The organism is Streptomyces sp. CNZ287, assembly GCF_007827615.1.
The window spans coordinates 57,672-115,342 of record NZ_VISV01000019.1 but is presented as its reverse complement, the minus strand read 5'-3'; the positions used below and the strand labels follow the sequence as shown (position 1 = coordinate 115,342).

42 protein-coding genes and 3 pseudogenes (2 of these 45 cut by a window edge) are annotated in these 57,671 nt (G+C 70.6%); 31 read left to right on the top strand and 14 right to left on the bottom strand.

The features are described 5' to 3' along the window. The 9 genes from FB457_RS28240 to FB457_RS28205 all read left to right on the top strand — a co-directional run. Positions 1–115, top strand: partial view of a MauE/DoxX family redox-associated membrane protein gene (locus tag FB457_RS28240; protein WP_145783683.1) — the 3' end only. It extends 470 nt beyond the left edge of the window; the window shows 115 of its 585 coding nt (coding positions 471–585); its start codon lies beyond the left edge, outside the window; the stop codon is at positions 113–115. 2 nt (positions 116–117) lie between these two features. Next, positions 118–624, top strand: a complete 507-nt coding sequence (locus FB457_RS28235; RefSeq protein WP_047018980.1) for a hypothetical protein — start codon at positions 118–120, stop codon at positions 622–624. Beyond that, on the top strand, positions 624–1,544 hold the full coding sequence (locus FB457_RS28230; protein ID WP_047018979.1) for a peptidoglycan-binding domain-containing protein: 921 nt from the start codon (positions 624–626) through the stop codon (positions 1,542–1,544). Before FB457_RS28235 ends, FB457_RS28230 begins: the two co-directional genes overlap by 1 nt. A 1-nt stretch (position 1,545) precedes the next feature. After that, positions 1,546–1,722, top strand: a complete 177-nt coding sequence (locus FB457_RS35440) for a hypothetical protein (protein WP_164492605.1) — start codon at positions 1,546–1,548, stop codon at positions 1,720–1,722. Positions 1,723–1,785: 63 nt separating this feature from the next. Next, on the top strand, positions 1,786–2,301 hold the full coding sequence (locus FB457_RS28225; RefSeq protein WP_145783681.1) for a hypothetical protein: 516 nt from the start codon (positions 1,786–1,788) through the stop codon (positions 2,299–2,301). A gap of 503 nt (positions 2,302–2,804) precedes the next feature. After that, the gene (locus FB457_RS28220) at positions 2,805–3,974 is read left to right on the top strand and encodes a PhzF family phenazine biosynthesis protein (protein ID WP_078898528.1); all 1,170 of its coding nucleotides are present in this window, start codon (positions 2,805–2,807) and stop codon (positions 3,972–3,974) included. A gap of 40 nt (positions 3,975–4,014) precedes the next feature. Next, positions 4,015–5,637, top strand: coding sequence for an FAD-dependent oxidoreductase (locus FB457_RS28215; protein ID WP_145783680.1), 1,623 nt, complete (start codon positions 4,015–4,017; stop codon positions 5,635–5,637). Between the two features lie 126 nt (positions 5,638–5,763). Then, the gene (locus FB457_RS28210; protein WP_078898527.1) at positions 5,764–6,768 is read left to right on the top strand and encodes a UbiA family prenyltransferase; all 1,005 of its coding nucleotides are present in this window, start codon (positions 5,764–5,766) and stop codon (positions 6,766–6,768) included. Between the two features lie 151 nt (positions 6,769–6,919). Next, positions 6,920–8,134, top strand: coding sequence for an FAD-dependent monooxygenase (locus tag FB457_RS28205; protein ID WP_047018975.1), 1,215 nt, complete (start codon positions 6,920–6,922; stop codon positions 8,132–8,134). Positions 8,135–8,228: 94 nt separating this feature from the next. Here FB457_RS28205 and FB457_RS28200 read toward each other — a convergent pair whose 3' ends face one another. Beyond that, positions 8,229–9,497, bottom strand: a complete 1,269-nt coding sequence (locus FB457_RS28200) for a hypothetical protein (RefSeq protein ID WP_145783679.1) — start codon at positions 9,495–9,497, stop codon at positions 8,229–8,231. 527 nt (positions 9,498–10,024) lie between these two features. On the opposite strand from FB457_RS28200, the gene FB457_RS28195 reads away from it, so the two are divergent. Then, complete coding sequence (locus FB457_RS28195) at positions 10,025–11,869, top strand: glycoside hydrolase family 15 protein (protein ID WP_145783678.1); 1,845 nt, start codon at positions 10,025–10,027, stop codon at positions 11,867–11,869. A gap of 51 nt (positions 11,870–11,920) precedes the next feature. Here the strand turns inward: FB457_RS28195 and FB457_RS28190 are convergent. Then, a pseudogene (locus FB457_RS28190) lies at positions 11,921–12,340 on the bottom strand (glycoside hydrolase family 95-like protein); the annotation flags it as partial. Positions 12,341–12,979: 639 nt separating this feature from the next. Here FB457_RS28190 and FB457_RS36485 point away from each other — a divergent pair. After that, positions 12,980–13,108: a hypothetical protein gene (locus tag FB457_RS36485; RefSeq protein ID WP_301540187.1), complete on the top strand. Its 129-nt coding sequence runs from the start codon at positions 12,980–12,982 to the stop codon at positions 13,106–13,108. 197 nt (positions 13,109–13,305) lie between these two features. Here FB457_RS36485 and FB457_RS28180 read toward each other — a convergent pair whose 3' ends face one another. From FB457_RS28180 to FB457_RS28170, 3 genes are all read right to left on the bottom strand, one after another. After that, the gene (locus FB457_RS28180; protein ID WP_078898526.1) at positions 13,306–14,610 is read right to left on the bottom strand and encodes an RICIN domain-containing protein; all 1,305 of its coding nucleotides are present in this window, start codon (positions 14,608–14,610) and stop codon (positions 13,306–13,308) included. A 98-nt stretch (positions 14,611–14,708) separates the two neighbouring features. Continuing rightward, on the bottom strand, positions 14,709–16,139 hold the full coding sequence (locus FB457_RS28175) for an endo-1,4-beta-xylanase (RefSeq protein WP_047018970.1): 1,431 nt from the start codon (positions 16,137–16,139) through the stop codon (positions 14,709–14,711). A 299-nt stretch (positions 16,140–16,438) separates the two neighbouring features. Then, positions 16,439–17,449, bottom strand: coding sequence for a LacI family DNA-binding transcriptional regulator (locus FB457_RS28170; protein ID WP_047020543.1), 1,011 nt, complete (start codon positions 17,447–17,449; stop codon positions 16,439–16,441). Positions 17,450–17,769: 320 nt separating this feature from the next. Between FB457_RS28170 and FB457_RS28165 the strand changes: the two genes are divergently transcribed. The 4 genes from FB457_RS28165 to FB457_RS28150 all read left to right on the top strand — a co-directional run bounded on the left by FB457_RS28165 (position 17,770) and on the right by FB457_RS28150 (position 24,630). Beyond that, on the top strand, positions 17,770–18,738 hold the full coding sequence (locus FB457_RS28165) for a glycoside hydrolase family 6 protein (protein ID WP_047018969.1): 969 nt from the start codon (positions 17,770–17,772) through the stop codon (positions 18,736–18,738). A 148-nt stretch (positions 18,739–18,886) separates the two neighbouring features. Then, positions 18,887–20,533, top strand: a complete 1,647-nt coding sequence (locus FB457_RS28160; protein ID WP_145783677.1) for a ricin-type beta-trefoil lectin domain protein — start codon at positions 18,887–18,889, stop codon at positions 20,531–20,533. 30 nt (positions 20,534–20,563) lie between these two features. Next, positions 20,564–22,183, top strand: coding sequence for a glycoside hydrolase family 43 protein (locus FB457_RS28155; RefSeq protein WP_047018967.1), 1,620 nt, complete (start codon positions 20,564–20,566; stop codon positions 22,181–22,183). Positions 22,184–22,302: 119 nt separating this feature from the next. Continuing rightward, the gene (locus tag FB457_RS28150; protein ID WP_145783676.1) at positions 22,303–24,630 is read left to right on the top strand and encodes an alpha-glucuronidase family glycosyl hydrolase; all 2,328 of its coding nucleotides are present in this window, start codon (positions 22,303–22,305) and stop codon (positions 24,628–24,630) included. 79 nt (positions 24,631–24,709) lie between these two features. Here FB457_RS28150 and FB457_RS28145 read toward each other — a convergent pair whose 3' ends face one another. The 5 genes from FB457_RS28145 to FB457_RS28125 form a co-directional block, all read right to left on the bottom strand. Then, complete coding sequence (locus FB457_RS28145) at positions 24,710–26,722, bottom strand: right-handed parallel beta-helix repeat-containing protein (RefSeq protein WP_145783674.1); 2,013 nt, start codon at positions 26,720–26,722, stop codon at positions 24,710–24,712. A gap of 27 nt (positions 26,723–26,749) precedes the next feature. Continuing rightward, on the bottom strand, positions 26,750–27,985 hold the full coding sequence (locus FB457_RS28140) for an enolase C-terminal domain-like protein (protein WP_145783673.1): 1,236 nt from the start codon (positions 27,983–27,985) through the stop codon (positions 26,750–26,752). A 1-nt stretch (position 27,986) separates the two neighbouring features. Continuing rightward, entirely contained in the window at positions 27,987–28,814 is an 828-nt protein-coding gene (locus FB457_RS28135) for a carbohydrate ABC transporter permease (protein ID WP_047018963.1), read from the bottom strand. Then, positions 28,814–29,644: a carbohydrate ABC transporter permease gene (locus tag FB457_RS28130; RefSeq protein ID WP_047020542.1), complete on the bottom strand. Its 831-nt coding sequence runs from the start codon at positions 29,642–29,644 to the stop codon at positions 28,814–28,816. The genes FB457_RS28135 and FB457_RS28130 overlap by 1 nt, the downstream gene beginning before the upstream one ends. 160 nt (positions 29,645–29,804) lie before the next feature. After that, the gene (locus FB457_RS28125) at positions 29,805–31,067 is read right to left on the bottom strand and encodes an ABC transporter substrate-binding protein (RefSeq protein ID WP_047018962.1); all 1,263 of its coding nucleotides are present in this window, start codon (positions 31,065–31,067) and stop codon (positions 29,805–29,807) included. 149 nt (positions 31,068–31,216) lie between these two features. Here FB457_RS28125 and FB457_RS28120 point away from each other — a divergent pair, with 149 nt between their 5' ends. Next, positions 31,217–31,987 (top strand): FadR/GntR family transcriptional regulator, encoded by a 771-nt coding sequence (locus FB457_RS28120; protein WP_078898524.1) that lies wholly within the window; start codon positions 31,217–31,219, stop codon positions 31,985–31,987. 48 nt (positions 31,988–32,035) lie between these two features. On the opposite strand, the gene FB457_RS28115 is transcribed toward FB457_RS28120, so the two are convergent. Beyond that, positions 32,036–34,486 carry a glycoside hydrolase family 95 protein gene (locus FB457_RS28115; RefSeq protein WP_047018961.1) on the bottom strand — a complete coding sequence of 817 codons (2,451 nt, stop codon included), beginning with the start codon at positions 34,484–34,486 and terminating at the stop codon, positions 32,036–32,038. Between the two features lie 358 nt (positions 34,487–34,844). Here FB457_RS28115 and FB457_RS28110 point away from each other — a divergent pair, with 358 nt between their 5' ends. The 6 genes and pseudogenes from FB457_RS28110 to FB457_RS36480 all read left to right on the top strand — a co-directional run bounded on the left by FB457_RS28110 (position 34,845) and on the right by FB457_RS36480 (position 41,293). After that, positions 34,845–35,558 (top strand): FadR/GntR family transcriptional regulator, encoded by a 714-nt coding sequence (locus FB457_RS28110; RefSeq protein ID WP_047018960.1) that lies wholly within the window; start codon positions 34,845–34,847, stop codon positions 35,556–35,558. Beyond that, positions 35,555–36,835: a nickel-dependent lactate racemase gene (gene larA / locus FB457_RS28105; protein ID WP_047018959.1), complete on the top strand. Its 1,281-nt coding sequence runs from the start codon at positions 35,555–35,557 to the stop codon at positions 36,833–36,835. Before FB457_RS28110 ends, larA begins: the two co-directional genes overlap by 4 nt. Positions 36,836–37,279: 444 nt before the next feature. Then, positions 37,280–38,209 carry a poly(ethylene terephthalate) hydrolase family protein gene (locus FB457_RS28100; protein WP_253911497.1) on the top strand — a complete coding sequence of 310 codons (930 nt, stop codon included), beginning with the start codon at positions 37,280–37,282 and terminating at the stop codon, positions 38,207–38,209. Between the two features lie 103 nt (positions 38,210–38,312). Continuing rightward, a complete protein-coding gene (locus FB457_RS28095; protein WP_047018958.1) occupies positions 38,313–39,347 on the top strand; it encodes an endo-1,4-beta-xylanase in 1,035 nt (344 codons plus the stop codon). A gap of 209 nt (positions 39,348–39,556) precedes the next feature. Beyond that, a pseudogene (locus FB457_RS28090) lies at positions 39,557–41,026 on the top strand (PQQ-dependent sugar dehydrogenase); the annotation flags it as partial. Positions 41,027–41,158: 132 nt separating this feature from the next. Then, positions 41,159–41,293: a hypothetical protein gene (locus FB457_RS36480; protein WP_486589154.1), complete on the top strand. Its 135-nt coding sequence runs from the start codon at positions 41,159–41,161 to the stop codon at positions 41,291–41,293. A 146-nt stretch (positions 41,294–41,439) separates the two neighbouring features. Here the strand turns inward: FB457_RS36480 and FB457_RS28085 are convergent, their stop codons facing one another. Continuing rightward, the gene (locus tag FB457_RS28085) at positions 41,440–42,417 is read right to left on the bottom strand and encodes a glycoside hydrolase family 11 protein (protein WP_047018957.1); all 978 of its coding nucleotides are present in this window, start codon (positions 42,415–42,417) and stop codon (positions 41,440–41,442) included. A gap of 717 nt (positions 42,418–43,134) precedes the next feature. Here FB457_RS28085 and FB457_RS28080 point away from each other — a divergent pair. Next, positions 43,135–44,553, top strand: coding sequence for a non-reducing end alpha-L-arabinofuranosidase family hydrolase (locus tag FB457_RS28080; protein WP_145783671.1), 1,419 nt, complete (start codon positions 43,135–43,137; stop codon positions 44,551–44,553). A 71-nt stretch (positions 44,554–44,624) separates the two neighbouring features. On the opposite strand, the gene FB457_RS28075 is transcribed toward FB457_RS28080, so the two are convergent. Further along, the gene (locus FB457_RS28075; RefSeq protein WP_145783670.1) at positions 44,625–45,659 is read right to left on the bottom strand and encodes a LacI family DNA-binding transcriptional regulator; all 1,035 of its coding nucleotides are present in this window, start codon (positions 45,657–45,659) and stop codon (positions 44,625–44,627) included. Continuing rightward, on the bottom strand, positions 45,643–48,063 hold the full coding sequence (locus tag FB457_RS28070) for a glycoside hydrolase family 3 N-terminal domain-containing protein (RefSeq protein ID WP_145783669.1): 2,421 nt from the start codon (positions 48,061–48,063) through the stop codon (positions 45,643–45,645). Before FB457_RS28070 ends, FB457_RS28075 begins: the two co-directional genes overlap by 17 nt. Before the next feature lie 246 nt (positions 48,064–48,309). Here FB457_RS28070 and FB457_RS28065 point away from each other — a divergent pair, with 246 nt between their 5' ends. The 8 genes and pseudogenes from FB457_RS28065 to FB457_RS28030 all read left to right on the top strand — a co-directional run. Then, on the top strand, positions 48,310–49,632 hold the full coding sequence (locus FB457_RS28065) for an extracellular solute-binding protein (protein WP_078898522.1): 1,323 nt from the start codon (positions 48,310–48,312) through the stop codon (positions 49,630–49,632). Further along, positions 49,629–50,531 (top strand): ABC transporter permease subunit, encoded by a 903-nt coding sequence (locus FB457_RS28060; protein WP_145783668.1) that lies wholly within the window; start codon positions 49,629–49,631, stop codon positions 50,529–50,531. Before FB457_RS28065 ends, FB457_RS28060 begins: the two co-directional genes overlap by 4 nt. A 1-nt stretch (position 50,532) precedes the next feature. Next, entirely contained in the window at positions 50,533–51,426 is an 894-nt protein-coding gene (locus FB457_RS28055; protein ID WP_047018952.1) for a carbohydrate ABC transporter permease, read from the top strand. Between the two features lie 56 nt (positions 51,427–51,482). Further along, entirely contained in the window at positions 51,483–53,018 is a 1,536-nt protein-coding gene (locus FB457_RS28050; RefSeq protein WP_047018951.1) for a glycoside hydrolase family 43 protein, read from the top strand. A 257-nt stretch (positions 53,019–53,275) separates the two neighbouring features. Continuing rightward, positions 53,276–53,839 (top strand): DJ-1/PfpI family protein, encoded by a 564-nt coding sequence (locus tag FB457_RS28045; protein ID WP_047018950.1) that lies wholly within the window; start codon positions 53,276–53,278, stop codon positions 53,837–53,839. A 10-nt stretch (positions 53,840–53,849) separates the two neighbouring features. Further along, positions 53,850–54,770 carry an alpha/beta fold hydrolase gene (locus FB457_RS28040; RefSeq protein ID WP_186462054.1) on the top strand — a complete coding sequence of 307 codons (921 nt, stop codon included), beginning with the start codon at positions 53,850–53,852 and terminating at the stop codon, positions 54,768–54,770. Further along, complete coding sequence (locus FB457_RS28035) at positions 54,731–55,933, top strand: iron-containing alcohol dehydrogenase (protein ID WP_145783666.1); 1,203 nt, start codon at positions 54,731–54,733, stop codon at positions 55,931–55,933. The genes FB457_RS28040 and FB457_RS28035 overlap by 40 nt, the downstream gene beginning before the upstream one ends. A 322-nt stretch (positions 55,934–56,255) precedes the next feature. Continuing rightward, positions 56,256–57,671: pseudogene (locus tag FB457_RS28030) on the top strand (alpha-L-fucosidase) (its annotated part continues 141 nt past the right edge of the window); the annotation flags it as partial.

The following is a 57,671-nucleotide window of genomic DNA, read 5'->3' as shown; positions in this document are numbered from 1 at the left end:
CGTCGCCCTGGCGGTCCTGCTCTGGGTGCTGCCCGCCGCCATGGGCCGGCCCGCCGCGACCACACGCACACCGGCCCGCAACGGCACCGTCCCCGCCGTCGAAGGAGGCCACTGACCGTGGACTTCACCACCAGTGCCCTGATCCTCTCCTGGGCCGCCATCGCCCTGCTCGCCCTCGTGGTGTCCGGGCTGGTACGGCAGGTCCACCAGCTCTCCCGGGGCGCGGTGGTCCGCTCCCCCGGGCGGCTGGGCGTCACGCCGGGCAGCTCCGCGCCGCATGCGGACGAGCTGCTGGCCGCGGACCGCGAGACGCTGCTGCTCTTCCTCAGCGCCGAATGCCGCACCTGCGCCGAGGTGCTGGCGGCGGCCGGCCGCCTCGACGGGCCGACCGCGGTGCGCGCCGTCTACGCCGGTGACGCCCCTCCCGCCACGGAGGCCGGCGTACCGGTCACGGAGAACCGGCCCGACCTCTTCACCGCCTACGACGCGATCGCGACGCCGTTCGCCGTGCTCGTCGGCACCACCGGGCGCGTCGTGCGCAGCGAGCCGCTCGGCTCCGCCGACGCGCTGGGCGACCTGGTCGCCGCAGCCCCCCACCACACCAGTCAGCCGAGGAGCGCGTGATGACCACCCTCGACGAGGTTCCCCAACTGCGCCGCTCCGGCGCCGCCGACCGGCCCACCCGCCGCCGGAGCACCTCCTCGCTGCCGAGCCTGGCACCCCGGCGGCGTACCGTGCTCCAGTCCGCGACGGTCGTGGGCTTCGCCGCCCTCGGCGTCTTCGGGGCGGCCAGGGAGGCGTACGCCGACGGCTACGACATCTGGGAGGGCGCGTGCCCCTCCTACGCGTCGACGCACGACTGCTCCCCCGGCTGCGGCCCGAGCACCGTGCACGCCGCCGCCTGTGAGACGAGCGGCCCGCACGAGGGCTTCCACCGCAACGACGGCGTCACCTGGACCCTGCGGCCCAACCAGTGCTACTCGGGCTCCTACGACGGCTGGCTGTGGGCGTTCAGCGGCGCCTGCGGCGCCTGCGGCTGCGGCATCGAACGGCGTTGCCACGACGGCTACTTCAACTCCGGCTCCGGCTGGGTGCGTTCCATCTGCCGCTGGACCACCGACTGCGGCTGCGAGGGCGCCGTCACCTGGCCCACGCTGCGGGACGGCTCGCGCGGCCCGGACGTGTACACGGCCCAGCACCTCCTGGGCTTCCACCAGTTCCCCACCGAGCCGGACGGGATCTTCGGCCCCAATACCGCGACCGCGGTCAGCGGCTTCCAGGAGGCCAACGGGCTGCGGGCGACCGGCACGGTCACCGCGACCACCTGGACCCACCTGGTGGTCACCGTCCGGCAGGGCGACTCCGGCGCCGCCGTCAGCGCCGCCCAGCGCCAGCTCGTGAAGCACGGCTACCCGCTGACCGTGGACGGCGAGTTCGGCGCGCTCACCGCGACCGCGACCCGGGAGTTCCAGCGCGGGGCCGGGCTGACCGTCGACGGGATCGTCGGCCAGCAGACCTGGCGCACCCTCGTCGGCGGGGCGTGAGTTGGCGCGGATCGGCACCGGACCGGCCAGACCGGCGTGGCGCGGCCGGCTGACCGACCCGGCGGTGCCGATGCTGGTGCTCAGCAGCGGTGCGGTGGCGGCCGGCTGGTACGGTCCCCTGCTCACCTGGGCGATCCTCGGCGGGCTGGCCGGCTACTCGCTCTCCGGCTCCGTTTGAACGCGGAACAGCGCGCACGCGCTTGCCTCGCCAGGTTGGCGGGCCGTTCACCGACAGACCACCGTGCTGGGGGTCTTCTCCACCGGGCTGCTGCTCGGCGCCCTGCTCTCGGCCACCGTGCTGTGGCTTGCGTCCGGACTGGCCGCACCGGTCCCGGCGGACTGGCGCGCGGGGGCGACGGCCGCCCTCGGGCTGCTCGCCGTCGCCCGCGACGCCGGGGTGCTGCGCCTGCGGCTGCCGCAGAACGCGCGGCAGGTGCCGCAGGACGTGCTGCAACGCCATCTGGCGCGCGGCGCACTCCAGTTCGGGTTCGAGATGGGCACCGGGGTGCGTACGTACGTGTCGGCGAGCCTGCCGTACGCCCTCGCGCTCGGCGTGCTGCTGGCCAACGACGCGGGCGTGGCGCTGGCGGCCGGCCTGGGCTTCGCGCTGGGCCGCGCGGCCACCCCCGCCCTGCGGTTCGCCTCCGGCACCGGCGAGGAGTGGGACGACCGGCTGCTGACCCGCCTTCCCCTCCTCAGACTCGGCGCGGCGACGGCGGCGACGGCGGCCTGGGCGGTGCTGGCCCTGCGGGGCTAGACACCGCCGCGTCGCCCGCATTTCCTTTTCTCCCAGAGGCGCAGGCGCCGCTTGCACTACGCGCGCTTGCGCCATCGCAGCCCGTGACGAAAGTCGGAACGGCCTCATCCGGAAAGGTGCGTGCCGCCGGCAACGCGCGGATCTTCATGAGGCAACAGACGTTTGCAACCGCCGGGTGGCGTCGGTAAGTTCTCGGCACCTCACCCAACCCATCCGTGGCTGAACGTGCGTACGTGCAATTTGTTCCAGGAGCTGTCGGGGTAACGGAAATGAGCACATCGCGGTACAGGAAAACCCGTGGAGAGGCATGAGCCGGGCCTGTAGTTGAGTGGTCCATCATTCGTAAATCCACGGGGGAAGACTTTACGTGAACGATTCAGGCTTTCCGGACCTGGGATTTCCGCACCGTCCTCTCCCTCACCGATTCCCCGATCGCCCTCCGCCGGGGCGCATCGTCTCGGGCCACGCCTCCTCACCGACGTGTGCGAAGGGGTGCTGACACGATGAAGATGGAGATCGCCTGGTGGGATCTGAAGGGCTCTCCCGCCACGGTCGAGAGCCTCAGGCAGCATCTGAACGAGGACGGTGTCGTCCACAACTGGCAGGCCGTCGAGGGGCTGCGGGAGAAGTTCTGGATCGCCGACCCGGACGGCGAGCGCTGGGGCGCGGTCATGGTGTGGGAGGGCGAGCAGCCCGCCTCGCTCCCCGAGAACCGGGCCGCCTCCCTGGTCGGTTCCCCGATCACCCACCGGGACCGCTTCGAGGTGCAGGCCACGGCCCGGGGCGCGGGCGCCGTCCGTATCCGTGACTCCTCGCACCGGTACGTCGTCGTCGACGCCTTCGCCACCCAGCCGCTCTCCGGCACCCCGGTCGCGGTGTTCTTCGACGCGGCGGATCTGACGGACGAGCGGATGCGGCGCATCGCCAAGGCGATGAACCTGTCCGAAGTGGTGTTCCTGCTGCCGCCCGGGGCCACGGACGCGGACGTACGGGCGCGGGTCTTCACCCCCGACGCCGAGCTCCCGTTCGCCGGGCGTCCGCTGCTCGCCGCGGCGGTCGCGGTCGCGCTCGACCTGCGGACGGACCGGCTGCGGTTCGAGACGCGGACGGGTGTCGTGCCCTTCGTCGTCGACCGGACTCCCGCGGCCCAGTCGGGCGGCGGCGTGGCGTACGTCTCCATGGAGCAGCCGATCCCGGTCTGGGAGCCGTACGAGCACGCCGGGGCGCTGCTCGACGCACTCGGCATCGCCGCCTCCACCCTCCCGGTGGACCTCTACCGCGACGGTCCCCGGCACGTGTTCGCGGGACTTCCCGACGCGGCGGCGCTCGCCGGGCTGCGCCCCGACCGCCGGGCGCTCGCCGCCTTCCCCGGCACGGCCGCCACCTGCTTCGCCCCCGAGGGCGAGCGGTGGCACGCGCGGGTGTTCTCGCCGGCCCACGGCGGCGCCGAGGACGCGTCCGCGGGTTCCGCCGCCGGCGCGCTCGCCGTCCACCTCGCGCGGTACGGCCTCGTGGCGTACGGGAAGACCGTCGAGATCCACCAGGGCGGCCACCTCGGCGGCCGCTCCTCGGTGATGTTCGCCGAGGCCACCGTCGCGGGCGGCGGCGAGCTCGACCGCGTGCGGGTGAGCGGCCACGGCACGGTCGCCGCCGAAGGCACCATCCACGTCTGAACCACGCCGTTCCTTGTCCAGCACCAGCCGAAAGGCCACTATGCCCAGGAAACCCACCCACCTCGACTCGATCGTCATAGGCGCCGGATTCGCCGGTATCTACATGCTGCACAAGCTCCGCAACACACTCGGCCTGAACGTGCGGGCCTTCGAGCGGGGGGCCGGCATCGGGGGCACCTGGCACTGGAACCGTTATCCGGGCGCCGCCGCCGACGTCGACAGCATCGCGTACCGCTACTCCTTCGACTCCGACCTGCTGCGGGAGTGGAACTGGAAGACGCGCTACGCGCCCCAGCCGGAGATCCTGGCCTATCTGGAGCACGTGGTCGACCGGTACGACCTGCGCGAGGACATCCAGCTCAACACCACCGTCGAGTCGCTGGCCTACGACGAGTCCTCCGGCCTGTGGACGGTACGGACCGACGGCGGCGAGGAGTTCACCGCCCGCTACGTCGTCGGCGCGCTCGGACCGCTGTCGGCCGCGAGCTTCCCCGAGATCGAGGGGCGGGACCGTTTCGCGGGCACGCAGGTGCACACCGGCGCCTGGCCGGAGGACCTCGACATCACCGGCAAGAAGGTCGGGGTCATCGGTACCGGCTCGACCGGAACCCAGTTCATCGGCGCCGCCGCCAAGATGGCGGAGCACCTCACGGTCTTCCAGCGCTCCGCGCAGTACGTCGTGCCGGCCGGCGACGGGCCGCTCAGCGACGAGTTCATCGAGGACTACCGGGAGAACCACAAGCAGTTCTGGGAGAAGGCTTTCAACTCCCGTGTCGCCTGCGGTTTCGAGGAGAGCCAGATCTCCGCGATGAGCGTCTCCGCCGAGGAACGCGAGCGCAGGTTCCAGGAGAGCTGGGACGCGGGCAACGGGTTCCACTTCATGTTCGGCACCTTTGCCGACATCGCGTTCAACCCGGAGTCGAACGACGCCGCCGCGTCGTTCATCAGGTCGAAGATCAAGGAGATCGTGCGGGACCCGGAGACCGCGCGCAAGCTCATGCCGACCGACCTCTACGCGAAGCGGCCGATCTGCAACACCGATTACTACGAGACCTACAACCGCGACAACGTCACCCTGGTCTCCACCAAGGAGAACCCGATCGTCCGGATCACCCCGGCCGGCGTGGTGACCGAGGACGGCACCGAGCACGAGCTGGACGTGCTGGTCTTCGCGACGGGTTACGAGGCCATGCAGGGGAGTTACAACCGGATCGACATCCGGGGCCGCGGCGGCGTCTCGCTCAGGGAGTACTGGGGCGAGGAGCCGAGCAGCTACCTCGGCATGGCCGTGAACGGCTTCCCGAACCTCTTCACGGTCTTCGGCCCCAACAGCGTCTTCTCCAACCTGCCGCCCGCCCTCCAGACGCAGGTCGAGTGGATCGCGGAGACCATCGACGCCGCCCGGAAGCGCGGGGCCGGCACGGTCGAGGCCACCGCCACCGCGGAGAAGGAATGGACCGCCATGTGCCGGGAGATGGCGGAGCACAGCCTGTTCGCGCAGACGGACTCCTGGATCTTCGGCTCGAACATCCCCGGCAAGAAGCGGCGCACGCTCTTCTACTTCGGCGGCATCGCCGCGTACCGGGCGAAGCTCGGGGAGATCGTCGCCGCGGACTACGAGGGCTTCACGCTCGACGGCGAGGTCTCGCTGACCGCGCCCTGACGGGCGGTCCAGCGCGAGCCGACGGGGTTTCGGGGCGGGCGTCCGGCGTCGCCCGCCCCGCCCCGCCCACGTCACACCCACCGCACAGACCCGCACGATCCCCTTCGACGACGAGAGAAACGGACCATGCCGAAAGCCGACGCTCCTCCGCTGAGGGCACAACTCGACGCCCTGCTCACCGACTCCGACGGGCCATCCGGCCAACGCCCTCCGCTGGCCACTCGCGTGCGGTACGCATGTGTCATCCGGCGGTTCGAGTTCCTGCCGGTCATCCTCACCGTCTCCTTCGCACCGGCCCTGCTCTCCGCGCACGAGTGGTCGGACGTCTACTCGCTCAACACGCTGCTGGGTGTGCTCTTCTCGGTCTCCGGCATGCAGATCGGGAACATGACCAACGCCCTGGCCGACCGTGAGCAGGACGCGCTGTACAAGTCCCGGCAGTCCGAGGCCATCTACGGCCTGGGAGTCTCGCGGGTCGTCGCCCACATCGGCGTATCGACGGCCATCAACTGCGTGCTGGCGGTATTCCTCGCCGTCAGGACCGGGCACTGGGACCTGCTGCCGCTGGCCGTCTTCGTCGGCATCCTCGGCTTCCAGTACTCGGCTCCCCCGCTGAAGCTGAAGGGCGCCGGCGCCTGGCAGCTCCCCACCCTGCAGCTCAGCCTCGTCTTCCTGCCGGGCCTGTTCGTCCTGCGCTCCTCCGAGTACGCCGTGGAATGGGGCAGCGTCGTGGCCCTGGCGGGTTTCGCACTGCTCCTCGTCTCCCTCTTCGTCACCAGCCACGCCGAGGACTACATCGAGGACGAGAAGTTCGGGATCAGGACCTACACCGTCGCCTGGGGACTCAAGAAGACGATGTACATCCAGTCCTCGATGCTGCTCGTGGGCTCCGCGCTGTTCATCGTCGCGGTCTGGGCGACCTTCGGGTTCTCCTGGGCGTTCGTGCCGTGGATCGCCGCCTGGCTGGTGAGCCAGCGGCTCCTGTACACCGTCATCCGGGACGTGAGCGACAACACGCACGAAGCGGCGATCGAGGCGCTGCACAAGAAGTCGCTGATCGGTCCCTACCATGCCGCGCTGATGGGCTGGGCCACGGTGCTCCTGGCGGTCTTCGTCGTCATCGGGCGGTGACCACCCGGCGACCCCCCACCCGTCGTGAGCCAGGCGCAGGGGCGCGGCCCCGCGGACGTCCAGGCCGCCGTCCCGGTCCTCACCGCTCGCTGATCCTCCCCACAGAAATCCCCGCACAGCCGCTCAACCGTAGAGAAAGGTGGCAGCCGTCATGACCGAAACACATTCGCCCGGCATCGTCATCGCCGGGGCCGGGATCGGAGGACTGGCCGCCGCGCTGGCTCTGCACGCCCGTGGCCTGGAAGTCACGCTGCTGGAGGAGGCCGAGGAGATCCGGCCGCTCGGGGTCGGCATCAACATCCAGCCCGCGGCGATCGGCGAACTGACCGCCCTCGGGCTGGGCGGGAGACTGGCGGCCACCGGGATCGCCACCCGCGAGCACCGCTACCTCGACCACCAGGGCAGGACCATCTGGTCCGAGGCCCGCGGCATCGCCGCGGGCAACGACTTTCCGCAGTACTCGATCCACCGCGGCGAGCTGCAGATGATGCTGCTCGACGCGGTGCGCTCGCGCCTCGGAGCCGACGCCATCCGTACGGCGACACGGGTGCGTGGCTTCGAGCAGGACACGGACGGCGTACGCGTCCACATCAGCTCGCGCTCCGGAGGCGAGTCCGGTATCGACGCCGACGCCCTGATCGCCGGGGACGGCATGCACTCGGTCATCCGCGCGCAACTGCACCCCGAGGGGTCTCCGCTGCGCCGGACCCCCGTGCGGATGTGGCGCGGTCTGACCGAGATACCCGAGTTCATCGACGGCAGGACGATGATCATCGCCTCCGACGACCGGAGCAACCGGATGGTGGCGTACCCGTGTTCGCGGCCGCACGCCGAACGCGGCAAGGTGCTCCTGAACTGGGTGTGCCTGGCCGCGGACCCGGAGTGGCAGGGCGAAGTACAGCTCAGCCCCGGCAGGTTCGAGGACCTGCTGCCGCACTTCGCCGACTGGGATTTCGGCTGGCTCGACGTCCACACGGCTCTGAAGTCGAGCGGGCAGCTCATGCACCACGTGATGGCCGACCGCGACCCGCTGCCCTCCTGGGGCGAGCACCGGGTCACCCTCCTCGGTGACGCCGCCCACCCGATGTACCCGATCGGCGCCAACGGCGGCACCCAGGCCATCCTCGACGGCGTCGCCCTGGCCGCCGAACTCGCCGACGCCGGCGGCGACGTGCCGGCCGCGTTCAAGCGGTACGAGAGTGTCCGGCTCCCGGCGGCCAACGCGATCGTCGAGGCCAACCGCAGCATGGACCACTCCGAACGCACCCTGGCGGAAACCTCCGCCGACGAGATGGCCGCCGGTCTGGAGACCATCACGACCGACTACCAGGATGTCGTCGACCGCGCGTCGGCCACCCGGCACTGACAGCGCACGCGGGGGCCGGCGGCGGCCCCCGCCTTCCGGACGGAACGGCTCGCCCCCGCGGCATCATCGCGGGGGCGAGCCGTTCGCCGTACCGTCATAAGGCGAAGCCGGGGCCGAAGGTGCGGCAGCGCCGCAGCGCCGCCCGGCTCTGGGCGATGAGGTGCAGCCTCTTCACCAGACGCTCGACGTGGCGGTGCAGCTCGGCCGGGTTGAGGTCCGGATAGACGTCGGCGAGGATCGCCTGGTCCTCCGGGGTCACGCAGCGGTGGCGTTCGGTCCTGCGGTACGGGGTCGCCGTCTCGAACTCCTTGCGGCCGCCACCCTGTCCGGGGCCGGACACCGAACGCTGCTGGGGATAGAAGTAGTTCGTCAGCCGTGAGAGCGCGGCCCAGATCTCGTTGAGGAGGGCCTGTTCACCCGGGGAGTCGTAGTGATGGTGGCCCGCGAGTTCGTGCAGCATCCGCCAGCTCTGCTGGCCGACGTGGTGGCTGCCCCTGCCGACCGGGCGGGCATGAGTGAAGGTCACCCGGCGCTGCCGGCACCAGCGCAGCAGGGCCTCGTCGATCTCGGCGCCGTGGCTCCCGCAGTCGAGTCCGAGAACCGGGAAGGGCAGGTTCCTGGCAACCACCTCCAGGGCGAGGGGTATCTGCCCGGCACCCCGGACCGTCCGGATCTCGGTCCAGCCGGTGGCGATGTCGGTGGCGGCCACGGTCAGCAGGCAACTGCCGCCCGCCGTACCGCCGTCGTGGCGTACGACCGCGATCTCGAAGAACCCGGGGTGGCCGTGGTCCCACTCCGTCCAGGTGACGAGCGGGAGTTCACCGCGCGGCCGGGAACCGGGCCGCAGCCGCGGGGCGGTTCCGGAGGACTGCCGGTACGGGGCGAGACGGCGGGAGATCGTCGCCGCCGACATGGACATCAGCAGCTCGGCGGACTCGTCGTCGAGGGACAGCTCGCGGTGGCGGCGCAGTACCGGCACCAGCTCGGGAAGCATCGGCGCCAGCCGCTTGCCCGCCGGCCGGTCCAGGATGGTCCAGCACAGCGTCAGCGCCGCGACGACCTCGGCGTCGTACTTCCGGCGCTGCGGGACCCTGCCCGGCTTGGGGCGTGCGGCGTTCAGAAGCGCGTTGCGGGCGTGGCTGCGGTGCCAGCCGGTCGCCGCGCACACCTTGTCGAGGATGAGGGTCTTCTCCTGCTTGTCGGCCCGGGCGTAACAGAGGGCGTAGGTGTGGGCGAGCGCCCTGCGCTCGGCGAGCGTCGCCGCGGACGCACCTGGGGGCGCACCCGGCTCAGGCGGGAGGACGGCCGGACGGTCCCGGGCCGCGGCGGCCGGCACCAGTAGCGCGTTCAGCAACAGGGGCACCGGTGATCGTCTCTGGACCGCCCTGGCCTCCGGGCCGGCATCCGTGGAACTGCCCGCTCCGGTCCGGACCTTGACCTTGACCGCGCTCATGCTCCGCCCTCCGAAGGCTATGGCCTCCTGGCGAGGCCCTTCAGCAAATCGTCGAATGAGCGCAAAGCCCTGGGTTGACAACTTCCCGAAACTTCCCGCGCAATTTCTTGCGTATGGAAACGCCTCGGCAGTGGTGCTCCCGGGATTCGATCACGTTAGGTACTCATTACTTCACCGTCAGCAAACGGAATCCTGCGGGTCGGGCGCGGGAAACATGTCTGATCTTGCGTGTCTTAATCGGGCAATCGGCATACGTGTCTGTTTGCTGCCGCCTGTCCACCGTATTAGGTTGGTAGAGGCACTGCAGTCATATACCGCGGGAATCCGTGAGTCGATTGTGGTGGGTACCGCCCGCCGCCGTGAAAACGCCCGGCGCGGGGCATCTCCGGGCCGGTGCCGGTGAATCCGGACACCCGGTGGCTGCTGGGAGGTCCGAAATGACGCGTGAAGCCGAAGCGCCCGGGGGACAGTCCGACGTGCATGCGCCCCGCTATCTTCCGGTCGCCGAGCACGGTCTCATCGGTGATCTGCGCAGCGCGGCGCTGGTGGGCACGAACGGCACGATCGACTGGTACTGCTGCCCGCGCTTCGATGCTCCCAGTGTGTTCGCCTCACTCCTCGACGCCGAGCGGGGCGGGTCCTTCGAACTTGCCGCGGACGTCCCGACACGCACGAAGCAGTTCTACTTCCCCGATACCAATGTGCTGATCACCCGCTTCTCCGCCGACGACGGGGTGGGGGAGATCCAGGACTTCATGCCGATCACGGACGATTCACGCGAGGCCGACCGGCACCGGCTGATCCGGCGCGTGGTGTGTGTCCGCGGATCGCTGCCCTTCCGCGCCCGCGTGGCACCCCGCTTCGCGTACGGGACGGAGCCGCACACCGTGCGCGTTCAGGACCGCCAGGTGGTCTTCGCGTCACCCTCACTGACCCTCGCGCTGACGTCGAGCGTGCCGGTAGAGGTGTCGGGCCAGGATGCCTGGTCGCTGTTCAAGCTGCGCGAAGGCCAGTCGGCTGTCTTCGCGCTCGACCGGGTCGGCGGCGACGTCCGGCCCCGCCACTGCCCCGAGGCCGAGGCGGAGGAGCAGTTCAACGCCACCGTCGGCTACTGGCGGCGGTGGCTGTCCCAGTCCCGCTACCGGGGCCGCTGGCGGGAGGTCGTGCACCGCTCCGCCCTCACTCTGAAGCTCCTGACCTACGCCCCGACCGGCGCCATCATCGCCGCGCCGACCACCTCCCTGCCCGAGCACATCGGCGGACAGCGCAACTGGGACTACCGCTACGTATGGATCCGTGACGCGGCCTTCTGCGTGTACGCGCTGCTCAGGCTCGGCTTCACCGACGAGGCCCAGGCGTTCATGGGATTCCTCTCCGAGCACGTCCGCCTCGAAGCGGCCGGCGCCGCCGGCCCACTGCAGATCATGTACGGCATCGACGGGCGCCACGACCTGCCCGAACGGGAACTTCCGCACCTGGAGGGCTACCGGGGCTCGGCACCCGTGCGCGTCGGCAACGGCGCCGTCAGCCAACTGCAACTGGACATCTACGGAGCGCTCGTCGACTCCCTCTACCTCTACGACAAGTGGGGGCAGCCCGTCTCCAGTGCCTACTGGGACGGCATCAGCGCACTCGTCGACTGGGTGTGCGCCCACTGGGACCAGCCCGACCGGGGCATCTGGGAAACCCGCGGCGGATCCAGGAACTTCCTCTACTCGCGGCTGATGTGCTGGGTGGCGATCGAACGGGCCATGCGCATGGCCCGGCACCGCGGACTCCCCGCCGACCTGGTCCGGTGGGGACGGTCCCGGGACGACATCTACCGCCGGATCATGCGCCACGGCTGGTCCACCGAACGGAACGCCTTCGTCCAGTTCGAGGACAGCCACCTCCTCGACGCATCCCTCCTGATGATGCCCCTGGCGAAGTTCGTCTCCCCCACCGACCCGAAGTGGCTCGCCACCCTCGACGCCCTGGGCGAGGACCTGGTCTCCGACTCGCTGGTCTACCGCTACGACCCGCAGAGCAGCGCGGACGGTCTGCCCGGCGAGGAGGGGACCTTCTCGATCTGCTCGTTCTGGTACGTCGAAGCGCTGACCCGGGCGGGCCGCGTCGACGAGGGCCGGCTCGCGTTCGAGAAGATGCTCACGTACGCCAACCACCTCGGCCTCTACGCCGAGGAGATCGGCCACACCGGGGAGCAACTCGGAAACTTCCCCCAGGCGTTCACCCACCTCGCCCTCATCAGCGCCGCCTTCAACCTCGACCGCACCCTCGGCTAGCCCCGCCCGGGGCAGTCGGCTCCCGGGCCGGGACGCAGCCGGTGGCGTCGATCAGCCCTGCGGGACGATGCGGTACGTCACCCCCGCTCTGGTCGGCAGCCTGAGGGCGTCGCCGTCGGTGGAGAAGCCGGCGGGCCGGCCGTTGTCGCGGTAGACCCGGACCTCTCCGCGGAACGCCTCGTGCCGGAGCACCGCTTTCCCGCCCTTGGCCGAGGTGAGCCGGATCTCCGTCGGGTCGCCCGCGCGCCACGTCGCACCCACCGTGAACGCGCCCCGGGCCTTCAGCCCGTCCACGCTGCCGTCCTCCCAGGCGCCCGGCAGCGCCGGCAGGACGTCGATCGTGCCGAGGTGGCTCTGCAGCAGCATTTCGGCGATCCCGGCAGTGGCGCCGAAGTTGCCGTCGATCTGGTACGGCGGATGCGTGTCCCACTGGTACGGCGGATGCGTGCCCCAGAGGTTGGGAAGGGTGCTCTGCCCGCACCACGGGACCGCCGCCGCCCGCCCCGACGACCTTTCCGCCGCCGATGCACGACGCCGGGCCGCACTGCGGCATGTCCAGGTCCTCGTAGCCGAACGCGGTGCGCTCGCCGGTCGCCAGGTTCACGGACACGCCGTAGGTGTCCGAGCCGACGGGGTCCCAGGTGACCAGCGCCCCGTCACCGCCGTCGCGCACCTGCACCCCTGACGGGGCGTCCACCGGCACGGAGACCTGCCGCGCGGGCGCCGTCCCGTCGCCGGAGCCGTCCGCGGGGAAGACCGCCAGCCGCACGACCTCCTTGCCGTCGTGCAACTCGCCCTTGCCCTCCATGCCGTGGGCCCACACCACGACGTACTCGCGGCCGTCCTGCTCCACCGTGGCCACGCTCGGAGCCTCCGCCGCCCCGTCCGCCGACGGCTCCCCGACCGGCGACGGCGGGGTCCACGGCTTGCGCCGGCGCCGCGGATCTGGTCGGCCAGCGCGGCCGTGTCGGCCAGCCCGGGGGTGGGAGTGAGCGCGGGGTCGACGGCGTCCTCGTGGCGCAGGACCTCGATTCCGCGGCGGCGGTGATCCTTTTCCGGCGCTCCCGGACGGCGAGGCCGGCGAACCAGCCGGCGCAGACGATCGCGACGTTGGCGACGAGCACGGCCGGCCAGCCCGGGGAGAAACGTCCGATGCCGACCCCGGCGGCCCTCAGCAGGCCGGCGGCACCGGGGGGCACCCACCAGAACGCGTACTCCGTCGTCGCCGCGATGGTGTAGCCGGTGAGGGCGACGCAGACCGACACCTGCGGTGCCCCGCCGAGCGCGGCGACCGCGAAGGCGAGGAGCCGACTGTACGCGGGCGGGCCGTACATCCCTGGTCGCATCCGGAACCCCTCCGGCCCGGACGCGGCCGGGACGGACGCCGGCGGAGCGGAGCCGGGATCGTCCCGGCTCCACTCCGTGGTGCGGGCGTGTCACTGGAACTGTGCGAAGAACCTCCAGATCTCCGCCTTGGTCCAGGTGGTGACGCCGCTTTCGTTGGGGGAGCCGTCGACCGGACCGGGGATGTGGCCGCCGTCGAACGCGGCCCATTGGACCGGGTACCCGGCACGGCAGCCCGTGTAGGTGGTGGTGATGTGCGTCCGGCTGCCCGGGGCGGGCTCACGCGGGCTCTGGGGGGTGCAGCCGTTGTTGCCGACGAATTTGTCGCGCAGGGACCGTCCTTGCGCGATGTTGAGGACGGAGTCGCTGATGCCGTGGATTCCGAAGTAGGCGATGGGCTGGGTGCCGCCGCTGCATCCGCTGATCTGGGCGCCGGAGATGACCGCGACGGCCCGGAAGACGTTCGCCCGGCTGCAGGCGAGCGCGTAGCTCATGCCGCCGCCCCAACTGAATCCGGTGGCGAATCGCTGTGCCGTGTTGACACAGAGGTCGCCCTCGATCAGACGGATCATGTCGTCGACGAAGGTGACGTCCTCACCGCCCGAATTGGCCCAGCCGTTTCCGAGGCCCTGGGGGGCGACCAGGATGGCGCTGTTGTTCGACTGTTCCTGCTGGCCGTAGTAGGACCAGGCGGTCCCGCTGGTTCCGCCCGAGGCGACCTCGCCGGCGGTTCCGCCCCGCCAGTGGAACGCGAAGATCAGCCGGTAGGGGTGGCTGTTGTCATAGTTGGCGGGGACCCTGAGGATGAAGCTGCGGCTCTTGCCGCCGCTCTGAATCGTGTGCGTACCGCTCGTCAGGGTCGGAGGGCTGCCGCATCCGCCCCCGCCGCCGTCGGAGGAGAGCTTGACCATCTGCCATTGCTGGTTGGCACCGCCCCAGTCGGCGTACTGGACGACGTTGGCGCCATCGGCGGTGGAGCCGTCCTGCACCTCCACCGCCTTGCCGCTGTTGCGGTTGATGAGCCGGACGTGGCCCGCGTCGGAGTCGGCCAGGCGGAACTGCTGGTTGGCCCCGTTGTGGTCGGCCCACTGCTGGATCGCGGCACCGTCGGCGGTCGAGGCGCCGGACACGTCGAGGACCTTCCCGGAGTGCCGGGCCTTGAGCCGGTAGAAGCCGCCGCCGGAGTCCACGAACTGCCACTGCTGGTTGGCCCCGTCGTGGCGCGTCCACTGGCTGACCCGCGCGCCGTCGGCGGTGGACACGCCGGAGACGTCGAGCGCCTTGCCGCTGGTGCGATTGACCAGGACGTACCAGGCGTTGGTGTCCACCGTCGCCGCCGCGGCGGGCGCCGGATTCACCACGGCGAGCATGCCGATCGCGAGGGCCGCCGCCACCACGGCGGCGATCCGGGACCACCAGCGATGTCTTCGTGGAGGGGCGGAGGAAACAGCACCGTAGGTCTTCATCGATTCACCCTTTCGTTCGACAGATCCGCTCAGGTGAGGGTCCAGCGCTGGTTGCTGCCGTTCGAGCAGGAATAGAGCTGGATCAGGGTGCCGTTGGCGGTGCCGGCTCCGGCGGCGTCGAGGCAGAGGCCGGACTGGACGCCGACGATGGATCCGTCGGAGTTGAGGCGCCATTTCTGGTTGTCGCCGCCCCAGCAGCTATAGATCTGGACTCTGGCGCCGTTGCCGGTGCCGGCCGCGTCCAGGCACTTGTTGCCGTAGACCCGCAGCTCGCCGGCGTCGGTGGCGGCCCACTGCTGATTGGTGCCGCTGTGGCAGTCCCACAGGTGGACCTGGGTGCCGTCGGACGTGCTGGCGTTCGGCACGTCAAGGCAGCGGCCGGAAGCGACGCCCTTGATCTGCCCGGAATCCCCCGGCGGTGTGGTGGAGCCGCCGTTGAGCGCGTTGAGGACGGCGGTGTAGGCCGGCTTCTTGCTGCCGTCGCCGTTGAAGAGCAGCGGCGTGTCCTGTGCCCGCCAGGAGTCGGTGTCGCGCACACCCCAGACGGTGATGCCCAGGCAGCGCGGGACGGCCAGGCAGTCGTTGGTCACGTTGGCGTACGTCGTGGGCGAGGCACCCTGGATGTCGAGTTCGGTGATGGCCACGTCGACGCCGAGGGCGGCGAAGCTCTGCAGGGTGGTGCGGAAGTTGCTGTTGTACGGGCTGCCGCTGTTGAAGTGCGACTGGAAGCCGACGCAGTCGATCGGCACGCCGCGCTGCTTGAAGTCCCGCACCATGGCGTACACGGCCTGGGTCTTGGCCCAGGTCCAGTTCTCGATGTTGTAGTCGTTGTAGCAGAGCTTGGCGGCCGGGTCGGCGGCACGCGCGGTGCGGAAAGCGACCTCGATCCAGTCGTTGCCGGTGCGCTGGAGGTTGGAGTCGCGCCGTGCGCCCGAACTGCCGTCGGCGAACGCCTCGTTCACGACGTCCCACTGGGTGATCTTGCCCTTGTAGTGGCCCATCACGCCGTTGATGTGGCCGATCATCGCCTGGCGCAGGTCGTTGCCGCTGAGGCTCTGCATCCAGCCGGGCTGCTGGGCGTGCCAGGCCAGGGTGTGGCCGCGCACCTCCTTGCCGTTCTGCACCGCCCAGTTGTAGACGCGGTCACCGGCGCTGAAGTTGAACTGGCCCCGCTGCGGCTCGGTGGCGTCGATCTTCATCTCGTTCTCGGCCGTCACCGAGTTGAACTCGCGGCTCGCGATCGACGTGTACGCCGAGTCGCCCAGCCTGCCCGAGGCGATGGCGGTGCCGAAGTAGCGGCCGCTCTGCGCCGCCGCGGCGCCGAGCGTGCTCTCCGCGGCGTGCGCGGGCGGCGGCGCGGCCAGCGTGCCGACCGCGCCGAGGACGCAGACGACCAACGCCAGCAGCACACCGCGGAGCTTCCGGCGAACGACGGGTCTGGGAAGGGCATACGAGCCCATGACTGTGCCTCCAAGGTAGAAGAGGCCGGGAGGCCGCCACGCGGCGCCGCGTACCTCTCCGACGGTGCGAAGAGCCAGGACGCACTCGTGCGAACCTCACCGGGATGAAACGGGGTGGCACTGGTGCTGTGGTGCGCGGATCTGTCGTGCCGCAGTGCGGGGGAATCTGTAGGTTCGAAATCTCGAACTATGGTCAGCCCCTCAGACGAGGATGATTGAGGGGTGGGCGTGGGTCGTCAACACTCTTCGCAGAAAAAGTTTCCGTTAACGGCTCGAAAATTTCGAACAGCCCGCGCAGTTCACGTGCTGGAGCGTGCGACGAGGTGGGTGGGGAGGATCAGGGAGCTGGGGTCCTCACCCGCGATGAGCCCGGCGAGCATGCGCGCCATCTCGTTGCCCAGGGCTTCGATGGGCTGGTGGACCGTGGTCAGCGACGGTTCGGCGATCCGTGCGATGTCCAGGTCGTCGAATCCCACGACCGCGACGTCGGCGGGCACCGCACGGCCCGAGCCGCGCAGCGTGCGCAGCGCGCCGGCCGCCATGTTGTCGTTGGCGGCGAACACCCCGTCCAGCTCCGGCTGCCGCTTCAGCAGCGTCGCCATGGCGGCGGCGCCGCTGGGTTCGGTGAAGTCCCCGTACTCCGGTGGGAGAGGCCGCAGCCCTGCGAGGATCATGGCCTCCCGGTAGCCGCGGTGACGCGCACGGCTCGCCTCGGTGTCCGGCAATCCGCAGATCATGCCCACCCGCCTCCGGCCGCGGGCGAGCAGGTGCTCCGTGGCCTCGCGGGCGCCACCGGCGTTGTCGACGTCCACGTACCTCGGCGGATCGAATCCCGCCGGGCGCCCGCCGAAGACGACGGGGACCTCCGCCTCCCGGGCGAGGTGGAGCACGGGGTCGTTCTCCCGGACGGCCATGAACATGGCGCCGTCGACGCCCCGGGCGCGCAGGAGTCCCGCGAGCCGCCCCCGGCTGCGCTCGCTTGCCGCGAGGCACAGCATCAGATGCAGGTCGGCCCCCTCCAGGGCGCCGGAAGCTCCGACGATCACCTTCGCGAAGAACGGGTCCGCGAAGATCGACGGAGCCTCGCCCGAGATGACGAGAGCGACCGCGCCTCTCTGGCGGGTGGCCAGCGCCCGCGCCGTCGTGTTCGGCACGTAGTCGAGTTCCCTGATGGCCCGCAGGACCGCCGCACGCTTCGCCGGGCTGACGTGGGGCGCGTTGTTGAGGACCCGCGAGGCGGCCGAGCGGGAGACGCCGGCGCGCTCGGCCACTTCGTCGAGCGTGGGCTGCCGGCGCGGCACGTCTGTCATGGATCCCGGGGCCTCTCCGAGCGTGGTTGCGAGGACGTCCCCCATACGCCGGGAGCGCTTCCAGTCCCGGGACCCTAACGACTGCCCGCCCTCCGGTGAAGAGTGACCGCGCGCCAACTCTTGACAGGTTCCCATCAGCGCCCACACGATGACCGGTAGCACTCGCGAATCTCTGCCACAAATTGGGAGCGCTCCCAAGGGCCGGTGCTCCCGTGCGCCACTCGTGCTCGGAGTGCGGCAGCCCGACATCGTCGCACCGTCATGCCGCGGGCTCAGGACGAGAGCCTCGCGGCGTTCCCCTTCATGAATGAGGTTCACCGATGCGCAAACTCATACGCGGGGCGGTGGCGGCGCTCCTCGCTCTGCCGCTGTTCCTGGCGTCGTCTCCATCCGCGCAGGCGGCGCCCACCCCGCTCGCCATGACCAGCGGCTTCTACGTCGACCCGAACTCCAGCCCCGCGGTCTGGTCGGCCGCCAACCCCGGAGACGGCCGGGCCGCCGCGATCCGCAACTCCATCGCCGGTACCCCCATGGCCCGTTGGTTCGGTTCCTGGAGCGGCGACATCGGCTCCGCCGTGGGGTCCTACACCGGGGCGGCCCAGGCGGCCGACAAGCTGCCGCTCCTCGTCGCGTACAACATGTACGGCCGTGACGCCTGCGGCGGGCACTCGGGCGGTGGGGCCTCGTCGCCGTCCGAGTACGCCAGGTGGATCGACTCCTTCGCCCGCGGTATCGGCAGCCGTCCGGCAGTCGTCGTCCTGGAGCCCGACGCCCTCGGCGACTACAGCTGCATGTCCCAGGCGCAGATCGCCGAGCGGCAGAACATGCTCACCAACGCCCTCTCGCAGTTCCGGTCCAGCGCGCCGAACGCCTGGGTCTATCTCGACGCGGGCAACCCCCGCTGGGTCGACGCCTCGACCATGGCCCAGCGTCTGCACTCCTCCGGGCTGAGCCTCGCCAGGGGCTTCTCCCTCAACGTCTCGAACTACTTCACCACCTCGGAGAACGTGTCCTACGCCGGCGGCGTCAACCAGGCACTGGGCCAGCGCTACGGCTACAGCAAGCCGTTCGTCGTGGACACCAGCCGCAACGGCAACGGCTCGAACGGCGAGTGGTGCAACCCCGGCGGGCGCAAGATCGGCACGCCCACCCAGCAGGGAGGCGGCGCCGAGATGCTCCTGTGGGTCAAGACCCCGGGAGAGTCCGACGGCAACTGCGGTGTCGGAGGAGGCTCCACCGCCGGGCAGTTCCTGCCCGAGGTCGCCTACAAGATGATCTACGGCTACTGACACCCCGCACCGGGCAAGCCTCCCGCTCCGTGCCCGGGCCCGCATGCCCGGGCCGACACCACCCGCCGCACACCGGACAGCCACAGGCGACCGCCCGTCCCGCGGCGAGCGGGACTCCCGCGGGACGGGTGCGCCGGAAGGAGCCGCAATGCTCACCCGATCACGAAGGCGACTGGCCCGCCTGCTCGCGGCGGCGGCCGCGGTGCTGGCGCTCTCCGGCGCCGCGCCCCACCAGCCGGTCGCCCAGGCCGCACCCGGCAGCCCGGCCGTCACCCCGCCGCTGGGCTGGAACAGCTGGAACAGCTTCGGCTGCGGCGTCACCGAGGACATGGTGCGCCAGGCGGCGGACGCCATGGTCAGCTCGGGCATGCGGGATGCGGGCTACGAGTACGTGGTGGTCGACGACTGCTGGTTCGACCCGCAGCGTGACGCCCAGGGCAACCTGCGCGCCCACCCGGCGAAGTTTCCCAGCGGGATGAAGGCGCTGGGCGACTACATCCACAGCCGCGGCCTGAAGTTCGGCCTCTACCAGGTGCCCACCGAGCGCACCTGTGCGCAGCGCGTCGGCACGTTCCCCGGCTCGACCGGCAGCATGGGGCACGAGGTGCAGGACGCCCGTACCTTCGCCTCCTGGGGCGTGGACTACCTCAAGTACGACTGGTGCTCGCCCGCGGGCACGCGCGACGAGCAGGTCGCCCGGTTCTCCCTGATGCGCGACGCCCTGCGGGACACCGGCAGGCCCATCGTCTACAGCATCAACCCGAACAGCTTCCACGCGATCACCGGCTCCACGTACAACTGGGGCGAGGTCGCCGACCTGTGGCGCACCACCGAGGATCTGCTCGACATCTGGCAGAACGGCAACGTCAACAGCTACCCGATGGGCGTCGGCAACGTCGTCGACGTCAACGCCCCGCTCGCCGCCCAGGCCGGCCCGGGCCACTGGAACGATCCGGACATGCTGGTCGTGGGCAGGCCGGGGCTGTCGCTGACCGAGTCGCGGTCGCATTTCACCCTCTGGGCGCTGATGGCCGCGCCGTTGATGGCGGGCAACGACATCCGCACCATGTCCGCCGACGTCAGCGCGGTGTTGCGCAACCAGCGGCTGCTGGCGGTGAACCAGGATCCCCTGGGCGCCGGCGGACGGCGGGTCCGCGATGACGGCGCCACCGAGGTGTTCGCCAAGCCCTTGTCCGACGGCTCGGTCGCCGTCGGCCTCTTCAACCGCGGCAGCAGCACCGCCACCGTCAGCGCCTCGGCCGCACAGATCGGCCTGGCCGGCGGGGCGTTCACGCTCACCGACCTGTGGACCGGTGCCACGTCGAGCACGAGCGGCCAGATCAGCGCGAGCGTGCCGGCGCACGGCGTGACGGCCTTCCGGATCACCGGGGGCACGCCGCTCGCCGCCGAGACCTCCCGGATCCGGGGTAACGGTTCCGGCCGCTGCCTCGATGTGGAGAACTCCTCCACGGCCGCGGGCGCCGCCGCCGTGATCTGGGACTGCCACACCGCCGCCAACCAGCTCTGGACGACGTGGGCCGGCGGAGAGATCCGCGTCTTCGGCGACAAGTGCCTGGACGCCGAGAACCAGGGGACCGCGAACGGCACCCCGGTGATCACCTGGACCTGCAACGGCCAGGACAACCAGAAGTGGAGCTTCGCCGCCGACGGTTCGATCCGCAACGTGCACGCCGGACTGTGCCTGGAGACGAGCGGTGCGGCCACCGCGAACGGCTCGCGGCTGGTCCTGGGGGCCTGCGGCGGCCAGACCCACCAGCGGTGGACCCGTAGCTGACCCCCATACGACCGAGGAGGCCGACCCCCCATGTCCGACCCACTGCGCCCCTGGAGCCGCCGGAGCGTACTGACGGCCGCCACCGGCCTGGCCGCCGCGACCGCGCTGCCCCTCGCACACCCCGCCCATGCCCGGCCGGCCGCGGCGAACGCCGCGCTGGCGACGTACACGAACCCCGTCCTCTGGCAGGACTTCGCGGACATCGACATCATCCGCGTCGGCGACACCTACTACTACTCCGCCTCGACGATGCACTATTCGCCGGGCGCGCCCATCCTGCGCTCCTACGACCTGGTCAACTGGGAGTTCGCCGGCCACTCGGTGCCGGTGCTGGACTTCGGGAGCAAGTACGACCTGAACGGCGGCCGCGGCTACGTCCGCGGCATCTGGGCCTCCTCCCTGGGCTACCGCCCGAGCAGCCGCACGTTCTACTGGGTGGGCCAGATCGACTTCGCCCGCACCTACCTCTACACCGCCGCGTCCGTCGAAGGTCCGTGGACCAGACACGCCTCCCTCGGCAACGTCTACTACGACGCGGGGCTGCTCTTCGACGATGACGACACTCCCTACGTGGCCTACGGCAACACCGCCATCCACGTCGCCCAGCTCTCGCCGGACGCGCGCACCCAGGTCCGCTCCCAGCAGGTGTTCAGCACCCCGCAGAGCGTCGGCACCCTGGAAGGAGCCCGCTTCTACAAGATCAACGGGAAGTACTACATCTTCCTCACCCGCCCGGCCAACGGCCAGTACATCCTGAAGTCCAGCTCCGGCCCCTTCGGCCCGTACGAGATGCGGCAGTTGCTCCTCAACCTGCCCGGGCCGATCGCGGGCGGCGGAGTGCCGCACCAGGGCGGCCTGGTGAGCACTCCGGGCGGACAGTGGCACTACATGGCCTTCGTCGACGCGTACCCCGGCGGCCGGGTCCCGGCGCTCGCCCCGATCACGTGGACCGGGGACGGCTGGCCCGTGCTGCAACTCGTGAACGGTGCCTGGGGGCAGTCGTACACCGCACCGCTGCCCCTGCGCCCCGTCGCGCCGATGACCGGCACGGACACATTCCAGGGCACCCGGCTGGGCCCGCAGTGGGAGTGGAACCACAACCCCGACACCGGCAGATTCTCCGTGGGCAGCGGGCTGACCCTGCGCACCGCGACGGTGACCGACGACCTGTACGGCGCCCGCAACACCCTGACCCATCGCATCCAGGGGCCCACCTCCACCGCCACGATCGAGCTCGACTGCTCCCAGATGGCCGACGGCGACCGGGCGGGTCTGGCCATGCTGCGCGACTCCTCCGCCTGGATCGGGCTCAAGCGCGAGGGGGGCACGACGCGCGTGGTGATGGTCGACGGCCTGACCATGGACGGCAGCTGGAACACCACCGGCAAGGGCACCGAGCGCGCGAGCGCCGGCTTCACGGGCAGCCGGATATGGCTGCGCGCCCGCGCCGACATCCGGCCCGGGAGCGGACGGCAGGCCCAGTTCTCGTACAGCACCGACGGCAGCGGCTTCAGCCCTCTCGGGCCCGCCTTCACGCTCAACAACGCCTGGCAGTTCTTCATGGGCTACCGCTATGCCGTGTTCAACCACGCCACCCGGGCACTCGGTGGCAGCGTGAGGGTGGCGCGATTCGACCTGGCGACTCCCTGATCCGAGGGGCGGAGGCGCTCTCGCGAAGGATGTTCACAGACATGACCAGCGTTCCTGGGACTGACAAGCAGAGAGGGATTTGGTAAGACAGGTTCATGTCAATAAAGAGACGGTCGTTCATGAGTGCGGTCGCGGCGGGCGCGGCCCTGGGGGCGAACGCGGGCGGACCCGCGGGGGCACGGGACACGGAGGGCGCGCCGTTCGGTCCCGCCGGGCCGCGCGACGACGAGTACGACGGCTCCGACATGTGGCTGCGCTACGTGCCCGTCCGCGATCCGCACCTGCTCGGGCAGTACCGGCGGCAGGTGACCGCCGTCGTCGTAGAGAACGCCGACCGGAACGCTTCGTACCGCCACACACCGGACCTGAGCATGGCTCCGGGATCGGCCGAGCGGCTGATGGCCTCCACCCTGGAGGCGGCCAGGGAGGAGCTGGTCAGGGGCCTGAGCGGGCTGCTGGACCGGCCGGTGCGGGCACTCCCGCGGCCGGGGGACGTCCCGCCCGACGGCGCCGTCGTCGTGGGGACCCCGGAGAGTTCACGGGCCGTACGCCGGTTCCTGCCGGCCGGCGAGCTGGAGCGCGCGGGCCGGGACGGGTTCGTCATCAGGTCGGTCTCCCAGGGGCGCCGGGCGTTCACCCTCATCGCGGGCACCACGGAAGTGGGCGCGCTGTACGGCACGTTCGCCTTCCTGCGGCGCATCCAGACGCACAAGCCGATCACGGACCTGGCGCTCACCGAGACCCCGAGGGTCGCCAACCGCCACCTGAACTACTGGGACACTGAGCGCCTCTACGCCGGCAACGACGAGGCGGGCACGGGCGGGCTGCGCGGCGAGAACGGCGCGATCTTCAACTTCGCCGCGACCGGCGCCAGTGCCCCGCTGAACCTGCCGGTCGTCCTCGACCGCTACCTCGTGGCGGCGCGGGCGATGGCCTCCGTCGGGATCAACGGGATCACCATCAACAACGTCAACGCCGACAACCGCTACCTCACCCCCGCGTACATCGCCCAGGAAGCCGCGCTGGCCGACGCGCTGCGGCCGTACGGGATCAGGCTCGCCCTCTCCATCCGGTACGCGGCGCCCATGGACGGCCGCTTCGCACCGGACACGCTCACCGAGGAGCAGATGGCGCCCACGGACGCCGACTTCCGGGCCTGGTGGACGCGGAGGGCCCGGCGGATCCAGGAATCCATACCCGACTTCCTCGGCTTCACCGTGAAGGCCAACTCCGAGGGCCAGCCGGGCCCCCAGGACTTCGGCTACGACCACGGAGACGGCGCCAACGGCATGGCGGCCGCCCTGGCACCTCTCGGCCTGAAGATCTACTGGCGGACCTTCGTCTACAACCCCGACGTCGACAGCGACCGGCTGAAGCGCGCCTACCTGGAGTTCGGCCACATCGACGACGAGGCCCAGCCCGACGGAACCTCCGGCCGCTTCCTGGACAACGTGTTCCTCCAGACCAAGAACGGTCCCCTGGACTTCCAGGCCAGGGAGCCCGTCCACCCGATGTTCGGCCGGATGGAGAACACCAACCAGGCCCTCGAACTCCAGATCACCCAGGAGTACACCGGCCAGAACCGGATGCTCTGCTTCTTGGCGCCCATGTGGGAGGAGATCCTCAAGACCGACACCCACGCCACGGACGCGCGGGGCCGGCCCCTCGACAGGCGCCTGGTCGGCCACGTCGTGGACGGAACGGCCCAGGGCCACTCGGACACCGCCGTCGTCGGCGTGGCCAACCTGGGCAACGCGGACAACCTGACCGGACACCACTTCTCCCAGGCGAACCTGTACGCCTTCGGCCGCCAGTCCTGGGACTGGACCGCGGACTCGGCGGACATCGCCGCCGACTGGGTGCGGATGACCTGGAGCACCAACCGGAAGGTCGTCGACGCGATCGTCTCCATGATGATGGGCTCCTGGGAAGCGCTGGTGAGCTACCAGACCCCCCTCGGGATCGCCCACCAGTTCACCGCCGACGTCCACTACGGCCCCGGCCCCTCGGAATCACACCTCCCGCGCGAGGACTGGAACCCCGTCTACTACAACAAGGCGGACAGCGCCGGCCTCGGCTACGACCGCTCCCCCACCGGAAGCAACTTCACCGCCCAGTACTCCCCCACCCTGGAAGCGGCCTACTCGGACATCGACACCGTCCCCGAGAACCTCATGATGTGGTTCCATCACGTGCCCTGGGACCGCCCCATGAGCAGCGGCAGGATCTTCTGGGACGAACTCGTCCACCACTACTACTCGGGTGTCCGGTACGTCAGCGGCATGCGCCGCACCTGGGACTCGCTGGAACCCTGGCTCGACGCCCGCCGGTTCGCCGAGGTCAGGGCCAAGCTGGCGCTCCACGAGACGGACGCGGCCGACTGGCGGGACACGTGCGTGAGCTACTGGCAGCGGTTCAGCGGCAGAGACGTCCGCGTACCGGACTGAACCGGACTGAACCGGACTGAACCGCGCCCGGCCGCCGGCACGGGCACCGCCGGCCGCGGTGCCCGTGCCCGCCGGTCCGCTAGCCGGTCGGGCCCGCTCGGGAGATCACTTCGCGGGCCCCGGCGGGGATGTCGCCCACGTCGAAGGTGACGTTGTCGCGGGCGACGTTGCCGCGCTGGCCGTCGACGATGCCGGTGATGGCGGGGTTGGTCGTGTAGTTGCCGACCAGGGTGAGGTCGCCGGTGCGGTTGCCGTTCTGGTTGTTGGCGTGCGCCCACTGCCCGGCGCTGCGGACGAAGACGTTGCGGCTGCCGCTGAGGTAGCGGGAGCCCTCGTCGAAGTACAGGCCGAGTTGCCCGCTGTTCTCGCAGTAGTTCTCGTCGACGACGCCGCCCGGAATCGCGGAGAGGCTGTAGATGCAGCCGGCGTCGAACATCGTCTGCACGACGTTGCGCACATGGTTTCCCACGACACGCACGTCACGCAGCGTCGTGGGAGTCTGGTAGACCGGCTGGAAGTCGTAGAGCCCGCGGTTGACGTACTCCGGGCTGCCGCCGGGATCGTTGGCGCCCCAGCCGTAACCGATCCCGATGCCGGTGTAGGGCATGTCGGAGACGTAGTTGTGCTCGATGGCCAGTCCGGATATGTAGCTGGCGAAGATGCCGTCCTGGTCGACGTATTCGAGCGCCGTGGAGTGGATGCGGTTGTTCCTGATCAGGATGTCGCTGTTGGTCATGCGCGCGTCGGACGGGTGGTGCGCGTCCGGGCGCACCCCGCCGGCCACGATGCCGCCGCCGGCGCTAGCGGTGAAGGTGTTGCCCACGACCGACACGTTCTTGGCGCCCAGTCCCACGCCGGTGCCGTGCGCGTTGGCGTCGTTGCCGATGCCGAGGCCGACGGAGCCGAGGTTGACGAAGCTGTTGTCCTCGAAGCCGATGTCCTCTGCCGCCGACACCTGCACCGCCCCGGGGGCCTGTGCCCAGTTGTTGCGGGCGCCCTCGAAGCCGCGGCAGCCGACCGCGCACGAGGTGAAGGCGTCGGACGGCCGGTGGGGCTGGACTCCCGTGATGAACGCGCCCGTCTGCTGGTTGGCGTATCCGTTGGGGCTGCCGGGGTGCAGCCAGGTGGTGCCGGCGAAGGTCAGCCCTTCGAACCGCAGGTTGCGGGCCGGTTCGTCATAGGTGCCGCCGACCTCCAGCAGCGATTCCAGCCTCGGCAGCTCGACCTGCGCGCGTTGAATGTCCTGTCCCGGAAGAGGCTTGTAGTAGAGCGTGCCCGCGGTGGTGTCCAGGTACCACTCACCGGGCTCGTCGAGGAACCGCTTGGAGTTCAGCAGCGAGAACACGGGGGTACGGAACGGGGACTGGATGGTGTCGTACCCGTAGGTGTTGTTGTCCCAGGCCGGTTGCTGCATGACGACCCGTGAGCCGGTGATGCTCTGCACGGGGGCGAACCGGTTGGTGAACGAGAGTTTCGCCTGGAGTTCGATGCGCCGCTGGTCGGGCAGCGTGGCGAGGTAGGCGAGGTCCGGGTTGTCGAGGGTGAAGCCCGTCGCGTCGAGCGTGATGTCGGAGCGGGACAGCCCGGTCCGCGCACGCTGTGCCGGTACGCCGTCGACGTAGAGCTGCCGGCTGTCGAAGCCGGTGCCGACGTCGGCCTTGTAGACGCCCGTCGCGGGGTCGTCGAGTTCCCAGTCCGTGACCGGTTCCGCGCCGCTCACCACGGCTTCCGCTCCCGGTGCCGCCGTCCAGGTCACGGTGTGGCCGTCACGGCCGGAGTCGGCGGCCCCGAAGCGCAGCGGGGAGCCGAGACGGTGGATTCCCTTCAGCAGGCTCACCTTCACGTCTCCGTCGCCGCGGGCGGCGAGGCCCCGTGCCCGCCGCTGCGCCTCCTCCAGGGTCTGCAACGGCTGCCCGGCGGTCCCCGGGCCGTCGTCGGCGGCCCGCGGAGCGCCGGTCGGAGCGACGACGAGCGTGTGCTGCCGGGGTGCTGCGACGGACTCGGTGGGCAGGGCGGCGAGGAGTCCGGCGGCCAGGGCCGCGGCAGCCGCCGCCGCTCTGGTGCGTACGTACCGTGCGCGATGTGGGGGCATGGCCGTGTCCTTTCTTCGCGGTGGGAGTCAGGGCCGGGCGTCGTGGGGCACCCCGTCGAGGTGCTGCGGCGGGGAGGGCACGGGAAGCCCGGGGTGGTGCGTGGCGGGGCGGCCGCGGTCCTCCACGGCCAGCAGTCGCCGTCCGGCGTACTCGGGCCGGACGTCGGGGCCTTCGCACGCGGCGGGGGGCTCGGGGCGTACCGCCGCCGCGATCGCTTCTTCGTCGACCTCGACGCCCAGGCCCGCCGAGTCGCCGAGGACGAAGGCACCGCCCTCGACCCGCAGGTCGAAGGAGAGGCCGACGGGCTCCAGCAGGTTCTGCAGTTCGCTCGCGAGGTGATTGGGCACGGCCGTCGCGGCGTGCAGCAGGGCGATCGGAGAGCCGCCGATCGGGCTCACCGGCAGGTCGTGGGCGTGCGCCAGGGCGGCCACCCGCAGGAAGTGGGTCACGCCCCAGACGGCGGCCGCCTGCACGATGTCGACCGCGCCCTGTGCCAGAAGCGGGCGGTACTGTTCGAGCCCGGTGAGGTTCTCCCCGCTCGCCACCGAGGCGCGGATCCCCCGTCCTACGGCGGCCAGGCCCTCGGCGTCCCAGCGCCGGACGGGCTCCTCCACCCAGGTGAGGTCCAGGGTCTGCTCCAGCTCCCGGACGTGGCGGACCGCCTGCTTGCGGGTCCAGTTCTCGTTCACGTCGAGCATCAGGGCGGGCCGCATCCCGCGCCCGGCTCTGGTCAGCACCTCCCGTACGAGGGTCAGGCGGTCGCGGTCCCGCTCGATGTCGAGGCCGCCCTTGAGCTTGGCCGCCCGCAGGCCGCGCTCGGCGTAGACCTGATAGACCGTCGCCAGGTCGTCGTCGCCGAGGGCGATGTCGAGGCCGGACGCGTAGGCGGGGACTCGCCGGTCCCGTCCGCCGAGCAGGCGCCACAGCGGTTCGCCGGCCGCTTTCGCCTTGATGTCCCACAGGGCGGTGTCGAACGCGCCGATGGTCCCGAAGACGGTTCCGCCATGGCCGGCCTTGAACGCCTGCCGGAGCATGCCGTCGTAGAGCGCGCCGACGCAGCGGGGATCCTCGCCGTCGACGGCGGGGAAGACGGCTTCCCCTGCCGCGTGGGGCCCCAGTCCGACGCCGGTGATCCCGGCGTCGGTGTCCACCAGTACCACCGGCACCGGCGTGATCCCGTCGGTGAGGACGCCGTTGGCGTCCCCGACGGGCCGGCCCCAGTCGAGGAGGGTCGTCAGCGTGCGATATCCGGTGATCCGCATGTCAGCCCTTCGTGGCGCCGGCGGTGATCCCGTCGGCTATCTGGCGCTGGAAGAAGAGGTAGATCACGAGGACCGGCAGGGCGGCGATCAGCACTCCGGAGGCGAAGGTGGGGATGTCGTCGGAGTACTGTCCGCGCAGCGAGGTGACGCCCACCATGAGCGTGCGGTGTTCGGCGGACGGCATCATCAGCAGGGAGATGAGTACGTCGTTCCAGCAGAACAGGGCGTTGAGGATGCCCACCGACAGCAGTGCGGGACGGCCGATCGGCAGCATGATCCGCCGGTAGACGCCGTACAGCGTGTTCCCGTCGACGCGGGCGGCGTCCACGATCTCGCGCGGGATCCCGGAGTAGTAGCTCGTCATCAGGAAGATCGAGAAGGGGAGGAACTGCGCGACGTAGGCGAGGATCAGCCCGGGGTAGGTGTCGATGAGGCCGGTGTCCGCCATGACCTGCGCGAGCGGGACCATGACCACCTGGAACGGAACGAAGAGCGCCGCGAGGAAGCAGAGGAAGAGCGCCCGTGACCCCCGGAACCGCAGGTGGCTCAGCGCGAACCCGGCCATGGAGCCGATCAGCAGGAGGAGCGCGACGGCGGACGCCACCACGACGACGGAGTTGACGAAGTACCGGCCGAGCCCGACGCTCGTCCACGCCGTGGCGATGTTCTCCCAGCGCAGGGAGTCCGCCGGGGAGAACCGGTCGAGGATGTAGTCGCGGCGGGACTTCATGGCGACGTTGGCGGTGAACACCAGGGGGTAGACCGTCGCGAGGGCGAGAGCCGCCATCGGGACGGCGACCACCCAGCGCCTCCGGCGGGGGACGCGCATCAGTTCTCCCTCCCCGCGCGGCGGAGCAGCCCGATCTGGGCCAGCCCCACCACGAGCATGATGAGGAAGAGGACCGTCGAGGCGGCCGAGGCGAGCGCCGGGCGGTTCATCTGCCCCTGCTGGATCCAGATGTAGTACTCCGGCAGGTAGGTCGACCCCTCCGGTCCGCCGCTGGTCATCACGTAGAGCAGGCCGAACATGGAGGTCAGCATCCCGATCATGGTGGTGACGAAGACGAACTGGATGGTGCGGGACAGGCCGGGGACGATCACGTGCCGGATGACCCGGGCGAGCGACGCACCGTCCACGCGGGCGGCGTCGAGGAGGGTGGTGTCCAGCGTGGAGAAGCCGGCGAGGAAGACCACCAGGGCCATCCCGAACGTCGCCCAGACGTGCACGCCGACGACGGTGAACATGGCGACGTCCGGATCGCCGAGCCAGTCGACCGCACCGATGCCGGCCTTCTCCAGAAGGGAGTTGAGCGGACCGTCGAAGGCGAGCAGGAGGTTGAAGATCGCACCGACGATCACCGGCGAGAGCACGGCCGGGAAGAAGTAGACGCTCCGGAAGAGCCGGTGCCCTGGCACGCGCAGGAAGATGAAGGTCGCCAGCATGCCGGGGACCGCCACCGCGACGGGGAGCAGCAGCACCAGCAGGCCGACGTTCTCCAACGCGGTGCGGAAGAGCGGGTCGTCGAAGAGTTCGGCGTAGTTGTCCAGGCCGACCGGGACCCCGTCGCGCGCGCCGTCGCCGGTGAAGGAGTAGTTCACGCCCAGCAGCAGTGGCCACAGCCGCAGCGTCGCGACGACCAGGACGGCCGGGGCCACCAGGACGTAGGGCGCGAGGTGCTCGGTACGCTGCGGGCCGAAGGCACGCGGGGAGCCCGTCCCCGCGCTCGCACGCCGTGCGCGCCGCGGGGTCTTCGTCCCTCCGGTCCGCTCGGCACCGGCCCGGCCGACCGACGCCTGCGTGCCTCCGAGCAGCACGAGGTCAGCCCTTCCGGTCGGAGTCGGCCAGTTGCTCCAGCGCCTCGTCGACGCCGGTCGACCCGCTGAGTATCTGCTGCGAGAGCCTTCCCATCAGATCCAGCGTCTCGGTGGAGAGCGCGACGTGCAGTGCCGGTCTGCCGGCGCCGATCTCCGAGGTGATCGCGGACAGGGCCGCGCCGCCGTCCGACACGTCGACGGTGGTGTCGGAGACGACCGCGCCGGCGTCGGCGTAGAACGCCTGGAGCGCGTCCTTCGAGGTCAGGGAGCGCACCAGGTCCGCGGCCAGGGCCGGCTTCTTCGTCCACTTCGCGACCGCGTAGCCGATTCCGCCGTCGTACGGCAGGACGGGCTCGGCGCCGGCCTCGGCACGCGGAGCCTGCATGACGCCGATGTCGTCCGGGTCCAGGAACTCGCCGAAGTCCTTCCAGTGCCCGACGTCCGACATGAGCCCGACGACGTGCGCTGCCTTGCCGGACTGGAAGAGGGCGAAGGCGTCGTTGAAGAGTGCGGTCGAGTTGGCCCCCTCGTTGTTCAGGCCGGTGTCGCCCGTCTCCTTCCAGAGTTCGAAGATCCGCCGCACGCGCGGGGAGTTCCAGTCCCGGTCACCGGCGATCCAGGCGTCGTACTCGCGCGGGGTAAGGACGCCGGGGCCCAGGCCGGAGAGGAAGAACTGGATGCCGAAGCCCTCCTTGTTCCCGAGGGAGAGGCAACTGGCGTCCGTCGCCTCGGTGATGGCTTCGCAGTCGTCGGTGAACTCCCTCCACGTGGTCGCCGGGCGATCGGGGTCGAGCCCGGCCTCTTCGTAGAGCGCCTTGTTGTAGTAGAGGGGGTGGCCCTGCAACGTCACCGGTGCGGCATAGGTCTTGCCCTTCGCGGTGAAGGCTTCCCAGCCGGCCAGCCGCTGCCTGTCCCCGGTGACGTACTCGTCCAGGGGAAGGAGGGCGTCCGCGCGGTCGCGTATCTGGCCGCCGCCGTTGAAGAGCATGACGTCGGGGCCCTTGCCGGCCTGAATGGCCGTGCCGAGCAGGGTGTAGTACTGGTCGAAGGGCTGGGCCACGAACTCGACCTTCACATCGGGGTGCTGGGCGGCGAAGTCGGCTTTCGCCTGCTCGATGTAGGAGGCGGCCGTCTCCTCTCCGGACTTCCAGTCCCAGACCACGAGTGTGCCGTCCGCGGTGCCGGACGACGAGCCGGAGCCGGCGCTGCCGCAGCCGGACAGCAGCCCGGCGGCCAGGACGACCGACCACAGTGCTGGCCGCTTCATGTCGATCACTCTCCGTTGCTGCCGGAAACGGCGGGCCATCGCCGATGGCTCGGAAACGTAACTCGTATGACGTATTACGTCAATGGCTCGTCGCGTATGATTGCCGTCTAGTCATGGCGCCGCGTGGTCGCGGGGCCGCCGGAGGATCCATGACGACATCCCAGTCAGCAGCCCGGAACAGCTCCCCGCCGCCCTCCTGGGCGCAGCGGCCGGCGAGCCTCGCGCGGGCGGTCACGGCCGAACTGGTGGGACGCATCGTCCGCGGGGAGCACCCGCCGGGGACGCCGCTGCCCCCCGAGCCCGCTCTCTGCGAGACCTTCGCCGTGAGCCGGACCGTCGTCCGGGAGGCCGTGAAGGTCCTCCAGGAGAAAGGGCTCGTGCAGGTCCGCCAGGGTTCGGGAACCACGGTGACCGCGCCGGCGCTGTGGAACATGCTCGACGAGCAGGTCCTGGCCGCGAGCATCGCCCAGGACGAGAGCATGGCGATCCTCGACGACCTCGTCGTCACGCGGCGCCTGCTGGAGTCCGACATGGCCAACGTCGCCGCCAGGCTGGCCACTCCGGAGGTCGTCGGCCAGTTGCGCACGCTGGTGGACCGGATGGACGAGCTGGTCGACGACCATGTCACGTACGCCGAGCACGACCGTGCCTTCCACGACGTGATCATGCAGTCGTCGGGGAACCGCATCGCCCGCGGAGTGGTGCGCGCGCTGGAGAGTCAGGTCGTCAACACCGCGCGGTACATGGGGCATCCGGAGCGTGCCATGTGCGTCGCGTCCAACCGCGGTCACCGCCGCATCTACGAGCGCATCGCCGCCCACGATCCGGGCGGCGCCGCCGAGGCGATGTTCACCCACATCACCGAAGCCTGGCTCGTCCGGCGCAGCGCGCCGGGCGACCCGGTGCGGCTGGAACGGTAGCGGGCGCTCCCGGCAGGCGCGGCGGCCCGCGAGCGGGCGAGCGGGCGTTCACACCTCGTCTCCGCCACGCCGCGATCCGAGGGCGTTCGCGCGGTACGTGTGTCCGGACCGCGCGGCGAACTCGATCAGGTCCGGCTCGGGCTGCTCCGGCCGGACCTGACCGCCGCCGGTCAGATCGAGGAGCTGGTAGCCGCCGCGGAACATCCTGCTGCGGACCTTCACGGTCCCGTCACGGTCGGGGGTGAGGGAGAGCCACGTGGCCTGGCCGCCGGTCCAGGCCGCACCCACCGTGTGGCCGCCGCGTCCGCGCAGCCCCTCGACCCTCCCGTTCGGCCAGGCCGGCGGGAGTGCGGGCAGCAGGTGCAGTTCGCCGTGGTGGCTGTGCAGCAGCATCTCGGCGATGCCGGACGTCGCGCCGAAGTTGCCGTCGATCTGGAACGGCGGGTGCAGGTCGAACATGTTGGGCGCGAGCCTCTCCGGCGTCACGAGGTCGCGGATCAGTTCGTGTGCTCGGGCTCCCTCTTCCATCCGCGCCCAGAAGTTGATCTTCCAGGCCAGCGACCAGCCCGTTCCGTCGTCGCCGCGCAGTTCCAGGGTCCGGCGGGCGGCCTCGAACAGCTCGGGTGTGCCGCGCTTGGTGATCTGGCTGCCGGGGTGCAGACCGTAGAGGTGGGAGACGTGCCGGTGGAACTGCTCGGTCTCCGTCCAGTCGTAGAGCCACTCCTGGATGTTGCCGCGGGCGCCGATCCGCGTCGGGGCCAGCCGCTCCCGGGCCGCCAGGACCTCTCCGCGGAAGTCGGCGTCCACGCCCAGGATCTCGCCGGCCCGGGCGCAGCCGTCGAACAGGTCGCGCAGGATCTGCATGTCCATGGTGGGGCCCGCGCAGACGGACGCGTTCGGGTGGTGGGCGAGCTCCGGCGAGTTGGACGGGTTGGTGACCAGCCAGCCCAGGTCCGGTTCCTCGACCAGCGTGTCGAGGAAGAACTGCGCGGCGCCCTTCATGGCGGGGTAGTGGGCACGCAGGAAGCCGACGTCGCCGGTGTACTGGTAGTGATCCCAGATCATGGTGGCCAGCCATGCCCCGCCGGTCTGCCACATGCCCCAGAACGCCCCGTCCACCACCGAGGTGCCCCGCCACGCGTCGGTGTTGTGGTGGGCGACCCAGCCGCCGGCGCCGTACTGCACCCGGGCCGTGCGGGCGCCGGTCGCCGCGAGGTCGTCGATCATGCCGAACACCGGCTCGCAGCACTCGGCGAGGTTCGTCGAGCCCGCCGGCCAGTAGTTCATCGGCAGGTTGGCGTTGAGGGTGTACTTCGAGTCCCAGGGCGGGGCCATCTGGTCGTTCCAGATGCCCTGGAGGTTGGCCGGCTGGGTGCCGGGCCGCGAGGAGGAGATCAGCAGGTACCGGCCGTACTGGAAGAGCAGCGCGGAGAACTGCGGATCGTCGGCGTTCCCGTGCTGGGCGATGCGGACGTCCGTCGGCTGATCGGCCGCTCCGGTACGGCCGAGGTCGATCGTGGTCCGGCCGAACAGCTCCTGGTAGTCGGCCACGTGCCGGTCGCGGAGGTCGTCGTACGCGATGCCCTGTGCGGCGTCGAGGTGCTTGCGGGCGATGCCCCGGTAGTCGCCGCCCACGTTCCGGTAGTCGACGTAGCTGGTGCCGATGGAGACCAGCAGCGTGACGCTGTCGGCGCCGGCCACCCGGAGCGTGCCGCCCGAGCCGGACACCGTGCCGCCCTCGGCGACGGCTCTGGCCAGCGCGAGGAACCGGACCGAGCCGGCGATGCCCTCCATGCTGCCCGAGATCCCTTCCAGCGCGATCGTCGTTCCGTCGGGGCTGGACGCGGAGGAGCTCTGCGGGCTGGCGAACGTGGCCGTGAACGAGATCGAGCCCGGCGCATCGGCGGTCAGGCGCATGACAATCAGCTGGTCGGGCGCGCTGGCGATCACCTCGCGGTGGAACCGCACGCCGTTCGCCGCGTAGGTCACCGCGGTGGTCGCGGTGGTGAGGTCGAGCCACCGCCGGTACCCGGACGTTCCCCCGCTGCCGGGAAAGGTGAGGGTGAGGTCGCCGACGGGCTGGTAGGCCAGCTCTCCGGCCGGCCGGCCGAGCATCGTCCGGTCGATCAGCGACTGCGCCTGTTCCCACTGGCCGTCGAAGACCAGTTGCCTGATCTGCGGCAGGGCATCGGCGCCCGCGGGGTTGGCGGGGTCGTAGGGACCACCCGCCCAGAGCGTGTCCTCGTTGAGCTGAAGCCGCTCGGTGCCGACGTTCCCGAAGACCATGGCGCCGAGGCGGCCGGCCCCGACCGGCAGCGCGCGCAGCCAGTCCGAGCCGGCCGGCGCGTCGTACCACAGCGCCAGGTCGTCGACCGCCCGTACTTCCGGGGGTGCGGCCGAGTCGGCACGGGCGGCAGCCGTCCACGGGACGGGCATCATCACGGCTCCGGTGCCCGCCGTGCCGAGCCTGATCATCTCCCTGCGCGTCAGTCTCCGCATCCTGATCCTCCAGTGAGTCCTGGCAGAGTCCCGGCGGTTCCCTCGTCGCCCGGGTGACCGGCGGGCGACGGTGACGCCGCACCGGCGGCCGACGGCCGGCGCGGATCGGTACGGCGAAAAGCACGGTCAACGCAACCTCATCGGGCGTGACACGCGGGAGACATTAAATGTCCGAGGACACCAACACAACCCTTCTCGCGCAGACTTCACCCACACAAAAGGGAAAGACCTCTCTTCACGCCTCTGTTGCACCGGATCTCACCGTGCAGAGACCGCGCTCCACCGATGGCTCACCTACCCGGACATCAGATGTATCGTGCTGCGCACGATCCAGGAGGCCGAGGCTGGAGGCCGGGCGATGTCACTGACCGACAAGGCGATCAGGCGCATTCGGGAACTGATCACTTCAGGGGAACTCCCGCCGGGTGCGAAGCTGCCGCCGGAGCAGCAACTGGCCGCGGAGCTGGGCCTGTCCCGGGGGCTGATGCGCGAGGCGGTCAAGGCGCTGGTCGTCGCCCGGGTGCTGGAGATCCGCAGGGGCGACGGCACGTACGTCACGACCCTGGAGCCGAGGGTGCTCCTCGAAGGGCTGGGCTCCGCCGTCGAACTGCTCCAGGGTGACACCCTGCTGGAGCTCACCGAGGTGCGCCGGCTCCTCGAGCCGGTCGCCACCGGCCTGGCCGCCACCCGCATCTCGGCCGGCGAACTCGCCGGGGTGGCGGGACATCTGGCCGCGATGCACGCGGCCAGGGACGATGTCGAACTGCTCAACAAGCACGACGCCGCCTTCCACCAGGCCGTCGCCTCCGCCACGGGCAACCAGACGCTGGCGAGCCTGCTGGAGGGGATCTCCGGCCGGACGGTACGGGCCCGGGTCTGGCGCGGGATGGTCGACGGGGACGTCGCCGACCGGACACTCGCCCAGCACCAGGAGATCTACGACGCGCTGGCCGCCGGAGACGCCGCGCTCGCCGAGGCCGCCGCGCTCCTCCACGTCAGCACCACCGAGGCGTGGCTCCGCAGGCATCTCACCCCCGTGAAGGACGCGCCGCGCCAGGAGACCGGCGCGTGAGGGTGCAACTGGCCTACGGCGAACACGGGCTCGGCATCGAGGTTCCCGAGACGGCCACGGTCGTCGCGCCGGTGCACCGGTCCGGCGCCCGCGACCCGTCGGCCGTGCTGCGTACCGCACTGCGCGAGCCCGTGGCCGGACCGCCGTTGCGCGAGCGGGTGCGCCCCGGGCAGACGGTGGCGATCTCGGCCTGCGACGGCACCCGTCCGCAACCACGGCACCTGATGATCCCCGCCCTCCTCGCCGAACTCGACGGCATCGTCCGGCCCGAGGACGTGGTGATCCTGGTCGCCACCGGCACGCACCGCGGCAACACCGACGCCGAGCTGCGCCGGATGTTCGGCGACGCCGTCGTGGACACCGTACGGGTCGTCAACCACGACGCGTCCGACCGCGCGGGCCTCACCTGGATGGGCACCCACGGTGCCGGCGTGCCGGTGTGGCTCAACAGCGAGTGGGCCGCGGCGGACGTGCGGATCACCACCGGCTTCGTCGAACCGCACTTCTTCGCCGGCTTCTCCGGCGGCCCCAAGCTCGTCGCCCCGGGGCTCGCGGCGCTGGAGACGGTCCTCGTCCTGCACGACGCCGCCCGCATCGCCGACGAGCGCGCGACGTGGGGCATCACGCACGGCAATCCGGTCCATGACGACGTGCGGGCGATCGCGGCCGGCACCGGCGTGACGTTCGCACTCGACGTCGTCCTCAACCGCGGCCAGGAGATCGTCGCCGCCTTCGGCGGGGACCTGCCGGCCATGCACGCCGCCGCCACCGCGGAGGCCGCGCGGACGGCGATGCGTCCGGTCGGCACCCGATACGACGTGGTCGTCACGACCAACTCCGGCTTTCCGCTGGACCAGAACCTCTACCAGGCGGTCAAGGGCATGTCCGCCGGGTACCAGGTGGTGCGTCCGGGCGGCACGATCATCTGCGCGGCCGAGTGCCGCGACGGCTTCCCCGACCACGGCTCCTACCGGGAAGTCCTCTCCTCCGCACCGTCGCCGCAGGCGCTGCTGGACGCCATCGGCGCCCGCACCGAGACCGTGCCGGACCAGTGGCAGGTGCAGATCCAGGCCGCCATCCTGGCGCGTTGCCGGGTCGTCATGCACACCGACGGCCTGTCCGCCGCCGACCTCGCGGCCGCCCATCTCGAGCAGACCGGAGACGTCACCGCGGCCGTCGCCGAGGCACTGGCCGCCGCCGGCCCGGCAGCCCGTCTGTGCGTGCTGCCCGAAGGGCCGCAGACGATCCCGTACCTGCGCGAGACGATCGCCTCATGAAGCCCCGGCCGCCGAAAATTTCGGCCCCCAAATCGAAATTGGTTCGCGAGGGGGGTTGACGCGCCGGGCCGACCCTCCAATCATCCATGTCTGAGAGTTCGACCACAGTTCGACATATCGAACACTCGGGGCCTCTACGGCCTGCGATCCGCGCAGGCCGCCGCGCACGGCAGCACTCGCACAGCCAGTTCTTTCGTTCCGGTGAGGCTCTCCCCGCGCGTGTCCGGACTCCCGGGCGCACGACGCCCGCGTGGCGGGCCCTCCGGCTGAGCCGCGATGGAGAACCCCCATGCCTCTGTCGAACCAACGCCGGCGTACGCCTCTCGTACGGGCCGCCGCGGCCGTTCTCTTCGGCCTTGCCCGGGCCAACGCCGCCTGCTGAACCACCCGGGACGCCCCGGCGTCCGCACCGCAGATCCCTTCCCCCCACAGGAGTGTCTTCGTATGTCCATGAAACGGCGCACCGCTCTGAGCGCCCTGCTGGGCGTGGGTATAGCCGGAACGACCGGCGCGGCCTCCCCGGCCGTCGCCGCACCGGCCGCCGCCCGCCCCGCTCCCCGGCCCGCCCTCCTCCGGCAGGCACCGGCCCAGGACTTCGCCATCGGGGTACGCGAGTACAACTGGTCCCGTGGCGGCCGACGGCTGTTCACCAAGATCTTCTACCCGGCCACCGGGACCCCCGGCGGCAATCCCGTCCCGAACGCCCCGCTCGCCGACGGCGTGTTCCCCGTCGCCCACTGGAACCACGGCGCGTACGGCAACTCCGACTCCTACGCCTCGCAGACGCACGCGATAGCCTCCGCCGGCTTCATCTGTCCCGCCCCCTCGATCAGCGACAACACCAACATCGGTTCCGTGTACGGAGGCGAATGGTCGAAGGACGTCTCCGAGGTCATCACCCAGACCCTGGCGCTGAACGACGCCTCGGGCAGCCCCTTCGCCGGGCAGATCGACACCGCGGCCGGCGTCGGCGTCTCCGGGCACTCGATGGGCGGCATGACCGTCCACGGCCTGCTGACCAAGTGGCCGGACGACCGGATCAAGGCCGCCGTCCCGGTCGCCTGCGTGGACATGGGCGACCCGGCGGGGCTGGACGCCAACGTGCTGTTCATCCACGGCGACCAGGACCCCACCTGCCAGTACGGCCTGGCCCGCCAGGCGTACGGGGAGCTGTCCGCCCCCAAGGCGTTCCTCACCCACGTCGGCGCGGACCACGCCGCGTATCTCAACCCGGGCTTCCGGACCTTCGATCAGACCCAGAACACCCTCGTGGACTGGTTCCGCTGGAGCCTGTACGGCGACACCGCCGCCCGCGACCGCCTCCCCGCGGGCGCCACCGCACCCGGCACCCGCTGGGAATCCGTCCTCGGATGAACCACCGGGCCCGGTGCGGCCCCGGCCGCACCGGGCCCCCGGCACCGTTTCCGGACAGAGCCGGACGGCACTGTCACCCTCCACCGGAACACAAGGAGCAGCCATGTTCAGCACCTCCCGCAGGCGGCGTACGCGCCGCCGTGCCTGGTCGGCGGCCGCCGCGGCCGTCACGTCCGCCGGTCTGGCGGCGGCCGGCCTTCTGGCGTTCCCCGGCAGCGCCCACGCCGCCGACACACTCGGCGCCTCGGCGGCCGAGAGCGGCCGCTACTACGGCGCCGCCGTGGCACCCCACCTCCTCGGCGAGGCGAACTACGCCGCCACGCTGAACCGTGAGTTCAACAGCATCGTCGCCGAGAACGTCATGAAGTGGGATGCCACCGAGCCCAGGCGGGGCCAGTTCACCTTCCAGGGCGGCGACCAGCTCGTCGCCCACGCCCAGAGCAACGGCATGTCCGTACGCGGCCACACCCTGGTCTGGCACGCCCAGCAGCCCTCCTGGGTGAGCGGTCTGACCGGCGGCGATCTACGCCAGGCGATGCTCGACCACATCGACGGAGTCGCCGGTCACTACGCCGGGAAGATCGACTCCTGGGACGTGGTCAACGAGGCGTTCGAATGGGACGGCAGCCGCCGCCAGTCCAACCTCCAGCAGCAGATCGGCAACGGCTGGATCGAGGACGCCTTCCGCGCCGCCGACGCCGCCGACCCCGGCGCCACGCTCTGCTACAACGACTACGGCACCGACGGCGTCAACGCCAAGAGCGACGCCATCTACCGCATGGTCCAGGACTTCCTCGCCCGCGGCGTCCCCATCGACTGCGTCGGCTTCCAGTCCCACCTCGACTCGAACTCCAACCTCGGCAGCTACCGGCAGAACCTGCAGCGCTTCGCCGACCTCGGCGTCGACGTGCAGATCACCGAGCTGGACATCGGCGGCTCCGGTACCGCGCAGGCCAACGCCTACCGCACGGTCACCGAGGCGTGTGTGGCGGTGTCCCGCTGCACCGGCATCACCACCTGGGGCATCACCGACAAGTACTCGTGGCGCGGCCAGGACACCCCGCTGCTGTTCGACGGCAACTACCAGAAGAAGCAGGCGTACAACGCCGTGCTGGAAGCCCTGAACAGCGCTCCCTGACGTCCGGCGTACGACCCTCTCGCCGGGACCGGGGGCGGGGCGCCCGGGAGGGTGCCGCGCCGCGCGGATGCAGGGCGCCCGCCCCCTCCCGGCCCGCGCCACGAGGCCGGCACCGACGACGAGTCCGTCCTCGAACAGCCGCGACGCCCCGCGCCGGAACTGGTCACTTGCGCCGCACCTGGCGGCGCACTGCTCAACGGAGGTTCGACATGCGCAGACGGATCACAGCATTTCTCGCGGCGGCGATCTGCCCGCTGCTCGCGACGGCGGGCGCCGTCGCCCTGCAGTCGCCCGCCTCGGCCGACCCCGCCGAGCCGGCCGCCACCCGGCAGGCGGAGTTCCGGCAGGTGACTCTCGCGAAAGGCGTGGCCGAAGTGGGCGAGCCGATGTCGCTCGCCGTGCTGCCCGACCGCTCGGTGCTGCACACCTCGCGCGACGGCACCGTGCGGGTCACCGATCCCCAGGGGACCACCGGGGTCGCGGGGAGACTCGATGTGTACTACCAGTTCGAGGACGGTCTGCTCGGCATCGGCCTCGACCCCGGCTTCACCGACAACCGCTTCGTCTACCTGTACTACTCGCCCGCGCTCAACACCCCGCCGGGGGACGCACCGAGCACCGGCTCGCCCGCCGACTTCGCCCGCTTCGACGGCCTCAACCGGCTCTCCCGGTTCACTCTGAACGAGAACCGCACCCTCGACCTCGGCAGCGAGAAGACGATCCTCGAAGTGCCGACCAACCGCGGCCAGTGCTGCCACACGGGCGGCGACATCGACTTCGACGCCGAGGGCAACCTGTACCTCACCACCGGCGACAACTCCAACCCCTTCGCCTCGGACGGCTACACCCCGATCGACGAGCGCGGCAACCGCAACCCGGTGTTCGACGCACAGCGGTCGGCGGGCAACACCAACGACCTGCGCGGCAAGATCCTCCGGATCAAGGTCGCCGACGACGGCTCGTACGACATCCCGGAGGGCAACCTCTTCGAGCCGGGCACGCCGCAGACGCGGCCGGAGATCTACGCCATGGGCTTCCGCAACCCCTACCGGATGAGCGTCGACCAGGAGACCGGCGTGGTCTACGTGGGTGACTACGGCCCCGACGCCGGGGCGGCCTCCGCGAGCCGGGGTCCGGGCGGCATGGTGGAGTTCACCCGGGTGCCGGCGCCGGGCAACTACGGCTGGCCGTACTGCGTCGGCAACAACGTTCCCTATGTGAACTTCGACTTCGCCACGGGCGCCTCCGGCAGCGCGTTCAACTGCTCCTCGCCCGCCAACGACTCACCGAACAACACCGGCCAGAGCTCCCTTCCGCCGGCCCAGCCGGCGTGGATCCCCTACGACGGCGGCTCCGTGCCGGAGTTCGGCAACGGCCCGGAGGCGCCGATGGCCGGCCCTGTCTACCGCTACGACCCGGACCTGGACTCGGCGGTGAAGTTCCCGCAGGAATTCGACGGTGACTTCTTCGCCATGGAGTGGGGCCGCCGCTGGATCAAGAACATCGCCGTGAACCCCGACGGCAGCCGCGGCAGCATCAGCGCCTTCCCCTGGTCCGGCACCCAGCCGATGGACGCGGCGTTCGGCCCCGACGGCGCCCTGTACGTCCTGGACTACGGCACCACCTGGCACTCCGGCGACCAGAACAGCGCCCTGTACCGCATCGAGAGCGTCTCCGGGGCCGCAGAGTCACCAACGCAGGCGGGCTGACCGGGCACGACCTGCACGGCACCCGGACCAGCCGGCGCCGGGCCGGGCGCTTCGCCGCCCGGACCGGCGCCGGGACGACCCGCCACGGAAGGGAACATCCACATGTCCGAGCTCCCGACCCGCCAGACGCTCCTGGGGGGAGCGCTGGGCGTCGCGGCGCCGCCTGACAGGACGGCGGGCTTCCGCCACGACGGCGGCATCCGCCGGGCCGCGGGCGCCGCCGGAGCCGGCATGTGACGCCCGGCGGGCTCCCGGATACGCGGAGAACCGTGCCGGGAGCGGGACACGTGCGGTCTCCGGGTGCTTCCGGGGTGGGGGGAAGGCTGCGGCGCGGGGGGTGGTGGGTCCCGCGCCGCGGCTGCTTCCGCGTCAGCGGTGCGGGGTCAGGCGCTGCAGGAGACGGTGGGCCAGTTCCAGTTGCCGTTCGCCTGGATGGTCACGCCCCAGTTGTTGCCGCTGCCGTTGGGCCTGGCGACGAGTGTCTGGCTGTCGGGGTAGCTGGCGCTGATGTTCCAGGTCGCGATGATCTTCGCGGGCGACGGGACGTTCATCCTGACGCTCCAGTTACTGGAGCCGGAGGTCGCGACGTTCAGGTTGTAGCGGTCGCTCCACCTCTCCCCCGCGGACAGGGTCGCGGTGCACCCGCCGGGTTCGCCGGGATCGCCGCCGCCGGTGCCGTCCAGCGTGATGTTGGAGCTGCCGCTGCTCTGGTAGCCCTCGGTCGCCATGATCATGTAGTAGTTGAAGCTGCCGAGGTTCATCCCGGCGCGGGACCAGGCGTCGAAGTGGTTGCCGGTGTTGATGGTGCCGCCCGTGCGCCTGCCGCGGTTGACGCTCCAGTACTGCGGGAAGGTCTGGTTGCCCTCGACGGAGGGGGCGTTGTAGCGCATCGTCCGGTAGATGTCGTACGTGACGCCGTCGCTGGTCACGGAGCCGTGGTTCTCGCCGGTGGGCCGGTAGGTGCCGTAGTTGTCGACGATGTAGTACTCGACGAGGGGGTTCGAGGTCCAGCCGTAGAGGCAGAGGTAGCCGTTGCCGGAGGGGCTGAAGCTGCCGGAGTAGTTCACGTTGCGGCGGCTGCCGTTGCTCCAGCCCTTGCCGCAGACGAAGTTGCCGGTGTTCCGCCACGAGGTGCTGTACTGCCCGCCGGATCCCATGGTCATGGAGACGGTGTTCTGGGCGTCGGTCCAGAACGAGAAGTAGTAGCCGTTGTGGGTGCCGGTCTGGTTGGTGGTGACGGTCTGCGCGTGCGCCGTGCCCGGCAGCAGCAGCGGCGATGCGGCTACGGCCAGGGCGCCGGCGCCGCCGACGACGAATCGTCTTCGGCTGAGGGAACGGGCGGGATCGTGGTGCGTGTCCATGCTTCCTCCTCGACAAGGACGGGAGAGGGGCAGGCAGCGTGCTGAGACGCGTGGAGCACGTCGGCGGGATGTGGCCGGTCGTCGTACGGCCCCGGACCGGTGGACCGCGTCCCGCCGGTGAACGAATCGACAGTGGCGAACGCCCGTCGATGCCATGAGAGTTCATCAGGCCGCCCACGCTGTCAATAGTTTCAGTCTGAATCACGCAAATTTCGAAGTCCCCATCAACCGAAGGCTGGCGTTACTCACGCACCACACACGCCCGCGGAGCCTAACTACCCCCGACAAGCTGGGATGCGGCGATCTGAGGTACACCTTCCGCATGACCGAAAGTTTCGCGACGTCCATCGCGCCAGCCCCTTTCACCGAGACCCCTCACCTCTCTCACCTCAGACGTTCGGTATTTCGCACGCTATTCGGAAGAGGCGGATGCCGTCGGCCACAGGGCCGACGGCATGCCCACATCGGCGCCGCGGACCCGACTGGACCCCGCGAGGCCGGCCTGACCTGCGGCAGTTCATCAAGGGCCTGTGCGATTGTTTCGGACCCAACAACGAATCATGCGGGAAGGGTTGACGCCGTTCACCGGCTCCCTATCATCCTCACTGCCCGATACTTCGATCCTCGTTCGATATCACGAACCGATCGACATGACAGTCCGGGCAGCCTCTGACCGGGCCGACCGGAACCACTTGCTCAAAAGATGAGGAGGTTCCCATGCGCAGACGAAGTTCCAGCCGCACACACCCGTTGGTGGTCCTCGCCACCGCGGTTGCGGTCCTGATCGCGTTGGCGCCGACGATCGGCGCCGGCCCGGCTCAGGCGGCAAGCAGCGGCGCCTTGCGCAGCGCCGCATCCAGCCGGTGTCTCGACGTGGCGAACGCCAGCCAGGCCGACGGCGCGTACCTGCAGATCTGGGACTGCTCCGGCGGGTCCAACCAGCAGTGGACGCACACGGACAGCAACCAGCTCACCGTGTACGGAAACAAGTGCCTGGACGTCCCCGGCCACGCCACCACACCGGGTACCCGGGTACAGATCTGGTCCTGCGGCGGTGGTGCGAACCAGCAGTGGCGGGTGAACTCCGACGGCACGGTCGTCGGCGTGGAGTCCGGGCTGTGCCTGGACGTCTCGGGCGCGGCCACGGCCAACGGTACGGCGGTGGTGCTCTGGACGTGCAACGGCGGCAGCAACCAGAAGTGGTCCGGTCAGTCCGGGACACCGGGCGACGCGTGTGCGCTGCCTTCGACGTACCGGTGGTCGTCGACGGGTGCGCTGGCGCAGCCGGCACACGGCTGGGCCTCGCTGAAGGACTTCACCAGCGTGGTGCACAACGGCAAGAACCTGGTCTACGGGACGCAGTTCTCGGGATCGTCCTACGGCTCGATGATGTTCACCCCCTTCTCGAACTGGTCGGACATGGCGTCGACCGGCCAGAACGGGATGAACCAGGCCACGGTGGCACCCACGCTGTTCTACTTCGCACCCAAGAACATCTGGGTGCTGGCGTACCAGTGGGGTCAGTGGCCCTTCATCTACCGTACGTCGAGCGACCCCACCAACCCCAACGGCTGGTCCGCGCCGCAGCCGCTGTTCACCGGCAGCATCTCCGGCTCCGGCACCGGCCCGATCGACCAGACCCTGATCGCCGACGGCCAGAACATGTACCTGTTCTTCGCCGGTGACAACGGCAAGATCTACCGCGCGAGCATGCCGATCGGGAACTTCCCCGGCAACTTCGGCTCGTCGTACACGACGATCATGAGCGACTCGACGAACAACCTGTTCGAGGGGGTGCAGGTCTACAAGGTCAAGGACCAGAACCAGTACCTCATGATCGTCGAGGCGATAGGAGCGAACGGGCGCTACTTCCGCTCGTTCACCTCCTCCAGCCTGAACGGTTCATGGACCCCGCAGGCCGCGAGCGAGAGCAACCCCTTCGCGGGCAAGGCCAACAGCGGTGCCACCTGGACCAATGACATCAGCCACGGCGACCTGGTCCGCCAGAACCCCGACCAGACCATGACCATCGACCCCTGCAACCTGCAGTTCCTCTACCAGGGCAAGGACCCCGCCGCCGGCGGCGACTACAACCGGCTTCCCTGGCGGCCGGGCGTGCTGACCCTGCAGCCCTGACCCGACCGGTCCACGCTCCACGCGTGGTGGTGCCCCGGCCGCACGTCGGCCGGGGCACCTGTGGCCTCAGCTCACCCACGCTCACCGCCCCCTGACCGCGGGCCCGGCGGTGCCGTCGACGCGCGTGCCACCAGTTCCGTGGCGAGTTCGATGTGATGGGACTCCACCTTTTCGCCGTTGGCCAGGCGGAGGGCGGTGCGCAGGGCGACGCCGCCCATCTCCCGCAGCGGCTGGCGTACGGTCGTCAGCGGCGGCGACGCGGTCCGGGCGAGGAGCGTGTCGTCGAAGCCGACCACGCTCAGGTCCTCGGGGACGCGCAGGCCGCGGGTGCGGGCGGCCTCGATGACGCCGAGGGCGATCTCGTCGTTACCCGCGAATATCGCCGTCGGTTGCTCGTCGAGGTCCAGCAGTGCCGCGGCACCCGCCAGGCCGGCCTGGTACGTGAACTCTCCGGGCCGGACGTAGGCGGGGGGCACGGGTGCGCCTGCCGCCTCCATGGCGGCGCGGTAGCCGTGCGCGCGGGCCTGGTTGCAGGCGGCCATGGCCGGTCCGCCGAGGTGCGCGACGCGGCGGTGGCCGAGGGAGAGCAGGTGCTGGGTCGCGGCCAGGCCGCCGGCGAAGTTGGTCGCACCGACGCTGTTGACCCGGTTGTGCGGCAGGTGCAGCGGGTCGAGCACGACCGCGGGGAGGCCGGCGCGGGCCAGGGCCTTCAGGTGCGCTTCGGTGTAGACGCTGGTGACGCCGATGAGGGCGCGGCAGCCGGCTGTGACCAGGTCCCTGGCCCAGTGCGGGGCATGGGACGAGGTGCCGATCACCACCGAGGCCCCCAGCTCGGCGGCGGCGTCGGCGATGCCTTCCACCGCCTCGGCCACGTACGGCCTGAGCCCGCCCGCGAACTGCACTTCGATGGTCGGACTCCGCGGACCCTCGGTGTGGCGGAACACGGGGGCGAAGTAGTCGTGCCGGTGCAGCAGTTCCAGGACCCGGGCGCGCGTCTGCGGCGCCACGTCGCTTCGGTCGTTGACCACTTTGGACACGGTCGCGACCGAGACCCCCGCCGCCCGGGCGATGGTCGCCAAGGTGGTGCGCCTAGCGTCCGTCGGCATCGGCTTCCCCCTGCTGTCTGTCCACCGGCGTCGTGAGCCGCCGGTCGTGGCCGACCACACGGGTGGGGCCGGTCAACCGTACGGTAACCCGGCAGGGGAGATCCGCAGAGGAGGTGCCGACGAGCGCCTCGACCTCCCCTGGTTCGACGATCCGCCGCAGGTCCCTGCCGGTGAACGCGGTCCGGTCGGCATGCACGTGGAACCGGATCCGCGCGCTCTCGCCCGGCTCCAGCCGGACCGGGACGAAGCCGGCCAACTGCCGGGCGGGGCGGGTCACCTGGGCGACGACGTCGCGCAGATACAACTGGACGACCTCGTGGCCGGCACGGGCACCGGTGTTGCGCACCCGCACCGACACGGCGAACTCACCGTCGGTGGGTATCTCCACCGCGCTCACGCGCGGATCGTCGACCTCGAAGGTGGTGTACGACCTGCCGTACCCGAAGGGGAACAGCGGCGTCGGGTCGATGCTGCTGATGCCGTGGCTGTTCCCGCCGAGCGGCGGCTGCAGGTACGTGCCGGGCTGACCGCCCGGACGGCGGGGAATCTGCACCGGCAGCTTGCCGGCGGGCTGGACCCGGCCGGACAGCACGCCGGCGACCGCCGCCGCGCCCTCCTGGCCGGGCATGAACGCCTGGACCAGACCGGCGGCGCGGGGACGCACGTCGCCCAGGGCGTACGGGCGGCCGGAGACCACCACCACGACCACGGGCGTTCCGGTGGCGAAGAGCTCCGCGAGCAGATCGGCCTGGACACCCGGCAGCCGCAGATCCTCGGCGTCGCAGCCCTCGCCCGACGTACCGTTGCCGAACATGCCCGCGCGGTCGCCCACCACCGCCACGCACAGATCCGCTTCGCGGGCCGCGGCCGCCGCGGCGGCGAAGCCGGAGCGGTCGTCGCCCGACACCTCGCACCCCGGCTCGTGGCGGATCCCGGTGTCCGGGAGTTCGCGGCGCAGCGCGTCGAGGACCGTCGGTGCCGCCACACCGAGGCCCAGACCGGGATGGCGGGGCAGGACGTGGTTGGGGAAGGCGTAGCAGCCCATGAGGGTGCGCGAGTCGGCGGCGCAGGGCCCGATCACGGCGAGCCGGCCCGGCGCGGTACGGCCGGCGCCGAGGAGCGGCAGTGCGCTGCCTTCGTCGAGCAGGACGACGGATCGCTCGGCCAGCTCCGCGGCGAGTTCCCGGTTCTCCGGTGAGTCCAGGTCGACCTCGGCGGCCGCGGCGACCGAGCCCTCGGGCGTCCAGCCGGGATCGAGGAGGCCGAGCCGGACCTTCTGCGTGAGCAGCCGGCGCACCGCCCGGTCCACCAGGGACTCGGACAGCTCGCCCCTGCCGACCCGCTCGACGAGATGCGGGCCGAAGCCGAGCGTGTCGGGCAGTTCCACGTCGATGCCGGCGCTGAGCGCCAGTACGCCCGCCTGCTCGGTGTCGGCGGCCACCCCGTGCATGCCGGCCAGGAACGCGACCGCCCCGTAGTCGGAGACCACGGTGCCGGTGAAACCCCAGTCGCCGCGGAGCAGGTCGGTCAGCAGCCAGGAGTCGATCCCCGCCGGGACCCCGTCCACCTCGGAGTACGCGTTCATCACGGAACGGGCCCCGCCCACCGCGATCGCGGTCTCGAACGGCGGCAGCATGACGTCCGCCAGCTCGCGGCGGCCGAGGGGCGCCGGCCCGTGGTTGCGGGCGGCGCGGGACGCGGAGTAGCCGGCGAAGTGCTTCAGGGTGGCGATGACGCCGGCACCCTCGAGTCCCGCGACGTAGGCGGCGCCGAGCATCGAGACCAGGTACGGATCCTCCCCCATGGTCTCCTCGACGCGGCCCCACCGGTAGTCGCGGACCACGTCGAGGACCGGGGCGAGACCCTGGTGCACGCCGACCGCCCGCATGTCCCGCCCGATCGCGGCCCCCAGCCGTCGCACCAGCTCCGGGTCGAACGTCGCCGCCCACGCGAGGGCCGCGGGATAGACCGTGGCGCCGTAGGTGGTGAACCCGGTGAGGCACTCCTCGTGGACGAGCGCGGGGATGCCCAGCCGGGAGCCCCGCAGGACGGTGTGCTGCGACCTGACGAGCTCGGCGGCCCCCTCGACCGGGGTCACCGGCCGGCTGCCGTACACGCGGGTGAGATGGCCGAGGCCGTCCCGGCACGCGTCGGCCAGGGGAATGCTCCCGGACTCGAAGACCTCCTGGATCGGCGCCACGCGCGGCCCTCCGGCCCGCCCGGCACCGTCGTCGACCGTGTGCACCGTGCCGTTGCCGGTCCAGCGGCTGCCGAGCTGCGCGACCTTCTCCGCCACCGTCATCTCGGCCAGGAGGGCCTCGACCCGGTCCGCCACGGGCAGCGCCGGGTCCCGCCAGCGGGGCGCGCCACGGCCCGTGACCGGTAGTGATTCAGCCGTGGGCATCGCGCACTCCTCTGCACTCGATCCGCGAGTCTCGAAAATGTTTCGATCCTGCAAGGTTGCCTCAAAGTCACTTCCACCCGAGCGTACGCGTACAGACCTTGCCCTACAACGGACTTACACATGCCTTGACAGCCAAATGCTCGATACCTAACTTGCACCCACCAGGTTTAACAAAAGCAGGATTTCGAAAACTTTTCAGCCCTGGCCCGCCGGAAGCCGACGGCCCTTCGAGTGCGGAGAACACCCATGGAGATCCATCTCTCTCGTCGTACCCTCCTCGGCCTGGCGGCCGGTGTGCCGGCGTCCGCGGCACTCGCCGCCTGCGGCTCGTCCGGACCCGGCAAGGGCGCCGACGGCGGCACGGCCACGTACTGGCACCTGAGCGGCCAGCCCCAGGAAGGCGTCAGGACCGGCGCGGTGGAGCGGTTCAACGAGGCCAACCCCAAGGGGCAGATCGAGGTCACCACCTTCGAGAACGACGCCTACAAGACGAAGATCAAGACCGCCATCGGGGCCGGGAAGGCGCCCACCGTCATCTGGGGGTGGGGCGGTGGCACGCTGCGCAGCTACGTGGAGGCCGGCCAGGTCGACGACCTCACCCCCTGGTTCGACCAGAACCCTGAGATCAAGAACAGGCTCTTTCCGTCCTCGTTCGGCGCCGCGACCGTCGACGGCAAGATCTACGCGATGCCGTTCGAGAGCGTGGAGCCGATCGTCCTCTTCTACAACAAGAGGGTCTTCGACGACGTCGGTGTGGAGCCGCCCGAGACCTGGGACGACATCATGGCCCTGGTGCCCAGGTTCAACGCGGAGGGCATAGCGCCGTTCTCCCTCGGCGGCCAGTCCCGGTGGACGAACATGATGTGGCTGGAGTTCCTCTTCGACCGCATCGGCGGCCCCGAGGTCTTCCAGGCCGTCTTCGACGGCGAGAAGGACGCCTGGTCCCACCCGGCCGCCATCGAGGCCCTCACCAAGGTGCAGGACCTGATCAAGGCGGACGGCTTCATCAAGGGCTTCTCCTCGATCACCGCGGACTCCAACGCCGACCAGGCGCTCCTGTACACCGGCAAGGCCGCGATGATGCTGCACGGCTCCTGGTCGTACGGCATCCAGCAGGCCGAGGGCGGAGACTTCGTCTCCGGCGGCGGCCTCGGCTTCATGAACTTCCCGCCCGTCGAAGGCGGCAAGGGCGATCCGGGCAACTCCGTCGGCAACCCCGCCCAGTACCTGTCCATCTCCTCGAAGGCCAGCGCCGAGCAGAAGAAGATCGCAAAGGACTTCTTCGCCACCGGCGTCCTCACGGACGAGGAGGTGAAGGAGTGGATCGACACCGGGGCGGTGCCCATCGCGAAGGGCTCGGAGAAGCTGCTGGCCGAGTCCGAGAGCGCCGAGTTCCTTCAGTTCGTCTACGGCATCGCCAGCAACGCGAAGACGTTCGGCCAGTCCTGGGACCAGGCACTCAGCCCGACGGCCGCCGAGACGCTGCTGGACAACATCGCCAGGCTGTTCCAGTTGTCCATCTCGCCACAGCAGTTCACCGACAACCTCAACGAGGTCATCGGCAAGTGAGTACCCTCACCGGCTCCACGGGGCGCGGGGACCGGCCCGGCATCCTGCCCTGGCTGGCGGTTCCGGCCCTGCTCTTCTTCGTCGGCTTCGCCGTCGTCCCGCTGGTCGGCGTCCTCCTGCTGAGCTTCACGACGTGGGACGGGATCGGCGGCATCCACCCGTCCGGGCTGACCAGTTGGCGTGCGGTGCTCACCGACCCCGGGCTGCCGCACGCCCTCTGGGTGACGTTCCTGGTGATGGCCGTCTCCTGGGCGGTACAGACACCGGCGAGCATTCTGCTCGGCACCTTCCTGGCCGGGCGCCAGCGCTACCGCGCGGTGCTGAGCCTGATCTACTTCGTCCCGCTCCTGCTCAGCTCCGCGGCGATCGCGGTCGCGTACAAGGCGCTGCTGGACCCCAACTTCGGGCTGGGCGCCGGGCTGGGGACCGAGTGGCTCAGCAAGGACTGGCTGGGGCGCCCCTGGCTCGCGTTCGGCGTCGTCGTCTTCATCGTCTCCTGGCAGTTCGTCCCGTTCCACTCGCTGATCTACCAGGGGGGCGTCCAGCAGATCCCCCAGTCCCTCTACGAGGCCGCACAGTTGGACGGCGCGGGGCGGGTCCGCCAGTTCTTCAGCATCACGCTGCCGCAGCTCAAGTACACCATCATCACCTCGTCGACGCTGATGGTGATCGGGTCGCTCACCTTCTTCGACCTCATCTTCGTCCTGACGGAGGGCGGCCCCGGAGACGCCACCCGGGTCCTCGCGCTGGACATGTACAAGCGGGGCTTCCAGGCCAACCTGATGGGGCCGGCCAGCGCCATCGCGGTCATCCTCGTCCTCATGGGTCTCGCCATCGCCCTGCTGCTGCGCCGGCTCGGCGGCCGGGACGCCGGTGACAGCCAGCTCGAGGGGGCCTGACGTGACCACCACGCTGACCAAGCCGCGACCGCAGCGGACCGTGGACCGCGAGCGGCGGCGGCGCCCCGGTCCGACCGCCCGCCGGCGCAACTGGCTCGGCGGTCTGGCCGGATGGCTCTGGCTCGCCGTCGTCGTCGTACCCCTCTACTGGATCCTCATCACCAGCCTCAAGGCCCAGAGCAACTACTACGCGAGCAACCCGCTGGCGCCGCCGGACGAGCCCACACTGGAGAACTACGAGCTGGTCCTGGAGTCCGACTTCATCAGCTACTTCGTGAACAGTGTCGTGGTCACCGCGGGCGCCGTGGTGCCGGCGGTGACGGTCTCCTTCATGGCGGCCTACGCGATCGTGCGCGGCTGGCGCCTGCGCTTCCTGCGCGTGGTGAACGGGCTGTTCCTCATGGGTCTCGCCATCCCGCTGCAGGCGACGGCGATCCCGGTCTACCTGATCATCATCAAGCTGCAGCTCTATGACAGCCTGCTGGCGCTGATCCTGCCGTCGATCGCCTTCGCCATCCCGCTGTCCGTGCTGATACTCGCCAACTTCATCCGGGACGTGCCCAAGGAGCTGTTCGACTCGATGCGGGTGGACGGGGCCACCGAGTGGGGAACACTGTGGCGCCTGGCGGCCCCGCTCACCCGGCCGGCCATCCTCACCGTGACCATCTTCAACGCGCTGACCATCTGGAACGGATTCCTGCTGCCGCTGATCCTCACCCAGAGCCCTTCCCAGCGGACTCTGCCCCTCGCGCTGTGGACGTTCCAGGGCGAGTACGGGGTCAACATCCCCGCGGTCCTGGCCGCCGTCGTCCTCACCACCCTGCCCTTGATCGTTCTGTACGCCTTCGGCCGCCGCCAACTTCTCAGCGGTCTGACCGCCGGATTCAGCCGGTGAGCCCGGCCGGCCGGCTCCGCTCCACGGCGCCCGGCGACCCGAAGGGAGCACCTCCCGTGCGTACGTACGACAACCCCGTGATCAGCGGGTTCCATCCCGATCCGAGCGTGTGCCGGGTCGGCGGCGACTACTACCTGGTGTGCTCCAGCTTCGAGTACTTCCCCGGGCTGCCGCTCTTCCACAGCAAGGACCTCGTCCACTGGGAGCAGATCGGCAACGTGCTCGACCGGCCCGGGCAACTGCCGCTGCCGCTCCCCGGCGCCAAGGCGTCCGGCGGCCTCTACGCCCCCACGATCCGCCACCACCGCGGCCGTTACTGGGTCATCAACACCAACGTCGACGGCGGCGGCAACTTCGTCGTCTCGGCAGCGCGGCCCGAGGGGCCGTGGAGCGACCCGGTGTGGATCGACCTGCCCGGGATCGACCCCGATCTGGCGTGGGAGGAGGACGGCACCTGCTGGAGCGCCTTCTCCGGGCCCCAAGGCGGTATCAACCTGGCCAGGATCGACCCGGTCGAGGGGGAGGTGCTGGAAGGTCCTTTCGCCACCTGGTCGGGCACGGGCCTGAAGTTTCCCGAGGCGCCGCATCTCTACCGCATCGGCGACTGGTGGTACCTGCTGATCGCGGAGGGCGGCACCGAACGCGGCCACAGCGTGTCCGTCGCCCGCAGCCGCTCGCCGCGCGGTCCCTGGGAAGGCGCACCCGCCAACCCTCTGCTGTCCCACAGCGGTACCGCCCGCCCGATCCAGAACACCGGCCACGCCGACCTGGTCGAGGCTCCCGACGGCGGTTGGTGGATGGTGCTGCTCGGCGTCCGGCCCCGGGGCTTCACCCCCGACGTGCACGTGCTCGGCCGCGAGACGTTCCTCACCCCCGTGGAGTGGACGGAGGACGGCTGGCCCGTCGTCGCACCCGTTCCCGAGAGCCATACGGCACCGGGCGGCGCCTGGCACCCCGTTCCGGCCCCGCCCGCCCGCGACGACTTCGACGGCCCCGCTCTCGCGCCGCACTGGATCTCGCCGTTCGCCCGCCCGGAGGAGTCCTGGTCACTCACCGAGCGCCCCGGCTGGCTGACGCTCAGCGCCACCGGCACCACCCTCGACCGCCCCGGATACACGTTCGTCGGCCGCCGCCAGCAGCACCACGACTGCCGCGTCACCGTCGCCATCGACCCGGGTACGGGACGCGGCGGCCTCGGCGTCCGCCTCGACGAGGCCCACCACTACGAACTGGAGGTCGGGAACGGGGAGGCCGGCGTCGTCGCCCGTATCGGCCCACTGCGCCAGACCGTGGCCGCCCGGCCGGTCCCGCCCGGGCCGCTGACCCTCACCCTCGCGATCCGCACGTCCCGCCTCGTGCCCGCGTCGCCCGGACTCACCGACGCCGCGGCCACCGGCCCCGACACCCTCGCCTTCTGGCTCGGCGATCCCGGCGCCCCGGACGCCCGGCTCCTCGCCGAACTGGACGGACGCTACCTGGCCACCGAGATCGCCTGCGGCTTCACCGGCCGCGTCATCGGCATGTACGCCACCGAAGGCACGGTCGCCTTCGACTGGTTCGCGTACACCCCGGCCTCCCCGGCCTCCGCCTGATGCCCGGCCGCATCGGCTCCGCCTCCCGCGCCGCCGGACAGCGCGGAATCCAGCGGCCCCTTGGGCCGGCGCATCCGTTTACAGCTCCGAGGAGGAGCGCTAGCCTCATCTGGGAGCGCTCCCAAACGTATGATGTCTACGGGCCCACGCTCTCCCGGCCGGCCCTCCGCCGGCGCCCGAAGGAATACCTCCATGCCTGGTCCACGATCCGGCACATGAAGCGGCCTGCCCGCAGACTGCCGAGAACCGGAGGAACGATGAAGAAGGTGCTTGTCCTCGTCGGCGACGCGGCCGAGGAGCTGGACACGATGTACCCGATCTTCCGCATGCGCGAGGCGGGCCATCAGGTCGACGTCGCGGCCCTGACGCGCCGGGACGTGCAACTGGTGATCCACGATTTCGAGCCGGGGTCCGACGCCTACACAGAGAAGAACGGGCGCAGGCTCCCCGTCGACCTGGCGTTCTCGGAGGTCGATCCGACGGGGTACGCGGGCCTGATCATCCCCGGTGGCCGCGCTCCCGAGTACATCCGCCTCGACGCCGACGTCCGCCGCGTCACGGAGTACTTCTTCGCCCGGAACCTGCCCGTGGGCACGGTGTGTCACGGACCGCAGGTACCGGCGGCCTACGGACTCCTGAAGGGGCGCAAGACGGCTGCGTTCGGGCCTCTGGCCGCGGACATGGAGAACGCCGGCGCGACGGTCGTGGACGGGCCCGACGTCGTCGACGGGAACATGGTCTCCTGCCGGGGCTGGCCGGATCTGCCGGAGTGGTCACGGGCGTTCGTGGCCGTTCTCGAACGCTCCGCCGGCCCTGCCTGACCGCCGTCGCATGGGCATTCCCGTGGGCGGCGCGCGCCCGGACGGCGCGAGGACGACGCACACCGGCATCGAGGGACGGATGGTCCGGACCGCCGGGTCGGAGACCTATGTGCGCGAGGCTGGTTCGGGTCCGGCCGTCGTCCTGCTGCACGGCTCAGGCCCGGGGACCTCGGGTGCGGCCTGGGAGCCCCTCATGGCTGCCATGGCACCCGGCTTCCGCGTCATCGCACCCGACTTCGCCGGCTTCGGGCGGAGCACGCTGCTCCCCGGTCCTGCGGCCGACGGGGAGCACTCCTACGGCCGCCGGGTGTGGACGGCGCAGATCCTGGAGCTCCTGGACGAGCTGGCGCTGGACCGCTGCGCCGTCGTCGGCAACTCCATGGGCGGCGCCATCGCGCTCTCCGTGGCCCATGCCCGGCCGCGAACGGTCGCCCGGCTGGCGGGGATCGGCACCCTCGGCGTCGACATGCCGCTACCGCCGGGTCTTGACCGGCTCTGGGCGTACCGCCCCGGGCGCGCGGCGGCCCGCGGGCTCCTTGAGCTGCTCCACGTCGACGAGGCGTTCCGCACCACCGAAGCAGTCGAGGCACGGCTGGCCGCCACTCTCGAGCCGGGTCCGCTCGAGGCGTTCGCCGTCATGTTCCCGCCGCCGCGCGAGCGATGGGTCCGTGACCTCGCGCTGACCGCCGGCGAACTCGGGCGGATCCGGGCGCCCACGCTCCTCGTACACGGCACGGATGATCGCGTCGTGCCGCTGGAGTCCAGCACCCTGCGACTTCTTCACCTGCTGCCCGATGTACGGGCGCACCTGTTCGGGGCGTGCGGGCACGCCGCACCGGCCGAACGACCGGCGGAGCTGCACCGGCTCCTGACGACCTTCCTGGAGGAGCCGTGGACGACTTCGCGATCCTGCGCACACCCGCCCAGGTGATCTTCGGCACCGGGATGGCCTCGGCGACAGGTTCTCTCGCCGCCGAATACGGCGACCGGGCGCTGGTCATCACCGATCCGAACATCGCCGGATCGCCCGGCTTCAACTCGGTGCGCACCTCGCTGCACGAGGCGGGTGTCGACGTACGCGTCTTCTCCGAAGCCGTCGTGGACGTGCCGGAGAGCACCATCACAGAAGCGGTCGGGTACGCCGCAGAGTACCGGCCGGACGTGGTCGTCGCCGTCGGGGGCGGAAGCACCATCGACCTCGCGAAGGTCACCGCTCTGTTGGCGAGGCACCCGGGCCCGCTGAGCACCTACTACCCTGTCGGGTCGGTGCCGGGTCCGGTGCTGCCGCTGATCGCGGTGCCCACCACGGCCGGGACGGGTTCGGAGGTCACACCTGTCTCGGTGATCACCGACGCGACGACGCGGATGAAGGTCGGCATCGCCAGCCGGCACCTCATCCCGCGGCACGCGCTGTGCGACCCGCTGCTGACCGTTGGCGCACCGCGGACGGTGACCGCGCACTCGGGGATGGATGCGCTGGCCCACGCCGTGGAGTCCTTCATGGCGATCCGCCGGCCCGCAGCCCCGTCCTCGGTGCTCTCCCGGCCGCAGGTCGGCAAGAACCCGCTCTCCGACACCCTCGCACTCGCCGCGGCCGATGGCATCTGCGCGAACCTGGCCCGCGCCGTCGACGACGGGGACGACCTGGAAGCCCGGTCCGCCATGCTCTACGGCAGCCTGCTCGCCGGCATCGCCTTCGGCAACGCCGGCGTCACCGCCGGGCACGCCCTCCAGTTCGCGGTCGGGGCGGCGACCCACACGTCGCACGGGCTCGGGACCGGCCTCCTGCTCCCCTACGTCATGGAGTTCAACCGACCGGCGCGCCTGGCCGAGATGGCAGCTCTGGCCGAAGCGATGGCGTGCACCGACCCCGTGGCAGCCGTCCACGAGCTAGGGCTGCGCGTCGGACTGCCCGCATCGCTGGCCGAGATCGGGGTCGAGGCCGGTGAGGTCCGCGGACTGGCCGAGGCTTCGATCGGCATCCGGAGACTCATCGACAACAACCCCGTGCGGCTCGACGTGGACGCGCTGGAACAGATCCTGACGGCGGCCTGGCACGGCGAGCCGGACCGGATCAGCGCGGCACGCGTGTGAGGTCGCGGACCGTGCGCTCGACGTGCCGGGCAGGGCCATCCGCTCACGACCAGGGTGATGCAGAAGCTATTGACGCTCCCGTGAACCCCGGTCATCATACGTATCAGCATTCAGTGAGTCGACCAATGGTCGAAATCTCGAACAGCCGCTCAGGCGGCGAGCCGCACCACCACCCAGGCATCGCATCGCCCGCACCGTCAGGGGTTCTCCCACCTCGTCGGCGTTCACGGCAACGCGCCACGTGGAGTACCCGGGGTGGACACGACGGCCCCATGACCGGCGCCGGACATGCGATCGGGACCCCCCACGAGAGGCCAGTGTCATGCCCGCGTCACCATCCCCGTTCCCGTTAAGCCGCCGCGGACTGCTCGCCACGGCCGGCGCCGCCGCGGCCGGCGGCCTGCTGCTGAGGGCCGGCACCGCACGGGCCGCCGGCCTGCAGGAGTACACCCCGGACTGGCCCTCGGTCGACCAGCACCCACCGGCTCCCGAGTGGTTCCAGGACGCCAAGTTCGGCATCTACTTCCACTGGGGGGTCTACAGCGTCCCCGCGTTCGGCAACGAGTGGTACCCCCGCAACATGTACGCGGGCGGCTCCGCCGAGAACGCCCATCACCGCGCCGCCTACGGGGACCCGGCCGGGTGGCCTTACCACAACTTCATCAACGGCGCCCAGGACCTCGCCGGCAACCACGTGCAGTTCGCCCCGAAACTCGCCTCTCAGGGCGGCGCCTTCGACCCCGAGGAGTGGGCGAAGCTGTTCGCCGACGCCGGCGCCAGGTTCGCCGGGCCGGTGGCCGAGCACCACGACGGCTACTCGATGTGGGACAGCGCGGTGAACGAGTGGAACTCCGTCGCCACCGGACCCGGGCTCGACCTGGTGGGCCTGCACGCCGACGCCATCCGGGCACAGGGCCTGAAGTTCATGGTGTCCCTGCACCACGCGTACCACTTCACCGGCTACTACGAGCACGTACCGGCGCAGTCCGACCCCCGCCTCCGGAAGCTGTACGGCCAGCTCGACCGGGAGGCGGGCAGCCGGCTCTGGTACGACAAGCTCGAAGAGGTCATCGACGGGTACGAGCCCGACCTCATCTGGCACGACTTCAACCTGCCCCAGGTCGGCGAGGACAAGCGGCTGGAGTTCCTCGCGTACTACTTCAACCGGGCCCTCGCCTGGGAGAAGGACGTGGTCGTCACCTACAAGGACGGCTTCAACGACAAGGGCGAGGTCTTCGACTACGAACGCGGCGGGCCGGCCGACATCCAGGTCCCCTACTGGCTGACGGACGACAGCATCTCCAGCTCAAGCTGGTGCTACACCGAGGGCATCGGCTACTACCCGCTGGCGGCCATGCTCCACTCGCTGATCGACCGGGTCAGCAAGAACGGCACCATGCTGCTGAACATCGCGCCGACGGCCGACGGCACCATCCCCGGGGAACAGCGGGCGCTCCTGCGGGGCTTCGGGGACTACCTCGGGCGCTTCGGTGAGTCCGTCTACGCCACCCGGGCCTGGACGGACTACGGCGAGGGCCCGACGGAGATGGGCGGCGGTTCCTTCACCGAGCCGGTGGCGGGAACCAGCGAGGACATCCGGTTCACCCGCAGCAAGGACAACACGGTGCTGTACGCGACGGTGCTCGGCTGGCCGGGCGGCATGCTCACCGTGACGACGCTGAGCGCGGACCGGATCGACCTGAGCACCCTGACGGCGACTCAGCTCCTCGACTCCACG

Excerpts from the sequence above, each read along its gene's own strand:
- FB457_RS28230 (WP_047018979.1), top strand. The coding sequence starts at position 624 with ATGACCACCCTCGACGAGGTTCCCCAACTGCGCCGCTCCGGCGCCGCC.
- FB457_RS28220 (WP_078898528.1), top strand. The coding sequence starts at position 2,805 with ATGAAGATGGAGATCGCCTGGTGGGATCTGAAGGGCTCTCCCGCCACG.
- FB457_RS28215 (WP_145783680.1), top strand. The coding sequence starts at position 4,015 with ATGCCCAGGAAACCCACCCACCTCGACTCGATCGTCATAGGCGCCGGA.
- FB457_RS28210 (WP_078898527.1), top strand. The coding sequence starts at position 5,764 with ATGCCGAAAGCCGACGCTCCTCCGCTGAGGGCACAACTCGACGCCCTG.
- FB457_RS28205 (WP_047018975.1), top strand. The coding sequence starts at position 6,920 with ATGACCGAAACACATTCGCCCGGCATCGTCATCGCCGGGGCCGGGATC.
- FB457_RS28195 (WP_145783678.1), top strand. The coding sequence starts at position 10,025 with ATGACGCGTGAAGCCGAAGCGCCCGGGGGACAGTCCGACGTGCATGCG.
- FB457_RS28175 (WP_047018970.1), bottom strand. The coding sequence starts at position 16,139 with ATGGGCTCGTATGCCCTTCCCAGACCCGTCGTTCGCCGGAAGCTCCGC.
- FB457_RS28170 (WP_047020543.1), bottom strand. The coding sequence starts at position 17,449 with ATGACAGACGTGCCGCGCCGGCAGCCCACGCTCGACGAAGTGGCCGAG.
- FB457_RS28165 (WP_047018969.1), top strand. The coding sequence starts at position 17,770 with ATGCGCAAACTCATACGCGGGGCGGTGGCGGCGCTCCTCGCTCTGCCG.
- FB457_RS28160 (WP_145783677.1), top strand. The coding sequence starts at position 18,887 with ATGCTCACCCGATCACGAAGGCGACTGGCCCGCCTGCTCGCGGCGGCG.
- FB457_RS28155 (WP_047018967.1), top strand. The coding sequence starts at position 20,564 with ATGTCCGACCCACTGCGCCCCTGGAGCCGCCGGAGCGTACTGACGGCC.
- FB457_RS28150 (WP_145783676.1), top strand. The coding sequence starts at position 22,303 with ATGAGTGCGGTCGCGGCGGGCGCGGCCCTGGGGGCGAACGCGGGCGGA.
- FB457_RS28145 (WP_145783674.1), bottom strand. The coding sequence starts at position 26,722 with ATGCCCCCACATCGCGCACGGTACGTACGCACCAGAGCGGCGGCGGCT.
- FB457_RS28140 (WP_145783673.1), bottom strand. The coding sequence starts at position 27,985 with ATGCGGATCACCGGATATCGCACGCTGACGACCCTCCTCGACTGGGGC.
- FB457_RS28135 (WP_047018963.1), bottom strand. The coding sequence starts at position 28,814 with ATGCGCGTCCCCCGCCGGAGGCGCTGGGTGGTCGCCGTCCCGATGGCG.
- FB457_RS28125 (WP_047018962.1), bottom strand. The coding sequence starts at position 31,067 with ATGAAGCGGCCAGCACTGTGGTCGGTCGTCCTGGCCGCCGGGCTGCTG.
- FB457_RS28120 (WP_078898524.1), top strand. The coding sequence starts at position 31,217 with ATGACGACATCCCAGTCAGCAGCCCGGAACAGCTCCCCGCCGCCCTCC.
- FB457_RS28115 (WP_047018961.1), bottom strand. The coding sequence starts at position 34,486 with ATGCGGAGACTGACGCGCAGGGAGATGATCAGGCTCGGCACGGCGGGC.
- FB457_RS28110 (WP_047018960.1), top strand. The coding sequence starts at position 34,845 with ATGTCACTGACCGACAAGGCGATCAGGCGCATTCGGGAACTGATCACT.
- FB457_RS28100 (WP_253911497.1), top strand. The coding sequence starts at position 37,280 with ATGTCCATGAAACGGCGCACCGCTCTGAGCGCCCTGCTGGGCGTGGGT.
- FB457_RS28095 (WP_047018958.1), top strand. The coding sequence starts at position 38,313 with ATGTTCAGCACCTCCCGCAGGCGGCGTACGCGCCGCCGTGCCTGGTCG.
- FB457_RS36480 (WP_486589154.1), top strand. The coding sequence starts at position 41,159 with ATGTCCGAGCTCCCGACCCGCCAGACGCTCCTGGGGGGAGCGCTGGGC.
- FB457_RS28085 (WP_047018957.1), bottom strand. The coding sequence starts at position 42,417 with ATGGACACGCACCACGATCCCGCCCGTTCCCTCAGCCGAAGACGATTC.
- FB457_RS28080 (WP_145783671.1), top strand. The coding sequence starts at position 43,135 with ATGCGCAGACGAAGTTCCAGCCGCACACACCCGTTGGTGGTCCTCGCC.
- FB457_RS28075 (WP_145783670.1), bottom strand. The coding sequence starts at position 45,659 with ATGCCGACGGACGCTAGGCGCACCACCTTGGCGACCATCGCCCGGGCG.
- FB457_RS28070 (WP_145783669.1), bottom strand. The coding sequence starts at position 48,063 with ATGCCCACGGCTGAATCACTACCGGTCACGGGCCGTGGCGCGCCCCGC.
- FB457_RS28065 (WP_078898522.1), top strand. The coding sequence starts at position 48,310 with ATGGAGATCCATCTCTCTCGTCGTACCCTCCTCGGCCTGGCGGCCGGT.
- FB457_RS28045 (WP_047018950.1), top strand. The coding sequence starts at position 53,276 with ATGAAGAAGGTGCTTGTCCTCGTCGGCGACGCGGCCGAGGAGCTGGAC.
- FB457_RS28040 (WP_186462054.1), top strand. The coding sequence starts at position 53,850 with ATGGGCATTCCCGTGGGCGGCGCGCGCCCGGACGGCGCGAGGACGACG.